General features: G+C 75.8%; 41 protein-coding genes and 2 pseudogenes (1 of these 43 running past the window's edge). 16 read left to right on the plus strand and 27 right to left on the minus strand.

Annotated features, from left to right (window positions below):
- Positions 1-441: 441 nt before the first annotated feature.
- The 5 genes from ABZ924_RS19605 to ABZ924_RS19625 form a co-directional block, all read right to left on the minus strand.
- Positions 442-1,008, minus strand: a complete 567-nt coding sequence (locus ABZ924_RS19605) for a HutD family protein (protein WP_361910964.1) — start codon at positions 1,006-1,008, stop codon at positions 442-444.
- The gene (locus ABZ924_RS19610; RefSeq protein WP_361910967.1) at positions 1,005-1,733 is read right to left on the minus strand and encodes a hypothetical protein; all 729 of its coding nucleotides are present in this window, start codon (positions 1,731-1,733) and stop codon (positions 1,005-1,007) included. The genes ABZ924_RS19605 and ABZ924_RS19610 overlap by 4 nt, the downstream gene beginning before the upstream one ends.
- 243 nt (positions 1,734-1,976) lie before the next feature.
- The gene (locus tag ABZ924_RS19615; RefSeq protein ID WP_361910970.1) at positions 1,977-2,363 is read right to left on the minus strand and encodes a hypothetical protein; all 387 of its coding nucleotides are present in this window, start codon (positions 2,361-2,363) and stop codon (positions 1,977-1,979) included.
- Positions 2,364-2,478: 115 nt separating this feature from the next.
- Complete coding sequence (locus ABZ924_RS19620; RefSeq protein WP_361910973.1) at positions 2,479-3,300, minus strand: NAD(P)-binding domain-containing protein; 822 nt, start codon at positions 3,298-3,300, stop codon at positions 2,479-2,481.
- Between the two features lie 72 nt (positions 3,301-3,372).
- On the minus strand, positions 3,373-4,734 hold the full coding sequence (locus ABZ924_RS19625; RefSeq protein ID WP_361910975.1) for an FAD-dependent oxidoreductase: 1,362 nt from the start codon (positions 4,732-4,734) through the stop codon (positions 3,373-3,375).
- Positions 4,735-4,963: 229 nt separating this feature from the next.
- Between ABZ924_RS19625 and ABZ924_RS19630 the strand changes: the two genes are divergently transcribed.
- From ABZ924_RS19630 to ABZ924_RS19645, 4 genes are all read left to right on the plus strand, one after another.
- Positions 4,964-6,022 (plus strand): PHP domain-containing protein, encoded by a 1,059-nt coding sequence (locus tag ABZ924_RS19630; protein ID WP_361910978.1) that lies wholly within the window; start codon positions 4,964-4,966, stop codon positions 6,020-6,022.
- A 267-nt stretch (positions 6,023-6,289) separates the two neighbouring features.
- The gene (locus ABZ924_RS19635) at positions 6,290-6,478 is read left to right on the plus strand and encodes a DUF6381 family protein (protein WP_361910980.1); all 189 of its coding nucleotides are present in this window, start codon (positions 6,290-6,292) and stop codon (positions 6,476-6,478) included.
- A 98-nt stretch (positions 6,479-6,576) separates the two neighbouring features.
- Positions 6,577-7,086: a DinB family protein gene (locus tag ABZ924_RS19640; RefSeq protein ID WP_361910983.1), complete on the plus strand. Its 510-nt coding sequence runs from the start codon at positions 6,577-6,579 to the stop codon at positions 7,084-7,086.
- Positions 7,087-7,141: 55 nt separating this feature from the next.
- Positions 7,142-8,872, plus strand: a complete 1,731-nt coding sequence (locus tag ABZ924_RS19645; protein ID WP_361910986.1) for a carboxylesterase family protein — start codon at positions 7,142-7,144, stop codon at positions 8,870-8,872.
- A gap of 557 nt (positions 8,873-9,429) precedes the next feature.
- Here the strand turns inward: ABZ924_RS19645 and ABZ924_RS19650 are convergent.
- Together ABZ924_RS19650 and ABZ924_RS19655 are read right to left on the minus strand one after the other, a co-directional pair.
- Complete coding sequence (locus ABZ924_RS19650) at positions 9,430-10,059, minus strand: hypothetical protein (RefSeq protein ID WP_361910989.1); 630 nt, start codon at positions 10,057-10,059, stop codon at positions 9,430-9,432.
- Positions 10,060-10,079: 20 nt separating this feature from the next.
- Positions 10,080-11,573 (minus strand): MFS transporter, encoded by a 1,494-nt coding sequence (locus tag ABZ924_RS19655; RefSeq protein WP_361910992.1) that lies wholly within the window; start codon positions 11,571-11,573, stop codon positions 10,080-10,082.
- Between the two features lie 111 nt (positions 11,574-11,684).
- On the opposite strand from ABZ924_RS19655, the gene ABZ924_RS19660 reads away from it, so the two are divergent.
- Complete coding sequence (locus ABZ924_RS19660; protein WP_361910996.1) at positions 11,685-12,257, plus strand: XRE family transcriptional regulator; 573 nt, start codon at positions 11,685-11,687, stop codon at positions 12,255-12,257.
- 11 nt (positions 12,258-12,268) lie between these two features.
- Here ABZ924_RS19660 and ABZ924_RS19665 read toward each other — a convergent pair whose 3' ends face one another.
- The 6 genes from ABZ924_RS19665 to ABZ924_RS19690 all read right to left on the minus strand — a co-directional run bounded on the left by ABZ924_RS19665 (position 12,269) and on the right by ABZ924_RS19690 (position 26,396).
- The gene (locus ABZ924_RS19665) at positions 12,269-13,480 is read right to left on the minus strand and encodes an acyltransferase (protein WP_361910999.1); all 1,212 of its coding nucleotides are present in this window, start codon (positions 13,478-13,480) and stop codon (positions 12,269-12,271) included.
- A gap of 41 nt (positions 13,481-13,521) precedes the next feature.
- Positions 13,522-15,615 (minus strand): hypothetical protein, encoded by a 2,094-nt coding sequence (locus tag ABZ924_RS19670; RefSeq protein WP_361911002.1) that lies wholly within the window; start codon positions 15,613-15,615, stop codon positions 13,522-13,524.
- Entirely contained in the window at positions 15,612-19,229 is a 3,618-nt protein-coding gene (locus ABZ924_RS19675) for a DUF5682 family protein (protein ID WP_361911005.1), read from the minus strand. The genes ABZ924_RS19670 and ABZ924_RS19675 overlap by 4 nt, the downstream gene beginning before the upstream one ends.
- Positions 19,226-20,389: an AAA family ATPase gene (locus ABZ924_RS19680; protein WP_361911008.1), complete on the minus strand. Its 1,164-nt coding sequence runs from the start codon at positions 20,387-20,389 to the stop codon at positions 19,226-19,228. Before ABZ924_RS19680 ends, ABZ924_RS19675 begins: the two co-directional genes overlap by 4 nt.
- 140 nt (positions 20,390-20,529) lie before the next feature.
- Positions 20,530-25,464 (minus strand): DNA-binding protein, encoded by a 4,935-nt coding sequence (locus ABZ924_RS19685; RefSeq protein ID WP_361911095.1) that lies wholly within the window; start codon positions 25,462-25,464, stop codon positions 20,530-20,532.
- 65 nt (positions 25,465-25,529) lie between these two features.
- Complete coding sequence (locus ABZ924_RS19690) at positions 25,530-26,396, minus strand: DUF4132 domain-containing protein (protein ID WP_361911010.1); 867 nt, start codon at positions 26,394-26,396, stop codon at positions 25,530-25,532.
- Positions 26,397-26,635: 239 nt separating this feature from the next.
- Between ABZ924_RS19690 and ABZ924_RS19695 the strand changes: the two genes are divergently transcribed.
- Positions 26,636-27,406 (plus strand): HNH endonuclease family protein, encoded by a 771-nt coding sequence (locus ABZ924_RS19695; protein ID WP_361911013.1) that lies wholly within the window; start codon positions 26,636-26,638, stop codon positions 27,404-27,406.
- Positions 27,403-27,684: a hypothetical protein gene (locus ABZ924_RS19700; RefSeq protein WP_361911016.1), complete on the plus strand. Its 282-nt coding sequence runs from the start codon at positions 27,403-27,405 to the stop codon at positions 27,682-27,684. Before ABZ924_RS19695 ends, ABZ924_RS19700 begins: the two co-directional genes overlap by 4 nt.
- A gap of 16 nt (positions 27,685-27,700) precedes the next feature.
- Here the strand turns inward: ABZ924_RS19700 and ABZ924_RS19705 are convergent, their stop codons facing one another.
- The 4 genes from ABZ924_RS19705 to ABZ924_RS19720 form a co-directional block, all read right to left on the minus strand.
- Positions 27,701-28,234, minus strand: coding sequence for a GNAT family N-acetyltransferase (locus ABZ924_RS19705; RefSeq protein WP_361911019.1), 534 nt, complete (start codon positions 28,232-28,234; stop codon positions 27,701-27,703).
- Between the two features lie 50 nt (positions 28,235-28,284).
- Entirely contained in the window at positions 28,285-29,565 is a 1,281-nt protein-coding gene (locus ABZ924_RS19710) for an alpha/beta hydrolase (protein WP_361911022.1), read from the minus strand.
- 142 nt (positions 29,566-29,707) lie between these two features.
- Entirely contained in the window at positions 29,708-30,706 is a 999-nt protein-coding gene (locus tag ABZ924_RS19715; RefSeq protein ID WP_361911025.1) for a 2-oxoglutarate and iron-dependent oxygenase domain-containing protein, read from the minus strand.
- A gap of 1,119 nt (positions 30,707-31,825) precedes the next feature.
- Positions 31,826-35,281, minus strand: coding sequence for a hypothetical protein (locus ABZ924_RS19720; protein WP_361911028.1), 3,456 nt, complete (start codon positions 35,279-35,281; stop codon positions 31,826-31,828).
- Positions 35,282-35,447: 166 nt separating this feature from the next.
- Here ABZ924_RS19720 and ABZ924_RS19725 point away from each other — a divergent pair, with 166 nt between their 5' ends.
- Both ABZ924_RS19725 and ABZ924_RS19730 read left to right on the plus strand, forming a co-directional pair.
- Positions 35,448-36,467: a hypothetical protein gene (locus tag ABZ924_RS19725; protein WP_361911031.1), complete on the plus strand. Its 1,020-nt coding sequence runs from the start codon at positions 35,448-35,450 to the stop codon at positions 36,465-36,467.
- Positions 36,460-36,774: pseudogene (locus ABZ924_RS19730) on the plus strand (peptidase inhibitor family I36 protein); the annotation flags it as partial. The gene ABZ924_RS19725 and the pseudogene ABZ924_RS19730, both read left to right, overlap by 8 nt.
- 122 nt (positions 36,775-36,896) lie before the next feature.
- Here the strand turns inward: ABZ924_RS19730 and ABZ924_RS19735 are convergent.
- Positions 36,897-37,967 (minus strand): GNAT family N-acetyltransferase, encoded by a 1,071-nt coding sequence (locus tag ABZ924_RS19735; protein ID WP_361911034.1) that lies wholly within the window; start codon positions 37,965-37,967, stop codon positions 36,897-36,899.
- 120 nt (positions 37,968-38,087) lie between these two features.
- Between ABZ924_RS19735 and ABZ924_RS19740 the strand changes: the two genes are divergently transcribed.
- Complete coding sequence (locus ABZ924_RS19740; protein ID WP_361911036.1) at positions 38,088-39,254, plus strand: serine hydrolase domain-containing protein; 1,167 nt, start codon at positions 38,088-38,090, stop codon at positions 39,252-39,254.
- 29 nt (positions 39,255-39,283) lie between these two features.
- On the opposite strand, the gene ABZ924_RS19745 is transcribed toward ABZ924_RS19740, so the two are convergent.
- Positions 39,284-40,681 carry a M64 family metallopeptidase gene (locus tag ABZ924_RS19745; protein WP_361911039.1) on the minus strand — a complete coding sequence of 466 codons (1,398 nt, stop codon included), beginning with the start codon at positions 40,679-40,681 and terminating at the stop codon, positions 39,284-39,286.
- Between the two features lie 139 nt (positions 40,682-40,820).
- Here ABZ924_RS19745 and ABZ924_RS19750 point away from each other — a divergent pair, with 139 nt between their 5' ends.
- Positions 40,821-42,182 (plus strand): tetratricopeptide repeat protein, encoded by a 1,362-nt coding sequence (locus tag ABZ924_RS19750; protein WP_361911042.1) that lies wholly within the window; start codon positions 40,821-40,823, stop codon positions 42,180-42,182.
- Between the two features lie 166 nt (positions 42,183-42,348).
- Here the strand turns inward: ABZ924_RS19750 and ABZ924_RS19755 are convergent, their stop codons facing one another.
- Complete coding sequence (locus ABZ924_RS19755) at positions 42,349-42,615, minus strand: DUF6158 family protein (RefSeq protein ID WP_361911045.1); 267 nt, start codon at positions 42,613-42,615, stop codon at positions 42,349-42,351.
- Between the two features lie 130 nt (positions 42,616-42,745).
- On the opposite strand from ABZ924_RS19755, the gene ABZ924_RS19760 reads away from it, so the two are divergent.
- Together ABZ924_RS19760 and ABZ924_RS19765 are read left to right on the plus strand one after the other, a co-directional pair.
- On the plus strand, positions 42,746-43,360 hold the full coding sequence (locus tag ABZ924_RS19760) for a TetR/AcrR family transcriptional regulator (RefSeq protein ID WP_361911048.1): 615 nt from the start codon (positions 42,746-42,748) through the stop codon (positions 43,358-43,360).
- Positions 43,357-44,667: pseudogene (locus ABZ924_RS19765) on the plus strand (MFS transporter); the annotation flags it as partial. The gene ABZ924_RS19760 and the pseudogene ABZ924_RS19765, both read left to right, overlap by 4 nt.
- On the opposite strand, the gene ABZ924_RS19770 reads toward ABZ924_RS19765, so the two are convergent.
- A complete protein-coding gene (locus ABZ924_RS19770; protein ID WP_361911050.1) occupies positions 44,650-45,558 on the minus strand; it encodes a LysR family transcriptional regulator in 909 nt (302 codons plus the stop codon). The pseudogene ABZ924_RS19765 and the gene ABZ924_RS19770 overlap by 18 nt on opposite strands.
- Before the next feature lie 180 nt (positions 45,559-45,738).
- Here ABZ924_RS19770 and ABZ924_RS19775 point away from each other — a divergent pair, with 180 nt between their 5' ends.
- Complete coding sequence (locus tag ABZ924_RS19775; protein ID WP_361911052.1) at positions 45,739-46,308, plus strand: DUF6817 domain-containing protein; 570 nt, start codon at positions 45,739-45,741, stop codon at positions 46,306-46,308.
- A gap of 12 nt (positions 46,309-46,320) precedes the next feature.
- Here ABZ924_RS19775 and ABZ924_RS19780 read toward each other — a convergent pair whose 3' ends face one another.
- From ABZ924_RS19780 to ABZ924_RS19795, 4 genes are all read right to left on the minus strand, one after another.
- Positions 46,321-49,176, minus strand: coding sequence for a TIM-barrel domain-containing protein (locus ABZ924_RS19780; protein ID WP_361911054.1), 2,856 nt, complete (start codon positions 49,174-49,176; stop codon positions 46,321-46,323).
- A 294-nt stretch (positions 49,177-49,470) separates the two neighbouring features.
- Positions 49,471-50,406, minus strand: coding sequence for a DMT family transporter (locus ABZ924_RS19785; protein WP_361911057.1), 936 nt, complete (start codon positions 50,404-50,406; stop codon positions 49,471-49,473).
- Positions 50,407-50,489: 83 nt separating this feature from the next.
- Positions 50,490-51,224: a helix-turn-helix domain-containing protein gene (locus ABZ924_RS19790; RefSeq protein WP_361911060.1), complete on the minus strand. Its 735-nt coding sequence runs from the start codon at positions 51,222-51,224 to the stop codon at positions 50,490-50,492.
- A 76-nt stretch (positions 51,225-51,300) separates the two neighbouring features.
- On the minus strand, positions 51,301-54,732 hold the full coding sequence (locus tag ABZ924_RS19795; RefSeq protein WP_361911063.1) for a BTAD domain-containing putative transcriptional regulator: 3,432 nt from the start codon (positions 54,730-54,732) through the stop codon (positions 51,301-51,303).
- Positions 54,733-54,969: 237 nt separating this feature from the next.
- Here ABZ924_RS19795 and ABZ924_RS19800 point away from each other — a divergent pair, with 237 nt between their 5' ends.
- Together ABZ924_RS19800 and ABZ924_RS19805 are read left to right on the plus strand one after the other, a co-directional pair.
- Positions 54,970-55,674 carry a hemerythrin domain-containing protein gene (locus ABZ924_RS19800; RefSeq protein ID WP_361911065.1) on the plus strand — a complete coding sequence of 235 codons (705 nt, stop codon included), beginning with the start codon at positions 54,970-54,972 and terminating at the stop codon, positions 55,672-55,674.
- Positions 55,675-55,749: 75 nt separating this feature from the next.
- On the plus strand, positions 55,750-56,304 hold the full coding sequence (locus tag ABZ924_RS19805; RefSeq protein ID WP_361911068.1) for an RICIN domain-containing protein: 555 nt from the start codon (positions 55,750-55,752) through the stop codon (positions 56,302-56,304).
- Between the two features lie 64 nt (positions 56,305-56,368).
- Here ABZ924_RS19805 and ABZ924_RS19810 read toward each other — a convergent pair whose 3' ends face one another.
- Together ABZ924_RS19810 and ABZ924_RS19815 are read right to left on the minus strand one after the other, a co-directional pair.
- A complete protein-coding gene (locus tag ABZ924_RS19810) occupies positions 56,369-56,596 on the minus strand; it encodes a hypothetical protein (protein WP_361911071.1) in 228 nt (75 codons plus the stop codon).
- Positions 56,597-56,692: 96 nt separating this feature from the next.
- A protein-coding gene (locus ABZ924_RS19815) for a response regulator transcription factor (protein WP_361911074.1) crosses the window boundary here: on the minus strand, positions 56,693-57,074 show its 3' portion. Its footprint extends 290 nt past the window's final position; the window shows 382 of its 672 coding nt (coding positions 291-672); its start codon lies off the right edge, out of view — the gene reads right to left on this strand; the stop codon is at positions 56,693-56,695.

Raw genomic sequence — 57,074 nt, forward strand, 5'->3', positions numbered from 1 at the left:
ACTTAACACCACTCTCTCCCCTCTCTCCTCCCTCTCCCCCATACCCCCCCCCCGCGCCGCGCGCCCGCCGCGGCGGCCCCCCCCCCCCCCCCCTGCCCGGCGCAGCCGGGATCCTCGGGGCGCCGCCCCGAACCCCGCGCCTCAAACGCCGGCGAGGCTGGATATGCCGGACCTCGGCTACGCAGGGCGGAGCCGGGTGGCCTGGGGCGCCGCCCCAGACCCCGCGCCTCGAACGCCGGCGAGGCTGGACCGGCGCGGCCGCGGCGCAGCCCTCGGCTGGGGCCAAGATCCTAAGCCGGAGTCCGGCAAAACCAGCCGCGCCGGCGCTTGAGGCGCGGGTCCGGGCAGAGCCCGGTGCCCGGCGGAGCCGGGTTCCTCGGGGCGCCGCCCCAAACCCCGCGCCTCGAACGCCGGCGAGGCCGGAAGGGGCGGCTGGGGCCGTCAGGGGGTGGGGAGGTGGACCACCGCCGTGGGGGCGGGGGCGTGGAGAAGGCCGCCGGCGCGGGTGCGGAGGAGGGCCGCATCGTGGCGGGCCAAGTGGACCGTTCCGCCGTCGGGGAGGGTCAGCTCCGCCGGGCCGGCCAGGGGCACGATCAGCAGGACGGTGCTCGGCGCGGCGGCGAGGGTCAGGGCGCCTCGGACCACCGCGGTGTCGGCCGGCGCAAGGCCCCGCCGGTACATCACGTTGAAGTTCACGACCGGGCCGTCCAGCAGGCGGCAGTGGGTCGGGGCATCGCCCGGGAACCGCTCCGGGGCGTACCGCTCCGAGACCGAGCGCATGGCTCCGGCCATCGTGAGGTGCATGCCGGCCCCCTCGGCCAGGGTCAGCGTACGGTCGACCCCGGGGAACGCCGAGAACGGGCCGTCGGCGGCCACCTCCGCCAGGCTCACGCGCCACGCGAAGTCGTCCATGCCGGCTCCCTCGGGCCAGGCGGCGATCTCGCGGGTCACTCCCCCGCCGTTCTTCCAGGCCACGGCCCGGCGGTCGGCGGCACGCAGGACCCTCACCCTCCCGTCGCCCCCGCTCGGGCGGCGGCCACGGGCAGCGAGGCCGAGGCCGCCCGCGTGACGTCGGCCGGGCTCCCCTCCACCGCATCGGTGTCGACGGCGTACACCATGAGCGGGCTGCTGCCGACCACGCCCTCGGCGGTGGCGCGCAGCCGGTAGCGCTCGGTGCGGAGCGCGCCCGCGGCGAGAGGCGTGCCGCCCTCGTACAGGTGAGCCGGCTTGGCGTCCCCCGCGATGCGCAGGGCCGCGGGCCGCCACGCCCCGCTCACCGGGTCGCGCCGCTCCAGCAGGAAGGATTCTGCAGGCCCGCCGGGCAGCGGCTCCATCTGGAAGGCGACCAGCAGATGCCGGTAGGCCTGCGCGCTGCCGCCCCGCAGGGTCACGGTGAATTCCCGGGCGGCGCCGCCGCGGACCAGCTCCAGCCGACCGCCCGCGGCGGTCACGGCCAGGGTCGTACGGGTCGGCAGCGGTGCGGCCGCCTCCCGCGGCGCCGCGGAGGCCGCCGCATGCGGCGATGCCGGCGCGGTGGCTTCGGCCGCCGCGCTCGGCGTGGTGGCCGCGGAGGCCACCGCACCGACCGGCGACGGCGCAGCAGCGGCAGCAGCCGGCGACCCGGCAGGGGCCGACGGCGCGGCCGGTGCCTGCGGCCGGGCCGAGCAGGCGACCAGCGCAGCCGACAGCGCCGCTGCGGCGATCAGCAGACGGGGTCTGGTTCTGGCGTGCATGGCCGGCCCTTCCACGGCTCCGGTGGCTCGGCCAAGGAACCTAGCAGAAGCCCGCCCTGGAGCTGTGGCCGGGAAGGTTTGCCGGGTCCGGCGTCCGGGCGGTCCATCGCAAGGCGGAGGGCCCCGCCTCGTACTGGACATACGCGCGAGCGCCGACAACGCGGCGTGGTGCCGTGCCCGGGGGCACCTCCCAGCGCTCGCCTGGGGAGCTTCGCGACCCGGTGAACCTTTCCTGTCACCGCACTACAGCAGGCCCAGCCCCCGCGGCGGGACGAAGAGGTGGGCGGCCCGGTGCTCGGCGCCGACGAGGGCGGCGCCGGCGGCGAGGTCCGACGCGGCGGTCTTCTCGACCCGCTGCCGGTGCTCGGCGCACCGCTCGCAGCCGGTGGCCCAGTCGGGGAGCAGTTCCTCGTGGGTGAGGGCCATGTGCCGGGCCAGCCGGATCCTCGAACCGGGTCCGCTGTCCATGGGGTCCCAGTCGACGCCCCGCTCCCCGGTGAGGAACAGCTCCGCCGTGGCCTCCTGGATCTCCTTCATGGAGCGGTAGAGCCGGGCGCACTTGGCGCAGCCGAACATCCAGGCCGGGGGCAGCGGCCACACGTCCTCGGGATCGAGGTCATCGGCACTCATGGGTGCCACGGTAGTGGCCGCGTACCGCCCGTGCAGCCGATCGGACGCACTGCCCCCTACAGGGGCGGCGGCCCTCGCCGACGGCCGTCGGCCCCCGCCGACCGGGTGTCAATCGTCAGCCCTTGAAGTCCTCTTGGCGGACGGGCGACGCTTCTGCGAGCGCCCTGGCGACGGCCTCGGCTCCCGCGCGCAGCCCGTAGACGGGGGTGCCGGGCTGCTGGCGCCAGGAGTCGTCCAGGCCGCCCGCGTCGACGGTGTCGAAGCCGAGTTCGTCGATGAGGGCCCGTACGGTCCGCTTCGCGGCCTCGTCGTCGCCGGCCACCGGGACGGCCATGCGGTCGGGGGCGCCGGCGGGCCGGGGCCGGTCGAGGATGTCCTGCGCGTAGGTGCCGTTGAAGGCCTTGACGACGGGGTGGCCGAGGTGGCGTTCGGTCCAGCGGCTCTCGGTGAGGCCCTCGTCCTCGATGGCGGCGATGCGCCCGTCGCGCCGGCGGGGGTAGTAGTTGCCGGTGTCGATGACGGCGAAGCCGTCGGCCGCGCCGTCGAGGACCCCGGCGGGCAGGTCGGGCACGTTCTTCAGGGGGATGGTGACCACGACCACCTCGGCGCCGCGGGCCGCCTCGGTGACGGCGACGGGCGTCGCGCCGGTCTCCTTCGCGAGGTCGGCGAGGGTTTCGGGGCCGCGGGAGTTGGCCACGGACACCTCGTGTCCGAGGGCGGTCAGGCGTCGGGTGAGGTTGCCGCCGATGTTGCCCGCGCCGATGATGCCGATCTTCATGGGGCCTCCCGTGCTTGCCGGTTGCCCGGTCGTTTCCGGTTGTCGTCCGGTCGTCGTCCGGGTCTCCGGTCGTCCGGCCCGGACGCTTCCGCGTCGGTCGGACCAACCACCGGCAGCCGCCCCGCATTCCGTCCGCCCCACGCCATCGGGTACGGACATACGTACGTGCGGCGGCGGGGGTCCGCCGCCATCGGACCCCCGCCGCCGCACCGAACCGTGCTGCCGACTGCCTTACGCGCCGCTTGCCTCGAGCATGTCCTCGCGCTCGACGATCTTCACGCGCTCGCGGCCCTGCGGCTCGCCCAGCGCCTTCTCGGCGGCGTCCAGCTTGTACCAGCCCTCCCAGGTGGTGTAGCGGACGCTGCGCTCGGCGAGGAAGGCCTCGACGGCCTCCGGCGCCGGCTCGGCGGGGGTGTGCAGGCGGCCGGCCGCGTGGTCTTCCAGGAGGTTGGCGATCGTCTCGTTCGCATCGCCCTTGGTGTGGCCGATGAGGCCGATGGGGCCGCGGCGGATCCAGCCGGTGACGTACGTCGACTGCAGGTGCTCGCCCGCCTCGATGACGCGGCCGCCCTCGTCCGGCACGGTACCGGAGTCGACGTCCCAGGGCAGCTTGGGCAGTTCGTCGGAGAGGTAGCCCACGGCGCGGTAGACGGACTGGACGTCCCAGTCGGTGAAGGTGCCGGTGCCCTTGACGTTGCCGGTGCCGTCGAGCTCGGTGCGCTCGGTGCGCAGGCCGACGACCTTGCCGTCCTCGCCGAGGATCTCGGCGGGCGACTCGAAGAAGTGCAGGAAGAGCTTGTGCGGGCGGTCGCCGATGTCGCGGATCGCCCAGTTCTCCAGGGTCTTGGCGACCATGTCGGCCTGCTTGTTGGCGCGGCGGGTGGCGATCGAGCCCTCGTCGTAGTCGATGTCCTCGGGGTTGACGATGACCTCGATGGTGGGCGAGTGGTCGAGCTCGCGCAGCTCCATGGGGCTGAACTTCGCCTGCGCCGGGCCGCGGCGGCCGAAGACGTGGACCTCCAGCGCCTTGTTCGCCTTCAGGCCGTCGTAGACGTTGGCCGGGATCTCCGTGGGGAGCAGCTCGTCGGCGGTCTTGGCGAGGATGCGGGCGACGTCGAGGGCGACGTTGCCGACGCCGAGGACGGCGACCTTCTCGGCCTCCAGCGGCCAGGTGCGCGGGACGTCCGGGTGGCCGTCGTACCAGGAGACGAAGTCGGCGGCGCCGTAGGAGCCGTCGAGTTCGACGCCGGGGATGGCGAGGGCGCGGTCGGCGGTGGCGCCGGTGGAGAAGACGACGGCGTCGTAGAACGAGCGCAGTTCGTCGAGGGTGATGTCGCCCGGGTAGTCGACGTTGCCGAAGAGGCGGACCTGCGGCTTGTCGAGGACCTGGTGGAGGGCGGTGATGATGCCCTTGATGCGCGGGTGGTCGGGGGCGACGCCGTAGCGGATCAGGCCGAAGGGGGCGGGCATCCGCTCGAAGAGGTCGATGGAGACGCCCGGCTCGGCGGCGGCCTCGGACTTCAGCAGCGCATCGGCGGCGTAGATACCGGCGGGGCCGGCGCCGACGATTGCTACCCGCAGGGGGCGAGGCATGACAGGTTCCCTTCGACCGACAAAAACTGGATCAAGGGAACACTAAACTAAGGTCACCCTAACCCAGCACCCACCCCCTATTTATGGCCCCATAAACAGCTCTTATGACCTTCCCAAGGAATCCTTGGGGTGCGCGGGTCGCCGACGAGAGGGGAGAAGCAGGAGGAACCGGGCATACGAGGAGTGAGTCGCGGGGGTGGGCTGTCGGACGGACCCGGAGGTGTCGCCCATGGACCCGGTTGCCGCACTGGAGCGGATCGCGTTCCTGCTGGAACGCGCGCTGGCGCCCTCCTACCGGGTGCAGGCCTTCCGCAGGGCGGCCGCCGCGCTGGTGCGCCTGGGCGAGGAGGACGTGGTCCGGCGCGTGGCGGCAGGCACGCTGGAGGAGGTCAAGGGCATCGGGCCGAAGACGGCCCGCGTGGTCCAGGAGGCGGTGGCGGGGCAGGTACCGGGATACCTGAAGAAGCTGGAGGACGAGGCCGCGGCGCACCCCGAGGGCCCGCCCGCGACACCCGCCGCCCGGGCGCTGCGCGCGGCCCTGCGCGGGGACTGCCATCTGCACTCGGACTGGTCCGACGGGGGCAGCCCCATCGAGGCCATGGGCCGCACGGCCGCCGAACTCGGCCACGCGTGGGCCGTGCTCACCGACCATTCGCCGACCCTGACCATCGCCCGGGGGCTCTCGCCGGAGCGGCTGCGCGAGCAGCTCGCGGTCGTCGCGGAGCTCAACGAGACCTGGGCGCCCTTCCGGCTGCTGACCGGCATCGAGTGCGACATCCTCCTCGACGGCTCCCTCGACCAAGAGCCGGAGCTGCTGGACGAGCTGGACCTCGTCGTCGGATCCGTCCATTCCAAGCTGCGCATGGAGGCGTCCGCGATGACGCGCCGGCTGCTGGCCGCCGTACGCAACCCGCTCATGGACGTCCTCGGGCACTGCACCGGGCGGCTGGTGACGGGCCGGGGGCGTCCCGAATCGCAGTTCGACGCCGAAGCGGTCTTCGCCGCGTGCGCCGAGTCCGGGACCGCCGTGGAGATCAACAGCCGGCCCGAGCGGCTCGATCCGCCGCGCCGACTGCTGCGGCTCGCGGTGGAGGCCGGGACGCTGTTCGCCATCGACACCGACGCCCACGCCCCGGGCCAGCTCGACTGGCAGCTGATCGGCTGCGAGCGGGCCGTCGACTGCGGGGTACCGGCCGAGCGCGTCGTCAACACCTGGCCGGAGCAGGAGCTGCTGGACTGGACCCGCACCCGCCGGCCACCGCACCGGCGGCGCGCGACGGCGGCCTGAGCGATCGGCCGCCGTTCACGGAAGGCTTTGGCTTTGGCTTTGGCTTTGGCTCTGCCGGGCTGCGGCCGCGACACCGGTCGGCGTGCGCCAGGGGAGCACGCACCCCTCCCATTCACCGCGACCGCGCCGCACTGCGCCATGCGCGGCGGGCAAACGGGGGACCCGCGGCGCGGGCCGTCACGCGGGGCGACGGTTCGAGATGCGCCCCGGCTGCACTGCTGCTTCGCTGAATCCGCTCTCCTTAATCCCCACACCAGAGGAGTGGTCATGAGCGGTGCAGGCGAATCCAGCGGTCGCGTCCGGCAGTTGCGCGAGAAGGCCCACGAACTGAACCTGGCGGCGGAGCGCTCCACCGATCCCGAGGAGCGGCGGCGCCTCCAGGACAAGGCACGCCGGCTGCAGGAGCAGAGCGAGAAGGAGAGCAAGATCGACGATCGGGGTATGGATCCGATGTAGCAGGGCGTGGTCCAAGGCTTCGGCCGACGGCAGCGAACCGCCGGCCGTCGCCGCACGCCCGGCGGTACGACCGACACGGCGACATCTGGGGACGGTGGATGAAGGCGACGCAGGTACTGGCCGACGGGTACGGGCGGATCTCGGAGGTGGTGCACGAGGCGGTCGAAGGGCTGGCGGCCGAGGAGCTGAACGCCCGGATCGACCCGGGGGCGAACTCGATCGCCTGGCTGGTCTGGCACCTGACCCGGGTGCAGGACGACCACCTGGCGGACGCCTCGGGCCGGGAACAGGTCTGGACGGCCCAGGACTGGCAGTCGCGGTTCGCGCTGCCGCTGCCCGCCGCGGACACCGGCTTCGGGCACACGGCCCGCCGGGTCGCCTCGGTCCGCGTCGAGTCGGGCGAGCTGCTGCTGGGCTACTTCGACGCCGTCCACGAACAGAGCACCGCGTTCATCCGCTCGCTGGCCGCCGCCGACCTCGAGCGCGTCGTGGACGAACGCTGGGATCCCCCGGTCACCCTCGGGGTCCGCCTGGTCAGCGTCCTCGCCGACGACCTCCAGCATGCCGGCCAGGCCGCGTACGTACGGGGCGTGCTGGGCCGGCGGTAGACCGCGCGCAGATCCCGCTGCCTGACGACGAGACGCCCCTGAAAGGCGGTGGGCCGTGCCCCGTGCGCGCTCGGTCCGGCCCCTGCGCATGCTGCTGTGCGCCGTCCTGCTCCTCGCCGCCGCGGCGGCCCCGGCGGCCGGCGCGGGCTCGGCGGCCGGCGCGGGCTCGGGCGCCGGCTCGGGCTCGGGCTCGGGCTCGGGCTCGGGCTCGGGCTCGGGCTCGGGCTCGGGCTCGGGCTCGGGCTCGGGCTCGGCGGCGGAGCCGATCGTGGACACCGACCGCGGGCAGGTACGGGGCCGGGCCCACGGCACGTACCTCACCTTCGACGGGATCCCGTTCGCCGCTCCCCCGACCGGTTCGCTCCGCTGGCGGCTCCCGCAGCCCCCGGCGCGCTGGGAGGGCGTCCGCGACGCCGGCAGCCCCGGAAGCCGCTGCCTGCAGCGGCCCTCCCTCGGGCCGGGCGGCCTGAGCGGCTCGGAGGACTGCCTCTACCTGAACGTCACCGCTCCCGCCGCCCCCGCCCCGGCCGGGCGGCCGCGGCCCGTGATGGTGTGGATCCACGGCGGCGGGTTCACCTCCGGCGCCGGTGACCTGTACCGGCCGGAGTCGCTCGCCGTGCGCGGCGACACCGTGGTCGTCACGGTCAACTACCGGCTCGGGACCTTCGGCCTGTTCGGGCATCCGGGGCTCGGCGGCGCCCCGGACTTCGCGATCGCCGACCAGCAGGCGGCGCTGCGCTGGGTGCGGGCGAACATCCGCGGCTTCGGCGGCGACCCGTACGACGTCACCCTGTTCGGCGAGTCCGCCGGCGGGCTCAGCGTCTGCGCGCACCTCGCCTCCCCGGCCTCCGGCGGGCTGTTCCGGCGGGCGGTCGCGCAGAGCGGGCCCTGCTCGCTCGAATCCCCTCCGGGGTCGGTCCTGCCCGACCAGGCCCGCTACCGGCCCTTCGTCCCCGAGCAGACCACCGTCGCGCAGGGCACCGCGACGGCGGCCGCCCTGGGCTGCGAACGCTCCGACCCGGAGGAGGCCGTGGAGTGCCTGCGCGGTGTGGATGCGGCGGCCTTGGCGGCGCCGGAGCTCATGCAGCGGTTCAGCCTCGTGTCGTACGGCAACGGCGTGCTGCCCGTGGAGCCGCGGCTGGCCCTGGAGACCGGCCGCTTCCACCGGGTTCCGGTGATCCTGGGCACGAACCGCGACGAAATGCGGCTGTTCCTGGCGGCGGTCCTGCGGGGGTTCCCCATCCCCGACGAAGCCGCCTACCGCAGCCGCCTGGAGCTCTCCTTCGGGCCCCCGGCAGCCGCGGCCGTCGCCGCCCGCTACCCGGTCGGGGCCTACCCGACGCCGGCGCTGGCGTGGGCAGCCGTGATGACCGACGCGTCGTTCGTCTGCCCGGGGCTGCGTGACGGCCGCCGTCTGGCGCGGTACGTGCCGACGTACGTCTACCGGTTCGGCGACCGGGACGCGCCGAACTTCACCGGGTTGCCGGCGGTGGAGGGCTTCCCCTTCGGGGCGGCGCACGGGTTCGAGCTGCCGTACCTCTTCGACTACGGGGTGGCGCTGAGCGGGCCGCAGCGGGTGCTGTCCGACCGGATGATCGGCTACTGGACGGGCTTCGCCCGCACCGGCGCCCCCGCGGTGCCCGGCGCCCCGACGTGGCCGCGCTTCGCGCGCCCCGCCTCCGTCCTGTCCCTCGCCCCGGGCCCGGGCGGCATCACCACCCTCGACGCCGAGGCCGAACACCGCTGCCCCTTCTGGAACGAAACCTGGCCCCCGCCGCCAGCCTGACCGGCGAAGCCGGGTTCCTCGGGGCTCCGCCCCGAACCCCGCGCCTCAAACGCCGGCGAGGCTGGAATTGTCGGAGCCCGGCTGCGAGGGCGGGCGGAGCCGGGGTTACTGGGGCTCCGCCCCAGACCCCGCGCCTCAATCGCCGGCGAGGCTGGATTTTGCCGACCCACGGCCTCGAAACCAGCAACCGGCGAAGCCGAAGCCAAGCACTCCCCGACACCCTGAACCGAGAGCCCGACCATTCCGGCCCCGCCGGCGATCGAGGCATGGGCCCGGGCAGAGCCAGGTACCGGCGAAGCCGGGTTCCTTGGGGCTCCGCCCCAAACCCCGCGCCTCAAACGCCGGCGAGGCTGGACTTTGCCGACCCACGGCTTCGAAACCAGCAACCGGTAAAGCCGAAACGACAGCAGTCACCGGCACCGAACCGAGAGCCCGGCCAATCCAGCCCCGCCGGCGATTGAGGCGCGGGTCCGGGCGGAGCCCGGTGCCCGGCGGAGCCGGGGTTCCCAGCCCGGGCCCCGCGCCCCAGACTTCGGCGAGGCTGGAATGCCCGACCCTCACCAGGGTGTGGTGGCCACCTCGCGGCCTTCGGTCGACCTGACGACCACCGTGCCGCTGTCCCCGTACGCCGCACGCCGCCACTCGGCGAACACCTGCGCCACCCTGCGCCCGTCCTCCGCCTCGCCCTTGCCGACGGACCGGGTCCGGAAGGTCACCCGTGCCTCCCCGGCGCCACCCGCCCGGCGGACCCGGACCTCCTGGGCGGGCCCGGCCGGCATCATCGCGTCCGACTCCGTGCGGTGCCCGGCGAAGTAGGCGTTGAACTCGCGGGTCATGTCGTACCACCCCGCGGCGACGCACGGCCCCGGGCTGCCGGTGTCCTGGTCGGTCGGCGGGTCGGGCGGGCCCGTCTCCTCGTCGGTCGGCGGGTCGGCGCTGCCCGTCTGCTCCTCCGTGGGCGGGCCGGCGCTGCCCGTCTCCTCCTCCGTCGGCGGGCCCGCGTTGCCGCCGTCGGAGCGGTCCGTCGTCAGGTCGAGGCCGCACGTGTTCTCCACGGGCGGCGGCGTGCGCGGCCCTCCCGTGGCCCGCGGCGCGGTGCCGCAGGCCGCGAGCACACCGCAGAGCACTCCCGCCGCCACGGCCCGCCAGGCCCTCGATGCGATGGTCCCCGTCACCGTCATGGGCATACGCGTTATCCCCCTCTCCCTCACCCACCGAGAGGGAATCCCGCGCCTCTCGGTTCCCGGAAGCGCCGCCGCGACGGCGTACGGGTCCCGGAGCCGAGGGCGAGCGCGCCGCCGATCAGGACCGCGGCGACGGCGAATGTGGTGCGCGTACCGGAGGCGACGGCCGCGGGCGGAGCCGCGGTGACGTCGGCCGTCGCCGCGCCCAGCGCGAACACCGCGCCCATCACGGACGCCCCGGTGACGAGCCCGAGGTTGCGCGAGAGGTTGAGCAGGCCGGAGACGACCCCGCGCCGACCGGGGTCGACGTCGGCCATGACGGCGGTGTTGTTGGCCGTCTGGAACAGCGCGTACCCGATGGTCAGGACGACGAGCGGGACGAGGTAGCCCGCGACGCCGAGCGCGGCCGGCACTGCCGCCAGCACCGTGGCGGCGGCCGCCATCGCTACGAGGCCGGCGAAGGTCACGCGCCGCGCGCCGAGGCGGTCCACAAGCCGGCCGGCCGGCACTGCGGTGAACGCCGTGACGAGGGGGCCCGCCGACATGGCGAGTCCGACCAGGGCCGCGGGCAGGCCGAGGGCCCCGGCGAGGTGGAAGGGGCCGACGACCAGAGTCGCCATCATCACCGTCGAGACGAGGCCGCTCATCGCCAGCCCGGCGCCGAGTCCTGGCGTCCGGAGCATCGCGGGCCGCAGCAGCGGGGACCCCACCCGCGTCTCGGTCAGCAGGAACAGGCCGGCCCCGGCGGCGGCCGCCCCGAGCAGAGCCAGGTTGAGCGGGCCGAAGCGGCCCCGGCCCAAGGTCATGGCGAGGGCGTACGCGGCCAGCGTCAGGGCGAGCAGCGCCGTGCCGGCCGGGTCGAAGCGGGGCCGGGCTGCGGTGGCCCGCCGGTCCCGCCGGTCCGGCCGGTCCGCGGGCAGGTGGCGCCGGGCGAGGACGAGGGCCAGGGCGCCCAGGGGTACGCAGGCGAGGAAGACGGCCCGCCAGGTGGAGGCGGAGATCAGCAGGCCGCCCAGCGAGGGGCCGAGCCCGGTGCCGACGGCGGACATGGTTCCGAGCAGCCCCATGGCACTGCCGGTCCGGTCCTTGGCGACGGCCGGGCCGACGGACGCCGTGGTGAGGGCCATCATGACGGCCGCCGCGAGCCCCTGGGCCGTGCGGGCCGCGATCAGCAGCGGGAGGGTGGGGGCCAGGCCGCACAGGGCCGAGGCGGCGGTGAAGGCGCCGATCCCGGCGAGGAGCAGCCGGCGGCGGCCGAGGAGGTCGCCGAGCCGGCCGGCGCTGACGATGAGGGTGGTGACGGCGAGGAGGTAGGCGAGGACGACCCACTGGACGTCCTGGAAGGAGGCGTTGAACGCCTTCGCCAGCGACGGCAGGGCGACGTTGGCGATGCTCGTGCCGAGCGAGGACAGCAGCATGGACAGCGACAGGGCGGCCAGCGCCCGGCGGGCCGGGTGTGTGTGCTGCCCGTCCCCGGTGGCGGGGTGGTCTTCTCTTCCGGCGAGCGCTGGCTTCAAGGTGGACTCCGTGGGGCGGATGGCGACGGTGGCCCGGCCGGCCCGGTTCTGACGGACGGGTGGCCCCACGGTGCGCCCGGCCGGCGCGGCCCGCAAAGTAAGGTTGCCGATATGGCAAACGACGACGCCGCGGTGCTCGCCGCCGTGGGTCCGCGCCTGCGCGAGCTGCGCAAGACGCGCGGGATCACCCTGGCCGGGCTGGCGCAGACCACCGGTATCTCGGTCAGCACCCTGTCCCGTCTGGAGTCCGGGGAGCGCAGGCCGAACCTGGAGCTGCTGCTGCCGCTGGCCCGCGCGTACCGGGTGCCGCTCGACGAGCTGGTCGGGGCGCCGCCGGTCGGCGATCCGCGGGTGCGGCTGAAGCCGATCAGGCGGGCGGGGGTGACGATCGTGCCGCTGACCCAGCACCCGGGCGGGCTCCAGGCGTTCAAGATGGTCATCCCCGGCACGCGCCGCGTACCGGAGCTGCGGACGCACGAGGGGTACGAGTGGCTGTACGTGCTCAGCGGCAGGCTGCGGCTGGTCCTCGCGGAGCGGGACCTCGAGCTGAAACCGGGCGAGGCCGCGGAGTTCGACACCCGGCTGCCGCACTGGTTCGGCAGTACCGGGGAGGAGGCCGTGGAACTGCTCAGCCTGTTCGGGCCGCAGAGCGAGCGCGTCCACGTCCGCGCGAAGCCGCGCTAGCGCACCGCGGCTCAGCGGGCTGCGCGGATGCGTTCCGCCTCGGGGGCGGACGGCTGCGCCGGGATCGCGGGGATCGCGGCCCGCAGCGGGGTGTTCCTGCGGATGTCCTCCACACCGCGGCGCAGGCCTGCGCGCAGCAGCCGGCTCAGGGGCCGTTCGACCAGGCGGTGGATGAGCCAGGCGAGAGCGGCCATGACCGCGGTCACGCCCAGGACGAGCGGGACGGGCGGGACGTCGTGGCGGAAGTGGTGGATGAACGTCAGCCCGGCCATCATGTGGATCAGGTAGAGCGGGTACGTGAGCGCTCCGGCGTGCGGCAGCCAGCGCCAGCGGATGCGGTCGAAGGCCCCGAGGGCTATGCCCGCCATGACGAGGAACCCGCAGGCGATGATCACGTGTGCCGGCCACGGGGGCAGCTCGAGGGCCGTGGTGCGCCCGAGGTTGGTGATCATCCGGCTCCGGACGAAGCTCTGCGCGAGGAGGAACTGCAGCCCGACGATGGTCCACAGGACGGCATTGGGCCTGAAGCGGCGCATCAGGTAGAAGGCTATGCCGGCGATGAAGTACGGCGAGAAGGACGGGATCGCGAAGAAGGACAGCAGGCCGCTGTCGGCGGTCGGAGCGACGATGCCGGCCAGGGTCCAGACCCCGCAGAAGACGACGCAGTTGCGGTAGGTCACACCGCGCAGGACGACCAGCGCGAACAGCACGTAGAACTTCAGCTCGACGAAGAGGGTCCAGTACGCGTCGTCGATGTGCGGCACGTCCATGCCGCCCTGGAGCATCGTCAGGTTCACCACCACGTCGCGGAACGCCTTCACCCCGCGCACCTCCGGCCAGGCGAACAGCACCGTGGAGGTGAACACCACGGCCGCCCAGTACGCCGGGAAGAGCCGGGAGATGCGGGACACCGCGAACTCGCCGGCGGTGCGCCCCCAGGCACTCATGCAGATGACGAACCCGCTGACGAGGAAGAACAGCTCGACGCCCAGCCAGCCGTACGCGGCCCCCTTGCTCGCCACGGGGAAGACGGTGGCGACCGGCTTCCCCCAGGCGCTCTGCAGGGCGAGGTAGTGGTAGCAGAGCACGGAGAGCGCGGCGAGGATCCGGACGCCGTCCAGGACTGCCAGGCGGGCGCCGCCGCCCGTCTCGGCGCTGCGAGAGGGGCCGCGGCTGCGCCCGGGCGGTCCGGCTGGTCGGGATCTTGGTCTCCACGCGCTCATAGCGTGGCACTGTACAGCTCACCCATCGGGAGGCTTTGGCCTCAGACCCAGGAGGCGGCCACCAAGGAGCGCTCCGCAGCGGCCAGGTGGGCGGCTGCGGACAGCCAGGCCCAGGCGTAGCCGTCGGCCGAGGCGTCGGTGAGTCGGCCGAAGACGTCGCGGGGGCGCCGGTCGGCCTCCGCGGCCAGGGCCGTCGCCAGCTCGGCCGCGGTGGTGAAGCCGGCCCGCCGCAGCGGCCCGTACGTGGCGACCGGTTCGGCGCCCCGTGCCGACTCGGCGACGGCCCGGCGGCCCCCGGCGACCCCGCTCTCCAGCAGTCGGCGCACCCGCCACAGCGGCGAGTCGTCCAGCGCGTCCGCCGCGTCGGCGGGGCCCGGCCCTGGGGCCGGGGGCGGCTCCGGGGCGACGGACAGGGACGGGAAGTGGCTGCCCTGGAGGCGGTCGTAGCCCAGGTCGGCGCGGTCCAGCCACTCGTCGGGCAGCTGCAGCGTGTACGGCGCACCCGGTACGGGGCCGACGGCGAGGGGCCGCAGCGTCGCGGCCCGGTCCAGGTCGGGGCGGCCCAGGACGCGCAGCGCCAGCCCCGGACGCTCCGCGATGCGGCGCAGGTTGTCCGTGTGCGGCAGCTCCGGATGGGGGTGGGCGGCGCGCAGCCGGAGCAGCGGCCCCGGGGCGCCGTCCGGCCGGGCCTCGCGGACCAGGAGGTCCTCGCCGGCGGCGCCGACCACCGTGACGTCGCAGCCCAGCAGGGCGGGGGCGGCGGCATCGGGGCCGAGACCCTCGGCGGCGGCGAGCTGCGCCGCCACGGCCTCGGCGGCGGGGCGGGCGAACAGGGCGGCGGCCGGCTCCTCGGTCCAGGGCGCGCCGCGCAGCGGGGTCGCCTGCACCCCGCGCCCGGCGCCGAGCCGGCCGTCGGCGGAGACGGTGGCCCCGACGATCCGCAGCCCGCCCCGCGCCAGGCCCGCGTGGTCGAGGACGGCGCCGCCGAGCGCCACCGAGGCGGATCCGGCGCCCTTGGCGCGGGCCAGGCCGCCGGGGCGGACGTCGGACACCGAGTGGTGTGCGCCGTCCGCGGCCAACAGGTGGGTGACCACTCCCCCGTACCCGGTGGCGGAGAGCACCGGCTCGCGGCACAGGCCGAGCACCCGCAGGCTGCCGCCCGGCCGGTACGCGCGGCGCGCCGTGCCGGCCGCGGCCGGGTCGGCGGTACCGGAGGCCAGGACGGCGGCGGTCGCCAGCAGTTCGCGGAAGGCCGCGGTGAGGTCCGCGAGGCGGTGGGCGCCGCTGCGGTCCCGGGCCGCGCGCAGGCCCCGTACGACGCGCAGGGCGGCGGCCTCGGCGCGGGGCAGCCCGGCGACGCGGGCGGTGTGCGCCGCGCGCAGCAACTCGGCCTGCACCACGGCGCCGCCGGCCGTCGCCCCGGCGGCGAGGGCTTCGGCCGACACCCGCCAGAGTGCCGAGGCGGCCCGCACCTGGGCGGGCGTCAGCACCGCGGCATCCGTGCCAACACCCGCGCCGGCACCCGCGCCGGCCCCCGGGCCCGCAGGACCGCCCGCGCCGCAAGCCCCGGCGTCGGCCGCCCCGGCCGAGCCACCGGCGGTGCCCGCCGCGCCGCTGCCGCCACGGGTGGTACCCCGCTGACCGGGCACGCCGGGGGCACCGCCCCCGTCCGGCCCGGCCGGAGTTGCCGCAGCCCCCGGGCCACCGGGCGTGCCGGGTCCGTCCGCAGCCGGGGCGCCCGTCGTGGCCGGTGCGCCCGCTGCGTCCGGCACCTGCATGTCGGGCGCCCCGTCGGCGGGGCCGGCAGGCAGCGGCTCCGGATCGGGGGCCGGGTCCGCGAGGGGGGCCGCGCCGAGGACCGCGGCACGGTGCAGGCAGCGCGGTGCCAGCAGGCAGCTGCAGGAGGCCTGTTCGGCCGTGGTCACAGCCCCGTCCGGGCCGGGCCGCAGCACCACCACGGCGTCCTCGCCGAAGCGGAGGGTGAGGGTGCCGTCAGCGGCCCGCTCGGCGGCGGGGGTGCCCGCGGCGCAGCCCTCGACGGCGGCGTCGAGCTTCTTGCGCAGCCGGGCGCTGAGGTTCTCGACGGCTTCGGCGAGGACCTCGGGGGCGACGGGCGGCAGGGGTTCGGTGCTCAACGGGATTCTCCACGGAGGCGGTCGCCCACCCAGCGGGCGAGGGCGAGCGGGCTGAGGGCGGCCACCGGCATGCCGGCCGCGACGAGTTGCCGGGCGACGGCCGCCGAGTAGCGGGGGGCGCCGGTGTCGTCGAGCGCGGCGCAGCCCAGCAGGTGGGCACCGGAGGCGGCCAGGGCGCGGACCTCGCCCAGGAGTCCGCCGAGCGGTGCGCCCTCCTCGAAGTCGCTGACCACGACGACGAGGGTGCGGCTCGGCACGGTGACGAGGGAGCGGGCGTGGGCGAGGCCCGCCGCGATGTGCGTGCCGCCGCCGACGCGGACCTCCAGGAGCAGCGACAGCGGGTCGTCCACCCGGTCGGTGAGGTCCACGACCTGGGTGGAGAAGGCGAGGAAGTGCGTGGACAGGGTGGGGACGCCGCCGAGGACGGCCGCGGTGAGCGCCGACCAGATGACCGAGGCCTCCATGGAGCCGGAGACGTCGACGACCAGGATGAGCCGCCAGTCGGCCTCGCGGCGGGCCCGGGTGCTGAACACCGGCCGCTCGGGCACCACGGCCACGGTGCCGTCGGGCAGCCTGCGGGTGTGGGCGAGGTTGGCCCGCAGGGTGCGGTCCAGGTCGAGCCGGCCGCCCGGGCGGCGGGTGGGCCGCGGGGTGTTGAGCCCGGAGAGCGCCGGCCGCAGCCGGGTGGCGAGCTCGCGGGCCAGCTCGTCGACGAGCCGCCGGACCAGCGGGCGCAGCTTGGCGAGCTGGGCCTCCGGCAGGCCGCCGGCGAGGGACAGCACCGAGCCGAGCAGTTCCACGGAGGGGCGTACGGCGGCCGGGTCGAGCTGGGTCAGCACGTCGGTGCGGCCGGCGTCGGCCGCGGCGGCCAAGACCTCCTCGCGCAGGTCCGTGCCGAACAGCGACTCCAGTTCCTCGGCCCATTCGCGGGCCGTGGGGAACGGGGCCTCCTGGCCGCCGCCGGCTCCGGTGCCGGTGCCGGGGCCGCCGTCCAGCGCGGCGGAGCCCTCGCCGCGGCCGGTGCCGTACAGCTCGTCCAGGGCCCGGGCGTAGCGGCGGGCGCCGGCGGGCAGCATGTCGCGCTGCCGGCCGAGCAGCAGCCGCCACCGGTCGGCGGGGGCGAGCCGCTGCCCGTCCGGCAGCGCGGCCGCGGCCACGGGCGTCCCGGCGGGCCGGGGTGCCCCGGCCTCGGAGGCCGCCGGGTCAGGAGCCACCGCATCCCGAGCCACCGCATCCGCAGCCGCCGCATCCGCAGCCGCGCCGTCCGGGCCGGGCGGCCGGGGCAGGTGCTTCAGGGCCGCGGCCCCGGCGGCGTCGGCGGCGGCCCACAGGGCGAGCAGGGCGGGCGGCGCGTCGAGGGAGAGGTCGACGCGGTCGCCGAGCCGCTCGGCGACGGTGGCCAGCAGCCGGTCGCGGGCGGCGGGGGCCATGGCGTCGAAGCCGCCGCGCAGGGCCGGGAGCCGGTCCAGGAAGGCCTGGTCCGTCAGGGCCTCGATGCGGTCGAGGACCGGGACGAGGGCGGGCGCGGAGGACTGGAGCAGCGGTCCGGCGGCGGTCAGCACGCCGCCGAGCCGGCGGGTCAGGGTGCGCCGGGCGTCGGGTGCGGCAGCGGCGTCGATCCACCCGGCGGCGCGCTCGCCGAGCCCCGCGGCCGGATCGAGGTCGAGCAGCACGCGTACCGCGAGGGCGGCGCCCTGCATCAGCGGGGACGCCGAACCGGCGAGGTCGGCGAGGGCCCCGTCCATGCGCAGGCCGAGGTGCCGGGCGGCGGCCCTGTCGGCGAGGGCGACGAGGGCGCGCGCGTCGGCGGGGTCCTCGCTGCCGGCGAGGCCGGGCAGCGCCCGGACGGCGGCGTCGAGCAGCTCGCCGGTGAGGGCGGAGGCGGCGGCGCGCGGGCCGTCCGCGTCGACGGGGAAGTGGCCGCGGGCGAGCCCCTCCAACAGGTCCAGCGCCTCGAGCAGTTCGGGCAGGGCGGCGGTCTGCGGAAGGGTGGCGGCCGCCTCCTGCAGCCGTACGGAGACCAGCTCGGGCAGATCGCAGCGCGCGGCGGCGGCCAGGCCGGCGAGGATCTGCGCCGGGGTCGGACCGCCGTCGGCGGCGGCCTTGCGGGCGCTCTCGCGCAGCGTTCCCGCGGCGGCCTGGGCGGCCGTGACGCCGCGGACGCCGGCGAGGTCGAGGCGGGCGGGGACGGACGGCGTCCAGTTCAGCCGCCACTTGGTGCCGAGGGCGGTGCCGTCGCCGGTGGCGGCCACGTCGAGCGGCTGCCCGTACTGGGCGCCGCAGACGGCCAGCCGCTGGAGCAGGACCTCGCGGCGCCGGTCGAGCCCGGAGCGCAGCGGGTCGAGCCGGACCTCGCGTGCGGCGGGGTCCTCGGGGCCGGGCAGCCGCAGCTCGGTGAGCTCGGCCTCCACGCTGGGGCCGAGACCCGAGCGGGGGGCGTGGGGGGTGGTGCGGCCGCGGGTGGTCCCGACGAGCACGGCTTCGAGGGCGCGGGCCAGGGCCCGGCCCCGGCCGAGGGGTTCGCCTTGGCCGAGCACGGTGGTGACGGCCTCGAGGAGTTCACCGCGGCCGGGCGCGGGCAGGGCGCGCAGCACGGCGAGGTCGCAGGCGAGCCGCAGGGTCTCGGCGGCCTCGCCGGTACCGGCGGTGTGGCCGGCGCGGCGCAGTTCCCGGCACAGCCCGGTGATGGCCACGGACGCCGCGTCCCGTACCCGGCCCGGATCGCCGCCGGCCTCGAACACGGCCTGCTGCCACAGCGGATCCCGGATCCCGGCGGGGTATCCGGACCGCGAGTCGAGCAGTTCGTACGCATACGGCACGAACGAGGTCACGCCGACACCGCCCTCCGCAGCCGGACCGGAGGACCCGGCCGGAACCGGTGCGGGCGGGGCGTCGGCCGGAAGGGCAGTCCCAGGGCCCACGGGCAGATCCGCCAGGGCCGGGGCGTGGAATGCGCCGATGACCGCGGCGACGCGGCGGCCGCCCGAGGCGGCGGCGGTGATGACGCTGCGCATGTGCGCCTCGCGGGCCAGGTCCACCTCGGGGACGGCGCCGTCCTGGCGCAGCGCCCAGCCCACGCCGAGCGCTGCCCGGCGGACGGCCTCGGGCGGGCAGCCCGGGGCCAGCACCTCCACCGCGCGGTCCCACAGGTCGTCGCCGTCCCGGCCGGTGCCCGAGGCGCGCAGGGCGTCGGCGTACGACCGCCCCGGCGGGCCGGCTGCCGGCGGCGTCTCCCCGGCGGCCGGGCGCGGGGCCCAGCCGGCGTCGGACAGCGGCAGGTCGCAGCAGAGCACCTCGGCCCCGCGCTCCCGCGCCCAGCGGACGGCGGCGAGCTCCGGGGAGAAGTCCGCGAACGGGTAGAAGGCGAGCCCGCCGTCCGCCCCGGTGCCGGCGAGGGCGACGGGGGCCACGGTCTCCGGGTCGGCCAGGTGCTCCAGCCACGGCTGGAAGTCGGCGGGCAGCTCGACGCAGACCACCTGTGCCTCGGCGGCGTCCAGCAGCGCCGGCACCACCGCGGCCAGTGCCGGGCTGTGGTGGCGTACGCCCAGCAGGTAGGGGGTCCGGGACGCGGCGAGCGCGTCCACGGTGGCCCGGGGGTCGGCCAGGGTGGTCATCGCAGGCTCCCGCGCAGGTCCCACAGGCGGCGCCACATGGCGGAGCCGTCCTCGGCGCGGCGGCGCACGGGGCCGTCCCAGTAGCCGAGCAGGCGGCCGTGGTCGGCGGGGTCGTCCTTGCGGACCACGCCCAGGAGGTGGCCGGGCAGCAGGTCCAGGACGTCGCCGGCCGGCAGGTAGGCGGCCGCGACGCCCAGCGAGGTCGCCACCTGCACCGCTTCGGCGGTGGACATGACGGTGCCGGGGCGTTCCACGTCCCAGCCCTCGGCGGAGCGCCCGGAGCGCAGGTCCCGGAAGACGGTGACGAGCGCGTCGAGCACGGCGTCGTCGACCCCGAACGCGGCGCCGGCCCGCTGGACGGCCGCGACGGCCTGGCGGCGGATCAGCGTGGCTTCGGCGTCGGCGTCGGCGATCGGCTCGACCGTCTCGAAGTTGAAGCGGCGCTTGAGCGCGGCGGACATCTCGGAGACCCCGCGGTCGCGCAGGTTGGCGGTGGCGATGACCGTGAACCCGGGGGCGGCGGCGACGGTCGAGTCCTCGGTGGCGGTCAGTTCGGGCACGCTGACGCGCCGGTCGGACAGGATCGACACCAGCGCGTCCTGGACCTCCGGGAGGCAGCGGGTGATCTCCTCGACCCGTACGACGCGGCCGGTGCGCATGGCGGACAGCACCGGCGAGTCGACGAGCGCCTGCGGGGTGGGGCCCTGGGCGAGGAGGAGGGCGTAGTTCCAGCCGTAGCGGAAGGCGTCCTCGGTGGTGCCGGCGGTGCCCTGCACGGTGAGGGCGCTGGTGCCGCAGACGGCGGCGGCCAGGAGTTCGGAGAGCATCGACTTGGCGGTACCGGGCTCGCCGGTCAGCAGCAGGCCGCGTTCGCCGGCCAGGGTGACGACGCAGCGCTCGACGAGGGCGCGTTCGCCGACGAACTTGGGCGCGATGGCCATCTTGGCCGGCAGCCCGGCGCGGCGCTTCGGCAGGGCGAGTTCCTCGCCGTCGCTGCCGCAGACGAAGGTGACCACGGCGCGCGGGGTCAGGGTCCAGCCGGGCGGGCGGGGGCCGGTGTCCTGGGCGGCGAGGAAGGCGAGTTCGGCCGCGTACCGCTCCTCGGCGGGCAGTATCTGGCGGGCCGGGGCGGCGGGTTCTTCGCTGACGGTCGTCGTCATGGGGTCGTCCTCGAAACGTGAGAAGGAAGCGAACAACAAGAGAGGGAAAGAAGAGCCAAGGAGAGAAGGAGCGAGGGACGGGGGCGCGGCGCATCCCGGTGTTGCGGGTGCGCCGCGCCCCGGCCGGCGTCGCCGGGCCGTCAGCGGCGCCGGGGGCGGGTCCGCTTGACCTTGAGTTCCTCGAAGCGCGGTACGTCGCCGTCGGTGACGCGCTGCCAGGCCCGCCGGTAGAGGTCCGCGGCCGGCTCGGCCGGCACGAGGACCCCCAGGGCAGGGCTGCCGCCCGGGGCCAGGGCGTACATCGGGAGCTTCCACTGCTCCACCGGCAGCACGGGCGAGGACATCTCGGTCCAGCCGCCGGGCAGGAACAGGGAGCGCCCGGCCCGGGTCCGGCTGGCCGTCACCACCAGGTCGGTGGCGGCCAGTTCGGCGCGGGCGGCCTTGATCCGGGCCGGCTTCCAGCCGGTCCAGCGGGCCGTGTTGCGGTCGGTGGGGTCGGGCATGGCGAGCAGGATCAGGTACAGGGCGGCGGCGTCCGCGCCCAGGCCGTGGGCCTGCGCGGCCCGTTCCACCAGGTCCGGGACGGAGCGGGTCGGGTCCTGCGGGTACCAGGTGCCGTCCTTGTCGGCGGTGCCCGCCGCCGGGGCTCCGGGATCGGCGAGCAGCGCGGCGAAGGCCGGGTCGTGGGCGGCCCGCAGGGCCGTCTCGACGGCGGAGGGCCGCTGGTCGGCGCCGCGCAGGACCGGCAGGTACGGGTCGGAGCCCGTGGAGTCGAGCAGGGCCGTGCGCAGCGCCGGTCGGCAGTGGTCGTCGTGGGTGGCCATGACGACCGCGCCGTAGCGCTCGTAGCCCTCGCCCGTCTCGGTCGGGGTGCCGGCCGCCTCGCGGAAGCCGCCGAGGCCCGCGCAGTAGCCGAGGTCCAGGAGGAGTCCGGGCGCGGCCAGCCGCTGCCGTACGGCGGTGAGCACCGGCGGCAGGGCGGCGCGCACGGGGTCGCCCGCGGGCAGCCGGTGGGCCAGCCAGGCCGCGAGCGACAGCGTGCCGTTCAGGACGGCCCCGGTGAGCGTCTCGCCGCCCGGCGCGCAGCGCTCGATGCGGCCCTGGTGGACCTTCCATTCGGCGTCGGTGCCCAGCGCTTCGGACGCGGCCGGGTCGAGGACGGCCGGGAGGGCCCGGTGCACGGCCCAGAAGGTGCCCGCGGCGCGCGTGGCCTCGGCGAGCAGCCACTCGGGGACGGGCGTGCGGCGGCCCACGCGCCGGTTCCACACCTCCGCAGCGGCGGCCACGTCCGGGCCCTCGGTCCACAGCCGCGCCGGGTCGGCGGGCAGCAGCGCGGCGACCACGGCGCGCCGCACCTCGATGTCGAGCGCCTTGAGTTCGTTGCGGGCGTGCTTGGCGTCGGCGGCCTTGACCCCGAGGGCGGTGCGCAGCTCGGCCGGCAGGAAGTGGTGCTCCCAGCTGTCGATGTTCGGCAGGCCGGCCAGCAGCAGCCGGGCGGCGGTGCCGGAGACGCCGGTCAGGCGGGCGAACTCGTCGGCGGCTTCGGGGCGCAGTGGTGCGGGGCCGCGCTCGGCGGCCTCGGTCAGGAACGCCGTGAGCCAGCCGGGGCCGCGTTCGCGGTCGCCGAGGGGGGCCTGGCCGCGGACGGTGTACGGGCCGGGGACGGCGAAGGCGCCGGTGGGGTCGTACAGCAGGGCCCCGAACTCGTGGCCGTCGGGTACGGCGGCGCAGTGTTCGGTGCGGGCGAGGACGGCCCCGCCGCCGAGCGGGAGCAGGCTGCGGTGGCCCGTGGGCCGTCCGATGCCGTCGGGGGTGCTCAGGTGGGGGTGGTCGAGGTGGACCAGGACGCGGCGCCAGCGGTCGGCGGAGCCCTGTGCGGAGTCGAGGCCGAGGGCGTCGATCCGGGCGAGCACGGTGCGCAGTGCGGCCCGCTCCTCGTCGGTGGTGCCGGGGGCGACGGCCCGGTAGGCGATCGCGGCCGGCTCGTCGAGCAGCGGTGTGAAGGGCAGGGTGGAGTAGTCCAGTGCGGGCATGTCGAAGTGGAGCCGGCCGGGCACCGCGACGGCGCCGGTGTCGGCGCACGCCTCGGCGAGGCGCGCCAGGAAGCGGTGGGCGACGTCGTTGTCGGCGCCCCACCGGTAGTAGCCGGTGCCGACGATGCCGGACAGCGCCTTGGCGATGAGCGCGTCGGTGGGGCCCTGCGGCCCCTCGGCCGCGTCGGCCGCGCCGGTGTCGGGGTCGAGCCGCGCGGCGATGCCGTCCAGGGCCTTCTGCTGGACCAGGGCGAAGCGCAGGACCTCGACGACGCCGCCGATCAGCGGCTCCGCGGTGACCTGCGGCAGGGCCGCGGTGACCAGGCCGGGCAGGTCGGACGCCTTCTCGGCCTTGGCCGCGGCCTCCAGCAGGGCGGCGACGGTGTCGCGGTCGACGGTGCGCAGGGCCGTGGAGCCCTCCGGGTCGCGGGGGCGCAGGGCGTACCAGAAGGGGAGCGGCGGGAGGTCGACGCTGCCGGTGGCGAAGGCATGGTTGTTGCGGTGGTCGCCGCGGGTCTGGGCGGTGACGACGCCGTCCGGGTCGGTGATGCTGAGCGCGCGCCAGCTCTGGCTCAGCGCGCGGGGCCGGTCGTCGCCGGGGAAGGCGAGGGCGGCGAGGGGCATGTCGCTGCCCTCGGGCGTGTGGACGGTGCGTCCGGCGGTGTCGCAGCCGTGCCAGCCCTGGCCTCCGGGGAGGCGTACGGCGCGCCAGCCGAGGAGACCGTCGGCGGGCGCGGCGAGGGCCGAGCCGTCCACGGTGGGGGCGGGGCGCAGCCAGGCGGAGTGGGCGTTGAGGACCGCGCCCGAGGGGTGGGCGCGCAGCGCGTCGGCGAGGAAGGCCGGCTGGGAGTGCCGGCCGCGCGCGCCGTCGGCTGGGGCGTACTCGCGCCAGCCGGCGTCCTGGTCCTGTTCGCGGCGCTGCCAGACCCAGTACGAGGTGCCGTCGCAGAGCAGGGCCTGCTCGGCGGGGAGCACGGTGTCCCCCGCGTGCAGGACGCCGCCGCCGGTGGCGCGGCCGCCCCCGGGCAGGGGCAGGCTGATGTGGTCGGAGCGCAGCGACCAGTGATTGCGGTCCGAGCCGAGCGAGAAGACGTGCTGCGGCGCGGTGTGCCAGTAGCCCTGGATGTCGCCGGAGTTCCAGGAGCTCCAGAAGACGAGCAGGGCGCCGTCGACGTAGTGGAATCCGTACCGGTACGAGCCGCCGACCGGCACCCGCAGGTCGTGGGTGAGCACGGTGGAGTCGGCATCGATGACGCGGACCTGCAGGGAGTTGGCGACGATGAGGTAGGGCCAGGCCTCGACGACGGTCAGGTTCCCGCGGCGCAGGGCCTTGCGGTCCGCGAGCTCGACGAGGGCCTCCTCGAACGCGGGCCAGGCGAACTCCTCGAAGAGGCCTGTGCGCAGGGTCCGGGCGAGGATCCCGCCGAGGTCGGCGGCGGCCGCTGCGGCGACCTCGTCGCGGGCGAGTTCGAGTGCCTCGGCGGGCAGCCAGGTCAGCCGCTGGATCGCGGCGGGGAGGGCGGGCAGGCCGGCGGAGGTGGACCTGCGGGCGACCTCCTGCATCCATTCCGTGAGCATGGGGCGGCCGCCGGGCGAGGCGGCGAGGGCGCGCATCACGTCCGCCCCGGAGCCGGCGTCGCCGAAGGAGTCGGCGGCGCGCCGGAAGGCGGGTCGGAACCGCTGGTCGGCCGCGAGGGCGAGGAGGTCGCGCCGGGCTCCCTCCTCGGAGCGGGCCCAGGAGGCCAGGTTCAGCTGCGGCCGGCGGTGCGGGGAGGTGGCCGGGTCCTCGTCGGGGTCGGCGACCGGCAGGCCGAGGGAGAGCAGCAGGTCGAGCAGGTTCATGTCCTCGCCGCCGATGCGCAGGCCCTCGGTGCGGCCGGGCTCGGCGAGTTCGGTGCGCAGCCGGTCGGCGGCGCGGGCGACGAGGTCGAGCAGTGCGGGCGGGGTGAAGCGCTGGCCCCAGCCGCTGTGGCGGGCGCTGTGGTAGCGCTCCAGCCAGCCGGCCGTGCCGTCGGCGCACCGCTGCTCGGCGGGCAGGCCGGCGTCGACGAGTCCGGCGGTGGTGCCGGACTGCTCCAGGACGTCCAGCCACAGGTCGGACAGTTCGCCTTCGCCGCCGCCGGGCGGCATCAGTTCGAGGAGGGTGCCGCGGACGGCCGGCTCCCGGCGGGCCAGGGCGATGAGCGCGGTGCGGTGGGCCTTCCACCAGCCGTACGCGGCGCGCAGCGTGGCGGGCAGGGGCAGGAGTTCGGCGAGGTAGTCCTGCTCGGCCTCGCTGCCGGTCAGGCCGGCGGCGCGGGCGAGGCGGCGCAGCTCGGTCGCGGCCTGCGCGGAGGGCGGCAGCCCGCCGGCGGTGCGGCGCACGCACAGGCGGCGGAAGCGGGTGTAGGCCTCGTCGGGGCTGACGCGGGCGGAGAGTTCCTTGGCGTAGCCGGTGAGGACCTTCACCGGGAGCGCGCCGACCAGGGCGAATTCGAGGAAGACGGCGTCGAGGCGGTCCTCGTCGACGGCCAGGCCGTGCTGGGCCTCGCTGCTGCGGGCGCGGCCGAACAGCTGGGCGGCGTACGTGGTGTTCTCGACGGCGAGGAAGAGGCGGGCGGCCTGCTCGTAGAAGACGGGCAGGAAGTGCGGCACCGCGGCGGCGAGCCGGCCGGCCAGCTCATGGACGGCGTCGAGGGCGGCCTTGGGCTTGGTCTTGGCCTGGCGGGCGACCCGGTCGAGCTCGGGGACGACCGCGAGGGCGTGGTGGCCGTCCTCGGGGTGGTGGACGAGCACCCATTCCGGGAAGCCGAGGGCCTGGCGCTGGCCGAGGCCGACGACGGGCGGCTCGCCCTCGTCGAGGACCAGGCCGAGGAACCCGGCGGCCAGGTCCTCGGCCGGGCCGAGCTCGGCCGCGGCCAGCCGGACGACGACGCGGTCGTCGGGCAGGGCGGGGTGGCGGTAGGTGCGCGCGGTCAGGTCGACCGCGGAGGGGCCCGCGCCGTCGGTGCCGACGGGCAGCACGGCGCCGGCCTTGAGGAGGAGTCCGGCCTCGGCGGCCATGTCGTCGGCCGCGGTGGTGGTCGTGGTGCTGGTGGTCGTGGTGCTGGTGGTCGTGGTGCTGGTCATCACGCGTCCTTGCCCTCTTCGATGGTGCGGCCGGCGTAGAGCGCCGCGGCCATGCGCATTCCCTCGGACCAGGCCACCGGTCCGACCTCGGCCAGGGGCACCGCCCGGCCGTCCTCGTCGTGCCAGCTCAGGGCGCCGGTCGTCGTCGTGTCGTCGTAGTACGGCTCGCCGATCCAGACCGCGGCCTCGGTGCCGCGGCCGGTGTCGCGGACGGGGCAGGTGGCGTAGCCCCCGGAGACCCGGTAGCCGAGGCCGGTGGCCCGGGCGGCCAGGGCGAAGCGGTTGGGGAAGGACCCGCCGGCGTAGTCGCGCACCTCCGTCTCCTTGGCGGAGGGGGCCTCGGGCTTGAGCCACGTGGCCCGGTGGATCTGCTCGACGCGCTGCACGATGCCGAGTTCGGCGGCGAAGTCCCGCACGTCGTCCAGGTCCGGCAGCAGCACCGGGTGCGGCAGGGTCACCGTGCGCGGGGAGAGCCGTACGGTCTCGCCGTCGAGGTTGACCACCTTCAGCTCGCCGGCGGCGGTGGCGTCGCGCAGGAAGCCCACCTCGTCCGGATCGTCGCCGACCACGGCGAGGTCGCGCAGCGCGCTGCGCCAGGCCTCGTCCGGCCAGACCCGGGCCAGGAGCGCGGTGGGCACGGGCAGCGAGGACACCATCCAGGTGTCCACCTGGGCGATGCAGGCCGCCTCGTGCCGGTCGAGCCATTCCGCGAGCCGGCGCAGCCGGTCCACCTCGGGGTGGTCGCGCAGCGCCTTGGGCAGGGTCTTCAACTGCCGTCCCGCACTGCGCCCGGTGGCGGACCGCGCCGCCACCCTTCCGTCCACCAGGGCGATCTCGTACCCCTCGCCCGCTGCCAGCCAAGCCATCGTCGCGTGCCTCTCCGCCTGCCCGATCCGAATCCGCGCAGCCTCGGACAGGGCGGAAAAGCCCCCCTGAGCTGCGGTATGCCCGGGAGACTAGCGAGGGCCACTGACAACGCCCGCTGCCGGGCCCGCCGTCGGCGGCGTCCGCCGCGTCACCCGCGCGTGCACCCGAGGTCGAATGTCCGCTTCTGGGTAGGCTTCGCGGGACAGGAGCCGGAGCGGAATCGACTCGGGGTGGGTTCATGGGACGTCAGATACGGGTGCGGGCCGTGGTACTGGCGGTCTCGGTGCTGCTGGCTGCGGGCGGCTGCTCGGGAAGCGGAACGAAGACTGCGGATCCGAAGGCGTCGGCGCCACCGCCCTCCTCCGCACCGCCGACGACCTCCCCGGGCTCGTCCGCAGCGGCGTCACCCACGGCCTCCGTACCGGCCGGTGACGCCAAGCCGGGCGGCGGGGACGTCCTGCCGGGCATGGTCGGGGTGGCAGTCGCCCGGACCCAGCTGGCCGGACTCGAGGTGGCGCCCCCGGGGACGATGGCCGGCTACAGCCGCGCCAAGTTCACGCACTGGGCGGAGCAGGGCGACAAGTGCGACACCCGCGAGGTGGTCCTCGAGCGCGACGGCAAGGACGTGGCACGGGACGCCGAGTGCCGGGCGGTCTCGGGCACGTGGCGGAGCCTGTACGACGGGGTGGTCGTCACCGACGCCTCGAAGATGGACATCGACCACGTCGTGCCGCTCGCGGAGGGCTGGCGCTCGGGCGCCTCCGCCTGGGACGCCGCACGGCGCAAGGCGTTCGCCAACGATCTGACCCACCCCCAGCTGCTGGCCGTCACCGCGGCCACGAACCGCTCGAAGGGCGACCAGAGCCCGGACCTGTGGCAGCCGCCGGACAAGTCGAGCTGGTGCCAGTACGGGCGGGCCTGGACGACGGTGAAGTCCACGTACGGACTGACCGTCACGGAAGCGGAGAAGAGGATGCTGACGACGATGCTGGACACCTGCGCGGCATGACCGGGCGACAGCAGTGGCAGGACCACGTGACGGCCGGGCCGGGCGGGGCGATGACCGACGAGGTCGGCGTCATCACCGGCCCGCTGACCGTGCGCACGACGGCGGTGGCGGGCGGCCTGGCCCGGATCGACGTCCAGTACACCGATGCGGAGGAGTGGTACACGCTGACCGGCAGCCCCGTCGCGCACGGCGGGGCGCCGGCCGCGGTGCACGCGGCGGCGCTCGCCGCGGTACGGGCGGGGCATGCGGCCGAGGCGCCGGCGGGCCCGGGGGCCTAGGACGTCTGCGCGCCCGTCAGGCCTCGTACTCGGTCAGGTCGATGGTGTGGATCTGGAGCAGGTGGCCGTGCTCGGGGTCCTCGATGTCCCGCTCGTGGACCATGCCGAGCTTGCGGATCACGTTCTCGGAGTCCTCGTTGCCCGCCCGGTGGACCGCGATGACCCGGTCCAGGCCGCGGTCCTGGAGGGCGAACTCCAAGGTGGCCTGCGCGGCCTCGGAGGCGTAGCCCTGGCCCCAGTACTGGCGGCCGAGCCGCCAGCGGATGTCCACCGCCGGCATGACCTCCGGCAGGTCCTCGGGCACGGACAGCCCGACCGCGCCGATCAGCTCCCCCGACGCCAGCAGTTCGACGGCGAAGGGCCCGAAGCCCTCCTCGTCCCACTCGTCCTCCCAGCGCTCGATCTCCTCGGCGGTCCGGTCCAGGTCGAGGGTGGAGCCGTCGCCGATCCAGCGCATCACCTCCGGGTCGGCGTTGATCTCCGACAGGGGGACGAGGTCGTCTTCGTTCCAGCGGCGCAGGAGGAGGCGGGGGGTGCGGATCTCGGTCATGCCCCCATCCTGCCGAACGGGGGCCGACCGCGGTAATCGGGGCCTGCGGGTCAGGGGGTGCGCGTGGGGTTGGGGGCGGGGGCGGGGACGTGGAAGCGGACCTCCGGCGCGTCGGCGGCAGGGCCGTCCAGCACCGGCTGGGGCGCTCCCTTGAGGTGCAGGTCGAAGAAGGCTCCCACGTAGCGGCGGGTCAGCTCCAGGGAGCGGTCGCCGGGCAGCGGCGTCATACGGTCCAGCCCGAGCTGGTCACTGAGGACGGGCCAGTCGGTGAAGGTGAAGTGGTGGGAGTCGGCGAAGGTGATCCACCGCTTCCAGCCGTCGAGCCGGGCCCAGTTGTCGTCCCAGTTCGGCCAGTCCGTGCCCGTCCCGCCGGGCACGGTGTCGGACCCGCCGAGCAGCATGAACGGGCGGCCGCCGAGTCCGCCGTCGGGCACGGGCGAGAACAACCCGCCGTCCATGTCGATCCCGGCGCGCACGCGCGGATCGGTGGCCATCACGGCCGCGGCGGCGGAGCCGCCGATCGAGTGGCCCGCCATGGCGATCTTCTTCTTGTCGATCAGGCCGGCGTTGCGCCAGGCCGGACGGTGTCCGGTGAGCTGGTCCAGGAGGAAGGACACGTCGCGGGCCCGGTTGTCCGACACGGCCTTGTAGTCCTTCAGCTCCTTGGCCTTGTCGCAGGCCAGGCAGGTCAGGACGCGCCCGCCGGGGAAGGCGACGGCGCTGGCCTCGTACGCGTGGTCCACGGCGGCGACCACGTAGCCGCGGGAGGCCAGCTCCTCGGCCAGTGAGGTGAGGGTGGCCCGCGGGACCGTGAAGCCGGGGGACAGCACGACGAGGGGGTAGCGGCCCGCGACGGGGCGGGCGCCGGAACGGGCGAACGCCTTCGTGCCGGCCAGGCTCCGGTAGTCCACCTGCTGTTCGAGGCCCCGGGAGACGAGCAGGAGGCGCGCCTCCTCATCGGTGAGGTACGGGCGCACGGGGCCGCCGGTGCCGCGCTGGGCCGGGTAGCGCATGGTCACCATCAGCTCGCGCGGGCCGGAGCCGGCCCAGGGGTCGGTGCGGCTGTGGTCCACCAGGTGGAGGGTCTCCTCGCCGACGGCGAACCGGCCCGTGGGGCGCGGCAGCCGGGGCAGGACCACCCCGGTGGGGGCGGACGGGGAGGCGGCGGGTGCGGAGCGGGCAGCGGGTGCGGAGGCGGCGGCAGGTGCGGCCGGGGGTTCGGCTGCCGCTGCCGGACCGGCGGCGGTCAGCATCAGCGGGAGGAGCAGGGCGGCGCCTAAGGCGGCTGCGGTGGCGGTGGTGCGGCGGCGGCCGCGTGTCGGTCGGTTCATGAGAACGAACCTATGCGCTGGTCAGAGCCTTGATCATCCCCTTGCGGGAGGAGAAGGACTCCGACCGGAGGAGGGTTTCCTCCCTCCCCCGCAGAGAGGAGGCCGGACGGGGGATACCCCGTCCGGCGGACCTCACCGGGCGTCAGGAGACGCTGATCGAGTCCAGTTTCGCCCGCAGGTACGCGTGCGAGTCGACCGGGGCGTGCGCCACGCGCCCGATGGGCGCCGGCAGGGACTCCACGCGGGTGTGCGGGTCGCATTCGTAGAAGTAGACGAGCGAGACGAGCTCCTCGGCGGGGGTGTCCGCAGGCGGCGGCAGCACCCGGTGGCGGCCGGCCCGCCACCGGTCCCCCGTCCAGCGGGCCAGCAGGTCGCCGATGTTCACGGTGAGCGCGGCCGGGTCGTACGGGGCGTCCTGCCAGCCGCCGGCGTCGGTGTGGATCTGGAGCCCGCCCGCGCCCGGCTCGCGGTCGAGGACGGTGACCGTGCCGAAGTCGGTGTGCGGGCCGATGCGGAACTGGCCGGGCAGGGGCGGCCCGACGACCTCGGTGCCCGGGTACCAGTTGAGGTTGAAGCCCCAGGTGGGGTGGCCGGTGTGGCGGGTGAAGTGGTCCGGGGCCAGGCCGAGTGCGGCGGCGAGGAGCTCCAGCAGTTCGTCGGACAGGGCCTGCATCCGGGCGATGTACTCCTCCGCCGGCGGCCGCAGTTCGGGCACCTCGGCCGGCCAGACGTTCGGCCGGAACCACTCGGCGTCGACCGCGGGGTCACCCGTGGGCCGCTCGGCCGCGCAGGACCACGACTCCTTCAGGTCGGGCGGCGAGGCGGTGCCCTCCGCGTAGCTGTTGGCCTCGGCGCCGGGGCCGAGCCAGCCGCGGCCGCCGACGGCGACCGCGTACGGCTCCTTGACCGCGGCGGGCAGCCGGAAGAAGGCACGGGCCGCGGCGCGGATCCGCGCGGCCAGCCGGGGATCCACCCCGTGCCCGGTGACCAGCAGGAACCCGGCGACCTGCAGGGCCTCGTCGACCTCCGCGGCGATCCGCTGCCGGGCAGCCGGATCGCCCGACCGCCACGGCCCGAGGTCGATCACGGGAACCGGGTACTGCGCGTGCGGGGGCCGGGGTGCGGGTGCGGAACTCGCCATGGGGAACCTGCCTTTCGAGCGGTACGGGGCGGGTGTCGGCGTCCGCCCCCGAGGCTATCGCCGGCGACGGGGACAAGGCGCCGGAACCGGACACGCGTCGACCCGACGAAACAGCCGGCGGCCGAAGCCTGGCAAGGCCGGACGGCCGGCGCAGCCGACCGGGTCCGGCCGCAGGCGGGCGCAGCCGGGCAGGCAGAGGGCGGCGGCCTTGCAGGCGCAGCCGGGCGGCCACAGCCGCAGGCAGGCAGAGGCCGGCGCCGCCAAGGCCGAAGGCCGGCGCGGCCCAGGCCGGAGGCCGGCTCGGCCGGGCGGGCGCAGCCGCAGCCGCAGGCGGGGTGGCCCGGGTAAGCACAGCCTCAGGCAGCGCAGCCGGGCAGGCGCAGCCGTGCAAGCGCAGCCGTGCAAGCGCAGCCGCAGACAGGCGGCCAGAGGCCGATGCAGCCAAGGCCGGAGGCCGACGCGGCCGGGGCCGGAGGCCGCGCGGCTGGGGCCGGAGGCCGGCGCGGCCAGAGGACCGGCGCGGCCAGGCGGGCGCAGCCGCAGGCGGGGGGCCGGTGGGCCGGTGGGCGCAGCCTCAGGCAGCGCAGCCGGGCAGGCGCCGGGGCCGGAAGCTGACACGGCCGGGGCCGGAGGCCGGAGGCAGGCAGCCAGAGGCCAGCGATGCCGAAGCCGAAGGCCGGCTGGGCGAAGGCCCGAGGCCAGCGCGGCAAAGGCCGGCGCAGCCAGAGGGCCGGCGCAGCCAGGCAGGCGCAGCCGCAGGCAAGCGGCCGGAGGCCGACCGTCCAGAGGACCGGCGCGGCCGGGCGGGCGCAGCCGCAGCCGGGGTGGCCGGGTGGGCGCAGCTCAGGCAGGCGCAGCCGGGCAGGCGCAGCCGGGCAGGCGCAGCCGGGCAGGCGCAGCCGGGCAGGCGCAGCCGGGCGGGCGCAGCCGGGCAGGCGCAGCCGGGCGGGCGCAGCCGGGCAGGCGCCGGGGCAGGCACAGCCGGGCAGGCGGCCGGAGGCCGGCGCGACCAAGGCCGGAGGCGGGCGCGGCCGGGCGGGCACAGCCGCAGGCAAGCGGCCGGAGGCCGGCACGGCCGGGGTCGGAGGCGGGCGCAGGTGGGGTGGTCGGGTGGGGGCGTCAGGGGTGTTCCAGGCCGGTGCAGGGTGGGGAGTACGGGACGTACGGGAGGTGGGCGGACCACTGGGCGCGGGTGATGCGCGGGCCGGTGTGTGCGCACGCCCCCGCGATGGTGCGGGCCAGGTCGGTCCCCGACAGCCGGAGGGTCGTGTCGAAGCCGCCGGAGGCGAGGACCGCGCCGTCGGGGCTGAACGCGGCCGAGCTGACGGCGGTGGCGTGCCCGCTGAGCGTGGCCAGCAGGCCCGGGTGGGCGGGGCGGCCCACGCTCCACAGGCGGACCGTGCGGTCGTCGCTCGCGCTGGCGAGGCTGCGCCCGTCGGGGCTGAAGGCGACGGAGCCGACGACGTCGGTGTGGCCGGTGAGGGTGGCCAGCAGGGCGGGCCGCCGCGGATCGGCGGTGCTCCACAGCCGGACGGGGTTGCGCCCGCCGCCCGCGGAGGCGAGGACGGTGCCGTCCGGGCTGAAGGCCACCGAGAACACGGCGGTGTCGTGGCCCTCCAGGACGGTCGAGGCGCCGGGCCGGCGCGGATCCGCCACCTCGGTGAGCCGGACGGTGCGGTCCTCGGCCGCGCTGGCGAGCGTACGGCCGTCCGGGCTGAAGACGACGGCGCGGACGGCGTCGCGGTGGCCGGCGAGCCGCGCGAGGAGCGCGGGGCGGGCGGTGTCGGTGACGTCCCACAGGCCGACGCTGCCGTCGGTGCCGGAGGTGGCGAGCGTACGGCCGTCCGGGCTGTAGGCGAGGGCGCGTACGTCGCCGCTCTGCCCGGTCAGCGAGGCGAGGACGGCCGGTCGGGCCGGGTCCGCCACGTCCCACAGCCGGACGGTGCCGTCTGCCGAACCGGTGGCGAGCGTACGGCCGTCGGGCCGGTAGGCCACCGTGCGGACGTCGTCGCCGTGCCCGCCGAGGACGGCCTCTTCGACGGGGCGGTCGGTGCCGTTCATCCGCCACAGCCGGGCGGTGTGGTCCCCGCTCCCGGTCGCCAGCTGCCGGCCGTCGGGGCGGTAGGCGAGGGCGAGGACCTCCTTGGGGTGGGCGGGGGTCACGGTCATCAGCGTGCTGACCAGGCTGTCGCGGGTCTTGGCGGTGGGCGAGAGGCGGTACGCGGTCAGGCCCAGCTGGACGGCCAGCCCGGGCTCGGTGTCGGTGAGCCCGGGCACGCTGTCGGCGAGGTTCTGCGCGACGGCGTCGTTGCGCTGCCGGGTGACCTCGGCCCCTGAGCGCACGGCGCTGGCGGTGGCGGCCCCCGCCACCGCCACGAGGGCGGCGAGCAGGGCGACCAGGTAGCCCAGGCGGCGGGCGCGGCGCCGGGCGGAGCTGTCGGCCGCGGCCTCGGCCGCCGCGCTCGCGTCCAGGAACGCCCGTTCGGCGGCGGTCAGTCCGGCGGCCCGGGTCGCGGCGAGGTCGCGGGCCAGGGCGAGGCGCGGCCCGCGGTAGAGGGCTCCGGGGTCCCGGCCGAGGCGCTCCCACGCGTGGGCGGCGTCGGTGAGGCGGCGGTGCAGCCGCAGGCGTTCGCGGTCCTCGGTCAACCAGCCGCGCAGCCGGGGCCAGGCGCGGATGAGCGCCTCGTGGGTGAGCTCGACGCGGCCGTGGTCGAGGGTGAGCAGCCGCAGCCTTGCGGCGCGGGCCAGGACGGTGGCGGTATCGGCGTCCCGGTCCAGCTCCTCGCGGGCGACGGGGCGCTTGGTGTCCTCCGTGCCCTCGCCGAGGGCGATGAGGTGGACGAAGATCTGCTGGGCCAGGAGGCGCTGACGGCCCGTGAGGGAGGTGTACAGGGCCTCGGCGGACTGGGCGAGCGCGCCCTCGAACCCGCCCGCGGCGCGGAAGCCGTCGAGGGTCAGGGCGGCGCCGCGGCGGCGGCGCCAGGTCTCGAGGAGGGCGTGCGAGAGCAGGGGCAGGGCGCCGACCCGGCCGTGCGCGTGGGCCACGAGCGTGGCCTGGAGGGCGCCTTCGACGGTGAGACCGGCCCGCCGGGCCGGCTCCACGACGGCGCGGCGCAGCTCGGCCGCGGTCATGGGCCCGACGACGACCTGCGCGTCGCGCAGGACGGGTACGAGCGGGGCGTGGCGGGTGCAGTGCGCGTAGAAGTCGGCGCGCACGCCGAGCACGACCCGGCACCGGGCCCCGGCCCGCCGGACGGGCTCGACGAGCGCGGCGATGAACCGCTCCCGCTCGGCGGCGTCGGCGCACACGGTGAACACCTCCTCGAACTGGTCGAAGACCAACACGAGCTCCCGCCCCCGAGCACCGCCCCGGCCCCCGGGCCAGGAATCGCCCCCAGGCGCGGGCCCGGGATCGCCCTCGGGCCGGGGCACCGACTCCGACCCCCACTCGGACTCAGCCCCCGGCTCGCACCCGGGCCACGGATCAACCCCCGACGCGAAGCCGGCCTCGACCCCGCCCCCGGACAGGACCTCGGGCCCGCCCCCAGGCGCGGGATCACCCTCGGACCGGGGCCCCGGCTCCGACTGCCGGTCGGACTCAGCCCCCGGTTCGCACCGGGGCCGGACCCTGGAACCGGACCGGCCCCCGGGCCACGGATCAACCCCCGGCGCGAAGCCGGCCTCAACCCCGCCCCCGGCCGAGGACTCAGGCCCGCCCCCAGGCGCGGGCCCGGGATCGCCCCCGGGCCGGGGCGCCGGCCCCGACCCCCACTCGGGCTGAGCCCCCCGCTCGAACCGGGGCCGAACCCCAGCACCGGCCCGGCCCCCGGACCACGGAACGGCCCCCGGCGCGAAGCCGGCCTCGACGCCGCCCCCGGGCGCGGGCTCGGGCCCGTTCTCCGGCCCGGGCTCCGGGGCGTGCCGGGGTCGGGCGCCCGGCTCCGATTCCCGTTCGGGGTCGGAGGCGCTCCGCTCGGGCCCCGGGGCGAGGGCTTGCCTGAGTCGGGTCAGGGGGTGCGGGCCCGGGGTGAGGACGTGGACCTCCGCGTCCTCGGCCAGGCGGGGCAGCAGGCCCGCGTGCAGGAGGGAGGACTTGCCGGCTCCGGAGGCCCCGACGAGGACCACGACGCGGTGCCGCGCGAGGGCGGCGAGGAGGTCCTCGACCAGCCGCTCCCGGCCGAAGAACCGGTCCGCGTCCTGGGCCCGGAACGCCGACAGCCCCACGTACGGGACGAAGCCCTCGGGGCCACCGTCCTGCCGGGCGGCCGGTTCCGCACCCGCCGCCGGGGAACCGGAAGGCGCCCCGGCGGCGAGTTCGGCCGCGGCGGCGTGCCAGCGGCGCTCCCACCGGTCCGTGTCGCCGCCGCAGGCGCGGACGTAGGACAGCGTCACGTCCAGGGTCGGCAGTCTGCGGCCGGCCGCCGCCTCGGACAGGGTCGCCACCGAGTAGTGGGCGCGGGCCGCCAGCCGGCGGTAGGGCGGGGAGCCGGCCTCGTGGCGCAGGCGGCGCAGCTCCGCGGCGAACCGCAGCAGCGTTCCGTCGTCGCCTTCCAGCGGGCGTTCCTTGCGGGCCATGCCGTGTCCCTTCCCCGCCCGCTCCGTTTCGTGCCCCCCGCAAGGGATTGTTCGGCAGTTGTTTGTTCGGCCCGGCCGCCCCGACGCCGAACAACGGATCCCCGCTAGACCTGGTCCTCGGCAGGCGAGGAGCGAGGCGCGAGGCGCAACAGGAGGGAGCCCGGCCGTGGAACGACACCGGCACGCACACCGACACCGTGCGGCCCTGGCCGCGGCCTGTGCGGCGGCCGCAGCCGTACTGGCCCTGGCGGGCTGCGGCCCGGACCGCTCCGGGGAGGCGGGTACCGCCCGCGAACCGAGCGCCGCCGAGCGGCGGTTGCTGGCGCGGGCCGAGGAGGTCCTGATCAGCCGCTGCATGGGCGAGCGGGGGTTCGCGTACGCCGTCACGGAGGCCCCGGACCCGGAGGACGAGGGGGCCCGCTCCTTCCCGTACGCGGTGGACGACGTGGCCTGGGCACGGGCCCACGGCTACGGCGGCCGCGAGGAGCGCCGCGCGGCGCAGGCCCGGCAGGCCGACCCCAACCAGCGGTACTTCCGGCAGCTGCCGGCGCCCCGGCGCGCGGCGGCCCGCACCGCGCTGATGGGCCCCTCCCCCGAGGGGCTGTCCGTGAAGGCGCCCACCGGGATGACGATCACCGCGTCCACCCGGGGCTGCACCGCGCAGGCGCAGCGGACGCTCTACGGCGATCTGGCCACCTGGTTCCGCGTCAAGGTCGTCACCATGAACCTGCGGCCGGTGCGCGAGGCGCGCGTGCGCGAGGACCCTCGGTACGCGGACGCGGTCGCGCAGTGGTCCGCCTGCATGGCGGCGGCGGGCCGACCCTACGCCACCCCGGACGCCTCCCGGCAGGCCGCGGCCGGCTACCGGGCGGCCCTGCCGCCGGCCGAGGCGGACGCGGCCGAGGCCGAGTTGGCCGTCGTCGAAGCGACCTGTGCGACCGGCACCCCGCTGGCCCGGGTCTCCCGGTCCCTGGACCACACCTACGGCGAGGACCTGCGTGCGCAGCACGGGGAGGACCTCGCGCTGAGGTGGCGGCTCCAGACCGGCGCGCTGCCGAGGGCGCAGCGCGTCACCGCAACCCCAACCCCAACCCCAACACCAACACCAACACCAATCCCAAGCCCGATCCCAGCCCCAAGCCAGATCCCAACCGGGAACGAGACCTCTGGAGGGTCCCATGCGTAAGTTCCGCACCCTGCTCGCCGTCGGCACGCTCACCGCTGCGCTGCTGGCCGTCCCCGCGACCGTGACCACGGCGGGTGCCGCCACGGCCGACGCCTCCGGCGTGGCCGCGGACGGCAACTACTGGGTCTGGGAGCACACCAACCGCGGCGGCGCCTCCTGCGGCTGGAGCGGCAACGACGCCGACTGGCGCACCTGTGGGTCCAGCGGCACGTTCAACATGAACGACAAGGCCTCGTCCTGGTGGAACAACGGCTACGGCGGCTCCCTCGGGGACGTCCGCGTGTACGAGGACATCAACTACGGCGGCGCCTCCACCTGTGCCCCGAACGGCTCGCCGGCAACATCCCGTGGGAGTGGAACGACCGGATCTCCTCCCACAAGTGGGTCACGAACTGCGGCTACTGACCCGCCGGCCCCCGGTCGGGGGCGTCACCCCCGCGCCGGGCGCAGGGCGTACCGGACGGCGCCGTCGCCGGCTCCGGTGCGCTCGAAGCCCGCCCGGCGCAGCACCGCGTGGGAGGGTGCGTTGCCCTCGTCCACCGAGGCGCGCAGTGCGGTCAGGCCGGGCTGCCCGAAGGCCCAGGCCGTCAGGCCACGCAGCGCCTCGGTGGCGTAGCCGTTGCCCCGGGCCGACGGGACGAGGTCGTAGCCGACCTCCGCCTGCCCGTCGGCGTCGGGGGCGGCGTGGAAGCCGATCCCGCCGATGGCGCGGCGGTCGTGCGTGCGGACGACGGCGTACGGGCCCCACCCGGGGCGGTACGCACCCTCCTCGTACGCCTTGGCCGCCATGCCGGAGGCGGCCCGGGTGCCGTCGAAGGGACCGTCCTCGGCCCAGGCGAAGCCGCCGGTGCCGCCGGCGGCCAGGTCGGCGGCGAGGTCGGGGGAGATCGCGCAGAGCACGACGCGGTCGCCGGCCGGGACGGGGTCGGCGTACCAGCGCCAGACGGTCTGGCGGGGCAGGTCCGCGAGGTCGGCGCGGCCCGTGGCCCACAGCAGGGTCGTCCAGGGGGCGGCGTCCCGCGGGACGTGCGGGAAGAGCCGGTCCAGGGCGTGCTCGCACAGCTCCGCTTCGGGCTCGAAGCCCCGTACGCCGAGGCCTTCGAGGATGTCGTGGGTGTGCAGCAGGGTCTCGACGACGCCCATCGCGGCGAAGCCGTCGGCGTCGGACGTGCCGTACGGGTGCCAGGCCCGGTCGTCCGGGTCGGCCGCGGAGACGGCGGCGGTCAGCTTGCGGCCGGCGGCCTCGATGGCGTCGATCACGACGGAGGGCGCGGCGCCGGGGGCGGTGTAGCGCTCGATCGGGGTGGACCCGTCGGCGATGCGCTCGCTGATCCTGGTGCCGTAGACGATGAAGTCGTTCACCACGTGCACGGCCGTTTCGTGACAGCTCCACTCCAGGCCGGCCGCCGGCACCGACCAGTCGAGGTGCGCTGCGGCGCGCAGGGCCTGCACGGTGAGGGAAACGGCTCGGTCGATGGCGTGGGTACCCGTGATCGTCATGGAGGGAACCCTAGGATGCGGCACGGGCCCTGGCCAGGCGATTTCCGACGGACTCCGGCCGCGGGCCCGGCAGCTGACGCACTGGCGGCGGAAAACCGACGGCGGAAGGAGGCGGTGGTGATGACCGGTCTGCGCGAGGTCCTGGAGCCGTTCGTGGACAGCGGGGCGCTGCCCGGGGCGGTGGGTCTGGTGGCCCGCGGCGGGCGGGTGGAGGTGGAGGCCGTCGGATCGGCCGATGCGGAAGGGTCCGCGCCGATGGTCCGGGACTCGGTCTTCCGGGTCGCCTCGCTGACGAAGCCGGTCATCGCCGCGGCGGTGATGATGCTGGCCGAGGAGGGTCGGTTCGCGCTGACCGACCCGGTCGGGCCGTGGCTGCCCGAGCTGGCCTCGCCGGTGGTGGTGCGCACGCCGGCCGGCCCGGTCGACGACGTGGTGCCCGCGACCCGCCCGATCACCGTGGCCGACCTGCTCACCTTCCGGGCGGGGATCGGGTTCCCGGACGACTTCACCCTTCCGGCGGTCGCCCTGCTGTTCACCGAGCTGAAGCAGGGGCCGCCGCAGCCGCAGCAGGTCCCGGCGCCGGACGCGTGGATGAAGGCCCTGTCGCGCATTCCGCTGCTCCACCAGCCGGGCGAGGCCTGGCTGTACAACACGTGCTCGGACATCCTGGGCGTGCTGATCGCCCGGGTGTCGGGGAGCCCCCTGCCGGTGTTCCTCGAGGAGCGGATCTTCGAGCCGCTGGGCATGGCCGATACCGGGTTCTCGGTGCCGGCCGCCGATCTGGGGCGGTTCACCTGGTGCTACCGGGCCGCCTCCGGGGCCGGGGGTGCGGGGCTGGAGCTGGTGGACGCGCCCGACGGGCAGTGGAGCGTCCCGCCCGCCTTCCCCTCCGGGGCCGGCGGGCTGGTCTCGACGGTCGACGACCTGTACGCCTTCCAGCGGATGCTGCTCGCCGGGGGCGCCCTGGAGGGCGAGCGGGGCCGGCTGCTGGCGGAGGAGTCGGTGCAGCGGATGACCACGGACTGGCTGACGCCCGACCAGCGCGCCGGCGCCGAGCTGTTCCTCGAGGGGCAGGGCTGGGGGTTCGGCGGCTCGGTGGACGTGGAGGTCCGCGCTCCGTGGAACGTGCCGGGGCGCTACGGCTGGATCGGCGGCACCGGAACGGCGGCCCACATCACCCCGTCCACCGGCACCGTCGCCATCCTGCTCACGCAGGTGGAGCTGGCCGGCCCGACCCCGCCGCCCGAGGCGATGCAGGCGTTCTGGAGGTACGCGGCCGGGGCCTGACCCCGGCCGCGCCGCTCACCGCGTACCTGCTAGAGCCGGACGTTCCAGTCGACGGTGGAGCGCAGGGTGCGGGCGATCTGCGGGTCGCGGACCGCGTCGGTGCGGTCCTCGACGGCCACCGAGAGCTTGTGGGTGCGCAGGTCGAGCAGCCACAGCTCGGCCACGGCGACCTCGGTCCGGCCGGCGAACCGCTTCAGCTCCCGGCCGTCGAGGTACCAGCGGACGTCCAACTGCCGCCCGTCCGGGGCGGCGAGCCGGGGCACGGACACCTTCGCGGTGTGCGGCAGGCGCAGGGTGCGGGTGGTCGGGGTGAGGGCGGTGGCGGGCCGGGCGTGCTGGTAGAAGCCGGCGATCATCGCCTCGGCTCCGGGCAGGTTGAAGGGCTTGCCGAGCACGCGCATGATCGAGTTGTCGGTGGGCCGGTAGAGGCCGGTGACGTAGTAGCCGCCGCCCTCGTACGCGCCGACGGTGGTGCCGTCGGGTGAGGGGGCGCCGAGCCAGCGGTACCACTTGGTGCGGTCGGCGGCCATCCGGTCGGCGGTCAGCGTGGAGCTGTTGGACTCGCCGGGCTCGGGGCCCTCGTACTTCTCGTAGCCCGGGGTGTCGGGGTAGAAGTACTCGTCGGCGAGCTTGCCGAGGGAGTGGCCGGTCTCGTGGATGGCGACCTGGCCGGACTTGGCGTTGCCGGCGGAGGCGGTGGAGATGCCCTCGTAGCCGAGCGTGGGGCTCTTCTCGTTGTAGCCGGCGCCGCCGTACTTGGTGCTGTTGGCCAGGACCAGGACGAGGTCGGCGGCAGGGGCCTTCGCCACGTACGCGTCGACCTTCGGCTGGTCGATGCAGAGCAGCCGCTCGATGTCCTCGCACCAGAAGTACGAGCCGAGCGCGGTGTCGCGGACGGTGTCGCGGGCCGGGTCGCCGGTGACGCCGGAGTCGTGGGAGACGGCGTCGACGGTCCAGACGTTGAACAGGCCGCGGTACGTGGAGTAGGGCTCGACGGCGGCGATCTCGGCCCATTTGGCCTTGGCGTCGGCGTGGAAGCGGTCCAGTTCGCCGGCGGTGTAGCCGTCGCCGACGACGACGATGTCGAGCCGGTCCGCGGTCGGGCCGTTGTCGACGAGCTTGGTGACCTGGCCGTCGGCGGCGCGCTCCGCCTCCGACAGGCGGGCGCCGGTCTTGGCCCGGCCGCCGGCGGCGCGGACCCGGGTGTGGCCGGATCCGGCGGTGGCGCCGTCCTGCGGGCCGGGTATCTCGACGAGGGGCCCGGTTCCGGTACCGGCTGCGGTTCCGGCTGCCGGCGACGACGCGGCCGGTGTGGGTACGGGCACCGGTGCGGCGGTCGCGCCGGCGGGGCCGGCGGCCAGCAGCAGCGCGGTCGCGCCGGCGGCGGCGAGGGCCGCGCGCAGGGCGGTGCGGACGGCTGAGTCCATGAAGTCATCCCCCGGGGAAGGAAGTTAAGCAGTCGGATAAGCAGATTGAACCGGCTGCTTAACGTAGGGGCCGCCCGGGGCGTGCGCAATGGGCTGCCGCCCCTGAATACTGGGCCGTTGGAACCACCAGGGGGTCTGCATGGACGAACCGGCCGAGATCGGCCGCAGGGTTGCCCGCATCCGCGCCGAACGCGGGCTGACACAGCGGGCGTTGGCCGAGCCCTCGTACACCCCGGCCTACGTCTCGACGCTGGAGGCGGGCAAGGTCCGCCCCTCCGAGACCGCGCTGCGCTTCCTGGCCGGGCGGCTGGGCGTCTCGTACGAGGAGCTCGCCACCGGGCGCCCCGCGCACCTCGCCACCGAACTGCGGCTCGCGCTCACCGACGCCCAGCAGACGCTGGCCACCGGGGACGCCGCCGAGGCCGCCGGCCTCTACCGGCGGCTGCTGGCCGACGCGCGCGGACTGGGTCTGGAGCCCGAGCAGGCGGAGGCGCTGCTCGGGCTCGGCGACTGCGCGCTGGAGTCCGGCGAACTGGGCGCGGCCATCGCCCACTTCGAGGAGGCCGAGCGGCTGCTCGCCGACGAGCCGCTGCCCCGGCGGGCCCGCCCCCTGCGCGGCCGCGCCGTCGCCCATCTCCTCGCCGGGGAGCTGCGCTACGCCTGCTACCTGCTGGAATCGGCCATCGACGAGCTGAACGCGAGCGGGCTCGCCGATCCCGAGGCCCTGGTGCTGCTCTATGCCGCGGTGATCGGGCCCTACATCGACATGGGCGCCCATGCCCGCGCCGCCCACGCCGCCGAACTGGCCCTGGCGCTGGCGCCGCGGGTCGACGACCCGGCGCTGGTGGCGGGGATGCACCGGCAGGTCGCGCGCACCTTCCTCGCCGCGGGGCGCCCGGCCGACGCGGACGCCTCACTGGCCAAGGCCCAGGCGATCTACCGGCAGCTGCGGCTGCGGACCGATCTCGCGCACTGCCACTGGATGCGGGGCTACGTACAGGCGCAGAACGGCGAGCTCGCGGCGGCGGAGGCCGAGTTGCGCACGGCCCGGGACATCCTGGCGGCCCGGCGCGCCACCCTGTACACGGCGCAGGTGGAGGTCGAACTCGCGGACGTACTGCGGCGGCTGGGCCGGGGTGCGGAGGCGGCGCAGCTGCTGGCGGGGGTGCTGGAGCTCGGCGACAGCCGCGGGGCCGTGCACGCGGGCGGCGCGCACCGCCTGCTCGGGCTGATGGCGGAGGAGCGCGGGGAGACCGCGGCGGCCGAGCGGCACTACCGGCAGGCGCTGGCGCTGCTGGAGCGCAGCGGGGCCAGCGGCGATCTGGCGGACCTGTGCCGGCTGCTGGGCGACCTGCTGCGGCGCACCGGTCGGACGGAGGCGGCGCTCGATGCGTACCGGACCGGCCTCGGGCACCGCGCGGCCCCGGGGACGACCACGCTGGGCCCGGCGCCGACGGCGCCGCCGGCTGTCCTCGGGGGCGGCCAGGTCCGGCCGGACTGAACGGCCCGCCCGGCGGGCGGACGGGCGGGACGGGCGGGCCGGTCAGGCCGGTCGGCGTCCCGGCCCGGACGGTCGGCCGGGCCGTGCGGGCGGGCTGGCCGGCTGGGCGGCTGGGCGGTGGTCCCGGACAGGTCGGCCGGGCGGGCCGCTCCGGCCGCGGTGCGGGTCAGGTGCCGTCCGGCTTGTCCTGGTCCGAGCCGGTGCGGGCGCGGGCGCCGGTGCGGGTGCGGCCCGCCGTCTGGGCGCGCTGCGGGTGCCGGCGCACGTACTCGTGCTCCAGCTCGTTCATCCGCTGCGTGTGGGTGACCAGCGCATCGTCCGACCCGTGCAGCAGGGTCTCGTGGCGGGTGCGGTGGATGGCCTCCAGCTCCTTGAGCAGCCTGCCCTCCTCCAGCTCGCGCGCCGACGGACCGCCGCTCTCGTGCACCACCATGGCCGCTCTCCCTCCTCCTCGCCGGTCGTATCCGGGCCCGTTCTCCATCATCCCCTTCGCGTCGGCTTTCGGCCGGATGAGCCCGCACCTGCGAGTAGACACTGTCTACCCCGACTGGTAGACAGTGTCTATGGATCATGGAATCCCGCTCCGCGAGCGGCTGATCGACGTCGGCGTGGAGCTCGTACTGACCGAGGGGACCGGCGCACTCGGGCTCCGGGAGATCGCCCGTCGGGCCGGGGTCTCGCACGGCGCGCCCCGCCGCTGGTTCCCCACCCACCACGCCCTGCTCTCGGCGATCGCCCACCGCGGCTTCGCGGACCTCGCCGGCCGGTTCGCGGCCGCGACCGCGGGGACGGGGGCGGGGTCACCGCGGGAGCAGGTGCGGGCCCTCGCCGGCGCCTACGTGGGCTACGCGCTGGAGCACCGCGGCATGTTCGAGCTGATGTTCCGCCACGACCTGCTGGACAGCACCGGTCAGCAGGACACCGGGCAGCCGCGGCTGCGCGACTCCACCCAGCCGCTGTTCCGGCTGCTGGTCTCCCTGGTGTCGCGCTGCCGCGAGGACGGGGACGGGGACGCCGAGGTCATCGCCGCGGCGCTGTGGGCCGGGCTGCACGGCACGGCCCAGCTGTGGGGCTGGGGCAGTCTGCCGCTGGCCCTCGGCGACGGCCGGGAGGAGCTCGTCGGGCGGATCGTCGATGCGGTCCTCGACGCCCACCTCGGACGGGCGGCGGACGCGTGAGGCACCGGATCGTCCTCCTCGTCAGCGTCGGCGGCGCCGTGCTCGTCGCCCTCGACGGCACGGTGCTGAGCGTGGCGCAGCCCCGTCTGGCCCGGGACCTCGGGGCGGGCGTGGCGCAGGTGCAGTGGACCAGCACCGCCTACCTGCTGTGCGTGGCCGCGTTCCTGGTCATCGCCGGGCGTCTCGGCGACCGGTACGGGCACACCCGGCTGCTCGTCACCGGTGTCCTCGGCTTCGCCGCTACCTCGATGGGGATCGCGCTCGCGCCGGGGATCGGCTGGGTGATCGCCCTGCGGGCCGCGCAGGGGGTCTTCGGCGCACTGCTCCAGCCGGCGACGCTGGCGCTGCTGCGGCTCTCGTACCCGGCCGACCGGCTGGCCGGGGCGGTGGCCGTGCGGACCAGTGCCATCGGGGTGGCCGCGGCGGCCGGGCCGCTGCTCGGCGGGCTGCTGGTCGCGCAAGCCGGCTGGCGGTCGGTGTTCGTGCTCAACGTGCCGATCGCCGTGGCCATCGCCGTGCTCGCCCTCGCCGTACGGGTTCCGGCCGCCGACCGGAGCGCGGGTGGCGGTACCGGCGGGCCGCGGCCGGAGCTCGCCGGTGCGGCGCTGCTGGCGGCGGCCTTGGCCGTCCTCGTGCACGCGCTGGCCGGTGTACCGGCCCACGGCTGGACCTCGGGGCGGACCGTGCTCGGGCTCGCCGGGGCCGCCGGACTCGCCGTGCTGCTCGTACGGAGCGAACGCCGCTCCGCGGCACCGCTCGTACCGGCCGCGGTGGCGCGGTCCGTGCCCGTCTCGGCGTCGATGGCGCTGCTGCTGTGCGTGTCCGGTGGCATGTTCGGGGCGCTGTTCACCGCGACGTTCCTGCTCCAGGAGCGGCGGGGGCTCGACCCGCTGGCCACCGGCCTGCTCGTGCTGCCGCTGACCGCCTGCATGGTGGCGGGGGCGCCGGTGGCCGCGCGGCTGCTGCAGCGCCACGGCCCGCGGAGGACAGCGCTCGGCGGAACCGCCTTGGTCGTGGCCGGCGTCGCGGGGCTCCAGGCCTGGTCCGGGCCATGGGTGACGGCGGCGTTCGCGGTGCTCGGCGCGGGGTTCGCCGCCGTCATGGTGACCGCGACCGGGACGGTGGTCGGGGACGCACCGCCCGGCTGCGCGGGGGTCGTCGGCGGGCTCAAGCAGACCGCGATGAACGTGGGGCCGACGCTCGGCATTGCCGTGGCCGCGGGGGCCGGCGGCTCGGCGGGGGCTCTGCTCGGGCCGGCCGCCCTGGCCGCGGCGGGGCTGCTCGCGGCCTCAGCCCTGCCGCGCGGCGCGCGCCGTGCAGCTGCGGGCAACGTCGTCGGCGAAGGTTCTGGCCAGCGGCGCGAGGGCGGCCCAGCGGCGGACGGCCCAGCCGACCGCGAGGGGCGGCAGGCCGGGGATCGGGACGAGGCGCAGCGGGCCGCCGGTCCCGGGTACCTGCCAGCCGGGCAGCGCGGGCACGACGGCGTGGCCCAGGCCCAGTTCGGCGAGTAGCAGGGCGGTGTCCCAGTCGGCCACGCTGGTGTCGGACCGGATCCTGATGCCGGCCTCCGCGAAGGCGGCGTCGAGGTGGGCGCGTGAGGTGGAGTTCTCGGGGAGCCGGATGTGGCGGATGCCGGCCAGGTCGGCGGGGTCGATGCGGTGCCGGGCGGCGAGGGGGTCGTCGGCGCCGACGGCGAGCACCCAGGGCAGCTCCATGACGGGGCGCTGCTCGATGCCGCGCACGGGCCGGCCGATGGTGATCCAGGCGAGGTCCAGGTCGTCGGCGGCGAGGGCGTCGAAGCAGCTGCGGCTGGAGTTCTCGGTCTGGAACTCCAGGCTGACGCCGGGGTGTCGGCGGCGGAAGTCCACGACCGCCTCGGACATGAAGTGCCGTACGGTCGTCGCCCCGGTGGTGATGCGCACCGAGCCGGTGTCCCCGCGGACGAGCTCGTCGAGGCGGCGCAGCGCCCCGTCGAGGCCGGCGATGCCGTCGGCGGCGGCCGCCTGGAGGATACGGCCGGCCTCGGTGGGGACGACACCGCGGGCGTGGCGCTCCAGCAGGCCGGCGCCGGTCTGCTTCTCCAGGCGGCGGACGTGTTGGCTGACCGCGGACTGGGTGCAGCCGAGGTCGCGGGCGACGGCGCTGAGGCTGCCCGCCCGGCAGACGGCCACGAAGACGCGGAGATCGTCGAGAGTCATGGGATCCAAGCTACGGCTTGGGTGTTGATAGGAAACCGGAGGATTGACTTGGGTTTCCGGGTGAACAACGATCGTTCACGGGTCCCAGGGCGGCAACCCGTCCCCGTCAGGGCCATGGTCCGGACCCCGGGCGCCGACGGCGACGGGTGCCGACCCGCTCACACACGACGAGGAATGCCCATGGATCAGGAGCCGCCCGAACTGCCCTCTGATTTACGGGAGTTGAGTGCACTCGACCTGTTGCGCGAGCTCGGTGCCGAGCAGATCCCGCATCCGGGCGGCACGCTGCTCGCCCATCTCCGGCGCGTACGGGCCGTCCTCGGGGAATGGGGCGCGCGGCCCGAGCTGTGCCTGGCGGGGCTGTGCCACGCCTTCTACGGCACGGACGGTTTCGCCACGGCCCTGCTCCCCGCGGAGCGGCGTGCCGAGTTGGCACAGGCCATCGGGGCCGAGGCGGAGGGGATCGTGTACCTGTACGCGAGTTGCGACCGCGCGGTCTCCCAGCCGGTCCTGGCCGACGACGGGGCGGGGTTCCGCGACCGGTTCACCGGCCGCGTCCACTCCCCCGGCCGCCGGCTGCGGCAGGACTTCGCCGAGCTGACCGCGGCGAACGAACTGGACCTCGCCCGCCGCGACCCCGCGTTCCGGGCGGCCTACGGCCCGGACCTGCTCTCCCTGTTCGGCCGCTGGCGGGAGCTGCTGAGCGAGCCGGCCCGGCGGGAGTGCCGGGCCGTGCTCGGCGGTTCCTGAGCCCCGGGCGGGTCAGCGGGTGGTGGCGGCCGGTGGTGGAGCGGCGGTGGCGGGGCGGCCGGTGAGGATGATCTCTGCGAGGCTGGTCCACGGGCCGCGGCCGCCGGCCTCGGTCAGCGCTCTCAGCCGCAGGTAGCGGCCGGTCTTCGGGGTCAGGGGCACGGAAGTGGCGGCGGCGGTGTCGGCGAAGGTGCCGGTAGCCACCGGCAGCCCCCAGTCGGTGGCGGAGTCGGAGACGTACACCTCGTAGGCGCCGATCCGGCCGTTGACACCGCCGTCCTGGCGGGGCAGGTGACCGAGGCCGTCGACGGCGTACCGGGCTCCGAGGTCGATCCGGATCTCGTGCGGGAGCGGGGCCGCGGTCCCCGCGGACCAAGCGGTGTGCCAGTGGGTGGCCGGGTTGCCGTCGAAGGCGTTGGCAGCCGCGCCGTTCTCGGCGGCGGTCTCCTGGCTGTCGGCCGAGACCAGGGTCCAGCCGGACTGCGGGATCGGGGCGGACGCCGCGGGGATGGGGTCGGCGGCCGGTACGGAGGTGCCGGTGGCGGTGAAGCCGAACGCGCCCGCCTGCTGTCCGGACTTCACCCACAGGACGCCGCCGCGGTCGGCGGCGTCGAAGTACCAGCCGGTCGCGGCCGCATCGTAGGCGGCCTTGGAGGTGTGGCGGGTGAGCGCGGCGCCGTCGTCGGCCGTGACCAGGCCGGGCGCGGTGGCCACGTGGAGGGTGAACTCGTAGGCTCGCGCGGCCGGTTTGCCGGTGTAGCTGCCGGTCGGGGCGCCGACTGAGACGGTGACCGCGCCGGAGCCGGCGGCCGGGGCCGTGACGTCGACCTGCTGGCGGGCGTACGCGCCGGACTCGTGGGCGCGGGTGATCCCGTCGTCCTCGTACAAGCTGAAGGAGGAGGCGCCGCGCGGGTGGATGTCGTAGGTGAGCGTGGAGACCGGCTTCTCCCCGGTGTGGTTCATCTGGGGCCACATCGGCACGATCGCCCCGCCCTTGACGAAGAGGGGGAGGGTGTCGAGCGGCGCCTCGTAGCCGTTCAGCCAGCCCGGTCCGGCGTACGTCTTCCCGGTCCAGTAGTCCGTCCAGGTCCCGGCGGGCAGGTAGATGCCGTCGCGGACGGCGGTGTCGGAGACGACGGGCGCGACGAGGAAGGAGTCGCCCGCCATGAACTGGCCGCTGGTGAGGTTGCCGCGGGCCACCGGGTCGTCCGGATATTCCAGGACCAGGGCGCGGGTGCTGGGCACGCCGGTCTCGTGGGCGGTGCGGCTCATCGTGTACAGGTACGGCATCAGCCGCATCTTCAGCTGGAGGTACTTGCGGTTGATGGACAGGTACGGTTCGGCGAACCGCCAGGGCTGCTTGTCCTGGTAGCCGGCGGACGGATTGGCCGCGCCCCACCCGGACATGGTCATGAAGGCCGGGGTGAAGGCCTTCCACTGCAGGTCGCGGACGTACGTCTTGGGGCTGCCGCCGAAGATGCCGTCGATGTCGCCGGAGGCGTAGTTGAGGGCGGACAGGCCGGCGCCGGTGACGGCCGGGACGTGCCAGCGCATGTCGTCCCAGGTGCCGTAGGTGTCGCCGGTCCAGACGACGGCGTTGCGCTGGGTGCCGGCCCAGCCGTCGACCGTCCACACGAACCGGCGGGCGTCGGAGTTCTTCTCGATGCCGTCCACGGCCTGCTGAACGCCGGTGAAGGCGGTCTTGTAGCCGCCGCCGATCCAGGCCACGTCGGTCTTCACGCCGCGGGTGCCGGCCACGGCGACCTCGTCCGCGATCGAGCCGAGGCCGGTGGAGGTCCACAGGCCGGTCTGGAAGCCCTTCGCCTTGAGCGCGTCCACCGTGGACTTCAGGGGCGCGGTGTAGCCGCAGCCGTAGCCGTCGTTGGGCAGGAACCAGCCCGAGGGCATGTCGTTGGCACGGGCGTCGGCGGCGTAGCCGACCACGTCGGGGGTGGTCTGGTGGCGCAGCCGGTCGTGGTCGCCCTGGTAGGCGGGGTTGGAGGCGTTGAAGCAGTCGGCGTTGCCCAGTTCCAGGCCCCACATCGGGGCGAGGAACGGCTTGCCGCTGACGTCGGTGTAGGCGTCGAGGACGGATTTCAGGGAGGTACCGGTGAAGTACCAGGCGTCGAAGCGCCTCTCGTCGTGGGTGAGGGTGGTGGGGGCGTTGAATCCGTAGCTTCCCTTGGCCCAGGTGTTGCGCATGACGCCGTAGCCGTTGGTGGACATGTAGAAGGGGGCCGGGCTGGCGTTGTCGTTCTCGCGCCACTTGTTGTCCACGGCCACCGGGACGGTCAGGCCGCGCAGCGCCCAGGCGCCGAGCCGCAGGCCGGTGCCGTAGAACTGCTCGTCGGCGCCGCGGGTGAGGTACTGGGTGGTCTGGGTGCCGGTCCAGGAGGTGGGTTTGCTCTCCTGCCAGACGAGGGTGGCGTTGTCGGCCCGGTAGACGGAGAACTTCAGCGGTGCCTTGTTGACGCGGATGGTCAGGGCTCCGGTGGTGATCCGGTAGTAGGCGCCGGCATCGGTGGAGGCGGCGCCGACGGGGCCGAAGTCGGTGGTGGCGGCCAGGTCGGTGCCGGCCGGGTCGTTGGTGAAGGAGCCGTCGGGCGAGAGCCAGATCCGGAAGATGTCGGCGCGGGCGACGACCACGCGGGCCTTGGCCCCGCTGGTCGTGGTGACGGTGAAGGTGTTCCCGGACCGGGTGAGCCCGGTGGCGTCGCCCGCGGTGGCTCCGGCCGCGGCCGCGGCGGCCTCGACGGCCATGGGCCCGGCGGCGGACAGCCCGGCCACGGCCAGGGCACCGGCGAGCAGCGCGGCCAGGACGGTGCGCTGCCGCCCGAGCGGACTCCAGCGGATGGGGATCAGTCTCATGGGCAGCTCCTCGTGCGGTCCGGGACACGGACACACCGCTTTGGCATGCGCCTGGCAACATAGCGGCCCATGGAGATCAGTTGAAGGAAGCTGCTCGAAATCGGCTGTAACCGAGCAGCTTTGAACATCGGAGGGGGATCACCCGAGACGGCGTTGTGGGAGCGTGCCGAGTCCGGCACGCCCGACGGGGTGGCCGGTGGCGCGGCCGTGGGCCGATCTCCTCAGCCGGTGGGCGACGCGGATCGGACTTCACGACGCATCCCGCCTGGCGGACGGGGCTCACCAGCTGCCCGTTCAGCCTCGCGACGCGTCCGGAAGCTCAACAGCGCCGGCCGACCGCGGGGGGCGGTAGCGGGAGACGGCCACCCCGGTCAGGCACAGCAGACCGCCCAGCAGGGTCAGCCAGGCAGGTACCTCGCCCAGGAGGATCCAGCTCAGGGCGACGACGATGGCCGGTACGGCGTACGTGGTCGCGCCCAGCTTTCCGGCCGGCATCCGCGCGAGGGCGTAGGTCCAGGTGGTGAAGGCGAGGGCGGTGGGGACCACGCCCAGGTACACCATGTTCAGGGTCGCCGGGAGCGGGGCCCGGGGGATCTCGGCCACCAGTTGCCCGGTGAAGGGCAGGCAGGCCACGGCGCCGGTGAGGCAGCTGTACGTGGTGATCTGCAGGGGCGTCCCGGACGAGAGCGCGGGCTTCTGCGCGACGACACCCGTCGCGTACGCGACCGCTGCGAGCAGGCACAGCGCCACCCCGAGCAGTGAGGTCGAACCGTCCCCGCCGGAGGACATCGACAGGCCGACGACCACGGCGCCGACGAAGGAGACGGCCATGCCCGTGAGCAGGCGTGGCGGCAGGGCCTCGCCGAGCAGGCGTGCGGCGAGGAGCGCCATCAGGATCGGCCCGGTGTTCACGAGCAGGGAGGCGGTGCCGGCGTCGACGAGGCGCTCGCCCCAGTTCAGCGCGACCGTGTAGCCGCCGAACCAGACGAGTCCGGAGAGCAGGATGCCGCGCCGGGCGCCGCGCGGGGGCAGGCCCTCGCGGCGCAGGAGGAGCAGCGTCACAAGGGTCAGGGAGGCGGCGAGCAGTCTGCCGAGGGCGAGCGCCCCCGGCGAGTAGGCGGCTCCCGCGCTGCGGATGGAGACGAAGGCGGACGCCCAGGCGAACACCGTGAAGCAGATGGCGCCGCCGGTGAGGAGGCCGGGCGGCAGGGCACGCTGATGGGTCTTCATGGCTCCCGACCCTACACCGAACGTTTCGGCGCTCACCGAAGTATTTGCCGTGACTTTGCAGCATCGCGGCCCCGCGCCGCCCGCTAGCTCCACGCCGCCGGGGTGAGCCCCAGCAGCTCCCCGAAGGCCTCCTCCCCCGCCCCCGTCACCAGAAGGCCCCGGCCGCCGCCCTCCGGGCGGACCACCCAGCCCTCCCCCAGGGCCCGCGCGCACAGGCGTGCCCCGACGAGGCCGCCCAGGTGGCGGCGACGCTCGGTCCAGTCCAGGCAGGAGCTCACGAGCGGACGGCGGCCCGCGCCGGCCACGTCGACGGCCGCCCGGCGGCACCAGTCGAGTCCGGCCGCGGTCAGCTCGAAGACGGCGTCCGTGCGCAGCAGCCCCCGCTCCTCCATCGCGTCCGTGACCGCCATGCCGAACCGGCCCGCGAAGTGGTCGTAGCAGGTGCGGGCCCGGGCCAGCGGGTCGGGCGCGGCCACCACCGGCACGGTGTGCGCCGCGTCCCGGCCCGGGACCGCGTAGGAGGCCAGTTCGTCCACCAGGCGGGCCGTGGCGGCGTCGGCGATGCGCACGTAGCTGTGGCGCCCCTGCCGCTGCGTCACGCAGATCCCCGCTTCGAGGAGCCGGTTCAGGTGCCCGCTGACGGTGGAGGGGGCGACCCCGGTGGTCCGGGCCAGCTCGCCCGCGGTCCAGGCGCGGCCCTCCAGCAGGGTCATGCAGATGGCGGCCCGGGTCTCGTCGGCCAGGGCGGCGGCCAGCGAGGCGAGCCGCGCGGCGGGAGCCGGGGATTCCGCCGGTTCGGGAGCAGAGGTGTGATCCATGCTTCCAGAGTGCCTCATCGTTTCGGTATACGGCGAATGATTGAGGCTGAGGTTGCGGTTCCGTGCCGGCGGATTCTCAGGGCACGAGGATGCGGCGCCTCCGCGCCGCCGCCAGTTCCGCCGCGGCGCGGCGCGCGGATGCCGCGTGATGGGGGGAGTTCCACGCCAGCGCGACGCGTTCGGCGCGCGCGTACGCGTCGGCCGCCGCCCCCTCCTCACCGAGCAGGCGGTACAGGTCCCCCAGCGGGTGAGCGAGCGGCCGGGTGGCGTAGGCCGCGCCCGCCGCGCCCCCGAACTGGTCCCGGAGCGGCAGCAGATGCCCGGCCAGCAGACCGGCCGCGGCGGTGTCCCCGTGCAGGACGGCCAGTTCGCTGCGGTAGTCCAGTTCGACGCCGTACAGGTGGTCCGTCACCGGCAGGGCGGGGAAGCGGATCTCGCGCGCCTCGTCCAGCCGCCCCTGGCGGGCCAGCAGGAGGGCGAGCGCCACGGCCACCGGCGCGCCGACCGCCTCGTGCACCTCGCGGACGCTGCGCTCGATGTCCGCCGTGCGCCCCTGGGTGAACCGGATCGTCCACAGGCCCAGCGTGCGCGGACCGTTGGCGTGGTGCGCCCCCACCCGCCGGAACAGCTCTTCGGCCTGGGCGTAGCGTTCCTCCGCCTCCGTGAACCGCCCCGAGACGGCGGCGAGCATGGCCAGGGTGGTGGCGTTGAGGCCGCGCGCCCAGAGCATGCCGTACCGGTCGGCGAGGTGCAGCCCCTCCCCCGTGTGCCGGCGGACGCCCGCCGGGTCATTGCGGGTGGCGGCCGTCATGGCGTCGAGGTGCTCGCACACCCATCGGTACGCGGGCAGGTCGTGCTCGGCCGCCAGCAGGCGCAGCCGGGCCACGAGGGGGTCCCGCGCCTCGGCCTGCCGTTCGTGCGGCAGCAGTCTCGCCGAGGTCATCAGGGCGGAGGCCAGCAGCCGGGGCTCCCCGGCGGAACCCGCCAGCGCCAGCTGCGCGTCGGCCGCCTCCCGGGCGCGCGCGGCGTCCTCACCGGCCACCGCGTCCGCCAGCACCTGCAGGACCCTGGCCCGGGTCGCCTCGTCCAGCGCGCGGTCCCCGGCGAGCCGCTCCAGCCGGGCCAGAGCCGTCCGGTCGAAGAGCCCTTCCAGTCTGCTGCGCCAGGGCGAGGGCTCGGTCCACGCCCCGTAGACCGCGGCGGCCAGGTCGTCGCGGTTGGCCCGTACCGCCAGGTCCACGGCCCGCTGCCGGGTGTGGCGGGCAGCGTCGGTGGCGCCGGCCCGGACCTGGGCACCCAGCAGGCGCACCAGCAGGGCGATGCTCGCGTCGGGATCTGCGTACGGGTCGGCGGTGGCCGCCGCGTGCACGTCGAGTGCCTGCGCGAGCAGCCCGACGGCCACGTCGTGCGCGTAACGCCGTTCGGCCCGTTCGGCCGCGCGCAGGGCGTAGTCCACGGCGAGCGGGGCGTTCACCGGCCGGCCGGAACGGGCGAAGTGGTGCGCCAGCGCCGCCAGGTCGTCGGGGCGGTGGCGGCGCAGCACCGCGGCGACGCGGTCGTGCAGCCGGGCGCGGCGCACGCCGGTCAGATCGGTGTACACCGTGTCGCGTACGAGGGCGTGCACGAAACCGACCCGGCCCGGGCCCGGCTCGGTGAGCAGGTCGGCAGCGAGCGCGGCGTCGAGCCCTGCCAGGACCGTCTCCTCGTCGGCGTCGGCCGCCTCTACCAGCAGCGCCGCATCCGTGTCCGCGCCCATGACGGCCACCAGGCGCAGGGCGGTGAGCGCGGCGTCGGGGAGCAGGGCCAGCCGCCGGCGCAGGACGTCCCGGACGCCCTGCGGGACCTCGGACAGGGCGACCAGGGCGCCTTCGCTGTCCAGGAGCCGGGCGCTCTCCCACACGTAGAACGGGTTGCCGCCGGTGCGCGCGGCGATCACGGCCACGGTGTCCGGGGAAACGGGGGTGCGGCAGACCTCGGCGACGACGGTGGCGACGGCATCGGCCGGCAATCCGCCCAGTGAGATCCGGTGCGGGGGGCGCGAGGCGAGCTGGGCGAGGGTCTTCGCCAGCCGGTCGCCGACTTCCGCCGGGCGGTAGCAGGCGACGATGAGGAGCGGCACGCCGGTGACCGCGGCGGCCGCCTCCAGCAGCGCCAGCGTCTCCCCGTCGGCCCGGTGCAGGTCCTCCAGCAGCACGGCGAGCGGTCGACCGGCGGCCGCGGCGGAGAGCCAGGCGGCGAACGCCCGGTGCATGCGGAAGCGGCCGGCCGTGGCTTCGTCCCGGCTGGCGGCGGGTGCCGCGTCCGGCTCGTGCAGCAGGACGGCCAGCTCGGTCGGGGCGGCGGGGGATGCCTGGCGGGCGAGTGCGCCCAGCGCCTCGACCCAGGCCCAGGCGGGTGGCGCCCCTTCGTATTCGGGGCAGCGCCCGACCACCACCGTCCAGCCGTCACCGGCCAGCCGGTCGGCGAACCGGGCGAGGAAGGCCGACTTGCCGGCCCCCGCCTCCCCGGTGACCAGCATCAGGCCTCCGCCCGCCCGCGCGGCGCGCGCGGCGGCCTCGGCGCCGCGCAGTTCCTCCGCCCGTCCGAGGAACGGCCGCGCCGCCTCGGCACCGGCCGTCCCCGGCGGTGACGGCCGTACGGCGGCGCCCCCGGCGTCCGAGGCGGCACGGGCGGCGGCGGCGGTGGCGGTGGCGGTGGCGCCACGTGAGGCCGACAGAGCCCCTGGCGAGTCGGGGCCCGGTGACGTCTCGGCGCGCAGGACGTCCAGGCGCTGCTCCAAGAGGGCCTGCTCGACACCGGTCAGGACGGGGGACGGATCGCAGCCCAGCTCCTCCCGCAGTACGGCCCTGGCGCGGCGCAGCGCGGCCAGCGCGTCCGCCTGGCGCCCGCAAGCCCAGTGGGCGAGCGCGAGCAGCCGCCATCCCTCCTCGCGCAGCGGCTGCGCCTCCACGAGGGCGGCGGCCGCCCGCGCCGCCCCGGCAGGGGGGCCGGTGCGCAGGTCGGCTGCGACGGCGAGCTCGCGGGCGTCCGCCAACAGGGCGGTCAGCCGGGCCGCTTCGGGTGCGGCCCACGCCTCGTCGGCGTGTTCCTGGAACGCCGGGCCCCGCCACCAGGACAGGGCCTCGGTCAGCAGCTCCCGGGACCGTGGGGCGGCGGCCCGCCGGGCCTGCTCCAGCAGCGCTTCGAAGTGCCAGGCGTCGACGGCCTCGTTCGGCAGCCGGAGGGCGTATCCCGGCGGGCAGGTGACGAGCACGCCGGCGGGGGCGCGCGGCGGCCGCTCCGGTTCCAGGATGCGGCGCAGGTTGGAGACGTAGGCGTGCAGGGACGCGGTGGCCTTCGCGGGCGGGGTGCCCCGCCACAGGTCCTCGGCGAGCCGGTCGACCGAGACCACACCGCCCCGGGCGGCGAGCAGCCCGGCGAGCACGACCCGCTGGCGCGGGGCTCCCAGGGGGACCGGCGCCCCTTTCGTCTCGGCTTCCAAAGGGCCCAGCACTCGTATGCGCAACACGTCGCCGAATTTACCGCAGATGACCGAAACGATCACTGGACGAAGGGTAAACGTACCTGTTCAGAGGCAGTTCGGGGGAGAAAACGGAACGGCGGCGCAGCATCGGCGGCCCCAACCTGCGCGCGGCCGTCAAAGACGTCGCCAAGCCGTCGCCAAGTGCGTGCGCAGTGAACGCCAAGCGGCGGTCGGCACGCTGATCGCGCCCGTTCCGCCATCGATCACCCGGAGCAGTCGAGCGTGTCCCAGAGCAGCACCCCCAGCCCCTCCCCCGGGCGCCCGTACACCCACGAGATGGTCGTGGTGCACCGCGTCTTCCGGCGCGAGTCGGCCCTGCTCCCCCGCCTGGTGCGGGCCGTACCCGAAGGCGCGACGGAGCGGGCCGCGGTCGTCGGCTCGCACCTGGCCGAGTACGTCACCGGCCTGCACCACCACCACACCGTCGAGGACGAGACGATCTGGCCGCTGCTGCGCGAGCGTGCCGAAGCGGCCGCCGAGGGCGCGGACATCGTCGTGCGCATGGAGGAGCAGCACGCCCGGATCGACCGGAGCCTGGCCGAGGTCACCGATCTCGCGCCCGCCTGGCGGCGGAGCCCGTACCGGGCGGCCGCCGAGGACCTCGCAGGAGCTCTGGAGGAGCACCGGTCCGCCCTCCTGGAACACCTCGACGACGAGGAACGGCTGGTCCTCCCCCTGGTGGAGGAGCACCTGTCGGTCGCCGAGTGGGACGCGGTGGGCCGCCGCGGCATGGAGACGGTGCCCAAGGACAAGCTGCTGCTGGCCCTCGGCGCGCTCCTCGAGGACGCGGACCCGCAGGAGCGGGCCTACTTCCTGGACAGGGCGCCCCTGATCGGCCGTCTGCTGTGGAAGGCCTTCGGCCGCCGCCAGTACGCGGCCGCGTGCCGTGCCCTGCGCGCCCCGCTCGACGGTGGACCTGCCCGCTGACCGGCGGATACCGCTGCGCCATACCGTCCGGCTCCGCCGCCGACGAACCGCCCCCCCAGCCCTCTTGGAGAACCCGTGCTCGACAGCCTCCCGCCCGCTCGCCGGACCCTCGGCGTGCTCGCCGCGGCCTTCGCCGCCACTCTCACCCTCACGGCGGCCCCGGCCGGGGCCAACCCCGTCCCGAACCGTGACTACGCGTACGAGATCCGGCCGATGCACACGTCCGGCAAGTGCCTGGAGATCGGCGACTGGCGCACCGACAACGCGGCGCCCGCCCGGCTCTGGGACTGCACCGGGCAGCCGAACCAGCAGTGGCGGATGGTCCTGGACCCCACGTACGGACCCCGCTACGCCATCAGGAACGTCCACAGCGGCAAGTGCCTCCAGATCGGGAACCTGGCCAGGATCAACGGCGCGCAGGTCAACCAGTGGGACTGCAACGGCAGTCCCAACCAGCGCTGGAGCCGTACCGACCGCAACCCCGACCTGATCGTGGGGGAACGGTTCAACGGCGGACCGGCCCTGTGCCTCGACGTCACCGACTGGCAGACCCACAACGGCGCGGGCGTGCAGATCTGGGACTGCCGCCCCGCCGCCAACCAGACGTGGGTGTGGAACATCAAGCTGTGACCGGCGAGAACTCCCGATCGCACACGTTCGGCGCCGGCGGTTCCAGCGGGGCAGCCCCGATCACCTAGCGCTGCCGCGGCGGGGTGATGGCCAGGGTCGGCGGGGCCGGGGAGGTGTGGCGGTGGCCGCACGGCTCGAAGACCAGGCGGACGGGCCGGCCGGGCTGCTGGCGCCAGGCGATCCGCTCCGGGGCGGCGGCACACACGGGGCAGCGCGGCAGCGGGCCCGGCTGCGGCTGCGGCGGGCACTCCGGGGCGGCCGCGAGCGGCGGCCTGGGGTGCGGGTCACGCATGGGGGCTCCCTGGGGCGGCAGTGGTGGTGCTGGCACTCTGCCACGGACCTGCCCCCGGCGCACGGGCCGGCCATCGGGGGTTTCGGCTGGTCAGCGTCAGGGGTGCAGGGTCCGGGCGGCGACCACGAGGCCCGATTCGTACGCCTCGATCACGGCTTGGGCCCGGTCGCGGACGCCCAGTTTGGCGAAGAGGCCCGTGATGTGGTTCTTGACGGTCGAGACGCTGAGGTCCAGCTCCTCGGCGATCCCGGTGTTGTCCAGGCCGGCGGCGATGAGCCGCCAGATCTCCCCCTCGCGGGGCGTGAGACCGCCCGGGAGGCCGGCCGCGGACGACACCGGCCGGGCCGGGGTCCGTACGTACGCGGAGATGAGCCGGGTGAGCAGCCGCGGGGCCACGGCCGCCTCCCCGGCGTGCACGGTGCGCACGGCGGCGGTCAGTTCCTCCGGGGACACGTCCTTGGGCAGGAAGCCGTAGGCT

Source organism: Streptomyces sp. NPDC046876 (assembly GCF_040645035.1).
Taxonomy (GTDB): domain Bacteria; phylum Actinomycetota; class Actinomycetes; order Streptomycetales; family Streptomycetaceae; genus Streptomyces.

Excerpts from the sequence above, each read along its gene's own strand:
- ABZ924_RS19740 (WP_361911036.1), top strand. The coding sequence starts at position 38,088 with ATGACCGGTCTGCGCGAGGTCCTGGAGCCGTTCGTGGACAGCGGGGCG.
- ABZ924_RS19755 (WP_361911045.1), bottom strand. The coding sequence starts at position 42,615 with ATGGTGGTGCACGAGAGCGGCGGTCCGTCGGCGCGCGAGCTGGAGGAG.
- ABZ924_RS19715 (WP_361911025.1), bottom strand. The coding sequence starts at position 30,706 with ATGGCGAGTTCCGCACCCGCACCCCGGCCCCCGCACGCGCAGTACCCG.
- ABZ924_RS19680 (WP_361911008.1), bottom strand. The coding sequence starts at position 20,389 with ATGACGACGACCGTCAGCGAAGAACCCGCCGCCCCGGCCCGCCAGATA.
- ABZ924_RS19790 (WP_361911060.1), bottom strand. The coding sequence starts at position 51,224 with ATGGATCACACCTCTGCTCCCGAACCGGCGGAATCCCCGGCTCCCGCC.
- ABZ924_RS19735 (WP_361911034.1), bottom strand. The coding sequence starts at position 37,967 with ATGACGATCACGGGTACCCACGCCATCGACCGAGCCGTTTCCCTCACC.
- ABZ924_RS19775 (WP_361911052.1), top strand. The coding sequence starts at position 45,739 with ATGGATCAGGAGCCGCCCGAACTGCCCTCTGATTTACGGGAGTTGAGT.
- ABZ924_RS19615 (WP_361910970.1), bottom strand. The coding sequence starts at position 2,363 with ATGAGTGCCGATGACCTCGATCCCGAGGACGTGTGGCCGCTGCCCCCG.
- ABZ924_RS19745 (WP_361911039.1), bottom strand. The coding sequence starts at position 40,681 with ATGGACTCAGCCGTCCGCACCGCCCTGCGCGCGGCCCTCGCCGCCGCC.
- ABZ924_RS19770 (WP_361911050.1), bottom strand. The coding sequence starts at position 45,558 with ATGACTCTCGACGATCTCCGCGTCTTCGTGGCCGTCTGCCGGGCGGGC.
- ABZ924_RS19625 (WP_361910975.1), bottom strand. The coding sequence starts at position 4,734 with ATGCCTCGCCCCCTGCGGGTAGCAATCGTCGGCGCCGGCCCCGCCGGT.
- ABZ924_RS19750 (WP_361911042.1), top strand. The coding sequence starts at position 40,821 with ATGGACGAACCGGCCGAGATCGGCCGCAGGGTTGCCCGCATCCGCGCC.
- ABZ924_RS19675 (WP_361911005.1), bottom strand. The coding sequence starts at position 19,229 with ATGACCACCCTGGCCGACCCCCGGGCCACCGTGGACGCGCTCGCCGCG.
- ABZ924_RS19685 (WP_361911095.1), bottom strand. The coding sequence starts at position 25,464 with ATGGCCGCCGAGGCCGGACTCCTCCTCAAGGCCGGCGCCGTGCTGCCC.
- ABZ924_RS19660 (WP_361910996.1), top strand. The coding sequence starts at position 11,685 with ATGGCAAACGACGACGCCGCGGTGCTCGCCGCCGTGGGTCCGCGCCTG.
- ABZ924_RS19760 (WP_361911048.1), top strand. The coding sequence starts at position 42,746 with ATGGATCATGGAATCCCGCTCCGCGAGCGGCTGATCGACGTCGGCGTG.
- ABZ924_RS19650 (WP_361910989.1), bottom strand. The coding sequence starts at position 10,059 with ATGCCCATGACGGTGACGGGGACCATCGCATCGAGGGCCTGGCGGGCC.
- ABZ924_RS19635 (WP_361910980.1), top strand. The coding sequence starts at position 6,290 with ATGAGCGGTGCAGGCGAATCCAGCGGTCGCGTCCGGCAGTTGCGCGAG.
- ABZ924_RS19690 (WP_361911010.1), bottom strand. The coding sequence starts at position 26,396 with ATGGCTTGGCTGGCAGCGGGCGAGGGGTACGAGATCGCCCTGGTGGAC.
- ABZ924_RS19785 (WP_361911057.1), bottom strand. The coding sequence starts at position 50,406 with ATGAAGACCCATCAGCGTGCCCTGCCGCCCGGCCTCCTCACCGGCGGC.
- ABZ924_RS19640 (WP_361910983.1), top strand. The coding sequence starts at position 6,577 with ATGAAGGCGACGCAGGTACTGGCCGACGGGTACGGGCGGATCTCGGAG.
- ABZ924_RS19610 (WP_361910967.1), bottom strand. The coding sequence starts at position 1,733 with ATGCACGCCAGAACCAGACCCCGTCTGCTGATCGCCGCAGCGGCGCTG.
- ABZ924_RS19700 (WP_361911016.1), top strand. The coding sequence starts at position 27,403 with ATGACCGGGCGACAGCAGTGGCAGGACCACGTGACGGCCGGGCCGGGC.
- ABZ924_RS19665 (WP_361910999.1), bottom strand. The coding sequence starts at position 13,480 with ATGAGCGCGTGGAGACCAAGATCCCGACCAGCCGGACCGCCCGGGCGC.
- ABZ924_RS19710 (WP_361911022.1), bottom strand. The coding sequence starts at position 29,565 with ATGAACCGACCGACACGCGGCCGCCGCCGCACCACCGCCACCGCAGCC.
- ABZ924_RS19810 (WP_361911071.1), bottom strand. The coding sequence starts at position 56,596 with ATGCGTGACCCGCACCCCAGGCCGCCGCTCGCGGCCGCCCCGGAGTGC.
- ABZ924_RS19720 (WP_361911028.1), bottom strand. The coding sequence starts at position 35,281 with ATGGCCCGCAAGGAACGCCCGCTGGAAGGCGACGACGGAACGCTGCTG.
- ABZ924_RS19705 (WP_361911019.1), bottom strand. The coding sequence starts at position 28,234 with ATGACCGAGATCCGCACCCCCCGCCTCCTCCTGCGCCGCTGGAACGAA.
- ABZ924_RS19630 (WP_361910978.1), top strand. The coding sequence starts at position 4,964 with ATGGACCCGGTTGCCGCACTGGAGCGGATCGCGTTCCTGCTGGAACGC.
- ABZ924_RS19695 (WP_361911013.1), top strand. The coding sequence starts at position 26,636 with ATGGGACGTCAGATACGGGTGCGGGCCGTGGTACTGGCGGTCTCGGTG.
- ABZ924_RS19620 (WP_361910973.1), bottom strand. The coding sequence starts at position 3,300 with ATGTCCGTACCCGATGGCGTGGGGCGGACGGAATGCGGGGCGGCTGCC.
- ABZ924_RS19780 (WP_361911054.1), bottom strand. The coding sequence starts at position 49,176 with ATGAGACTGATCCCCATCCGCTGGAGTCCGCTCGGGCGGCAGCGCACC.